General features: G+C 66.7%; 51 protein-coding genes and 1 pseudogene (1 of these 52 running past the window's edge). 20 read left to right on the top strand and 32 right to left on the bottom strand.

All coding sequences use genetic code 11. The features are described 5' to 3' along the window. A pseudogene (locus tag BLP96_RS03970) lies at positions 1-211 on the top strand (aldehyde dehydrogenase (NADP(+))); its annotated part reaches 350 nt to the left of the window's first position; the annotation flags it as partial. 90 nt (positions 212-301) lie between these two features. Here the strand turns inward: BLP96_RS03970 and uxuA are convergent. The 8 genes from uxuA to BLP96_RS03930 form a co-directional block, all read right to left on the bottom strand. Further along, a complete protein-coding gene (gene uxuA, locus BLP96_RS03965) occupies positions 302-1,477 on the bottom strand; it encodes a mannonate dehydratase (protein ID WP_089683337.1) in 1,176 nt (391 codons plus the stop codon). 15 nt (positions 1,478-1,492) lie between these two features. After that, positions 1,493-2,983, bottom strand: a complete 1,491-nt coding sequence (locus BLP96_RS03960; RefSeq protein ID WP_089683334.1) for a mannitol dehydrogenase family protein — start codon at positions 2,981-2,983, stop codon at positions 1,493-1,495. 10 nt (positions 2,984-2,993) lie between these two features. Beyond that, the gene (gene manD, locus BLP96_RS03955; protein WP_089683331.1) at positions 2,994-4,205 is read right to left on the bottom strand and encodes a D-mannonate dehydratase ManD; all 1,212 of its coding nucleotides are present in this window, start codon (positions 4,203-4,205) and stop codon (positions 2,994-2,996) included. Between the two features lie 37 nt (positions 4,206-4,242). Next, a complete protein-coding gene (gene uxaC, locus BLP96_RS03950; protein ID WP_089683328.1) occupies positions 4,243-5,664 on the bottom strand; it encodes a glucuronate isomerase in 1,422 nt (473 codons plus the stop codon). A gap of 31 nt (positions 5,665-5,695) precedes the next feature. Continuing rightward, positions 5,696-6,985 carry a TRAP transporter large permease gene (locus BLP96_RS03945; protein ID WP_089683325.1) on the bottom strand — a complete coding sequence of 430 codons (1,290 nt, stop codon included), beginning with the start codon at positions 6,983-6,985 and terminating at the stop codon, positions 5,696-5,698. Further along, positions 6,982-7,473 carry a TRAP transporter small permease gene (locus BLP96_RS03940; protein WP_089683322.1) on the bottom strand — a complete coding sequence of 164 codons (492 nt, stop codon included), beginning with the start codon at positions 7,471-7,473 and terminating at the stop codon, positions 6,982-6,984. Before BLP96_RS03940 ends, BLP96_RS03945 begins: the two co-directional genes overlap by 4 nt. 91 nt (positions 7,474-7,564) lie before the next feature. Next, positions 7,565-8,524 carry a C4-dicarboxylate TRAP transporter substrate-binding protein gene (locus BLP96_RS03935; protein WP_089683320.1) on the bottom strand — a complete coding sequence of 320 codons (960 nt, stop codon included), beginning with the start codon at positions 8,522-8,524 and terminating at the stop codon, positions 7,565-7,567. A gap of 28 nt (positions 8,525-8,552) precedes the next feature. Then, the gene (locus tag BLP96_RS03930) at positions 8,553-9,305 is read right to left on the bottom strand and encodes a GntR family transcriptional regulator (protein ID WP_089683391.1); all 753 of its coding nucleotides are present in this window, start codon (positions 9,303-9,305) and stop codon (positions 8,553-8,555) included. 244 nt (positions 9,306-9,549) lie between these two features. Here BLP96_RS03930 and BLP96_RS03925 point away from each other — a divergent pair, with 244 nt between their 5' ends. The 3 genes from BLP96_RS03925 to BLP96_RS03915 all read left to right on the top strand — a co-directional run bounded on the left by BLP96_RS03925 (position 9,550) and on the right by BLP96_RS03915 (position 12,878). Then, the gene (locus BLP96_RS03925) at positions 9,550-10,299 is read left to right on the top strand and encodes an SDR family oxidoreductase (RefSeq protein ID WP_089683315.1); all 750 of its coding nucleotides are present in this window, start codon (positions 9,550-9,552) and stop codon (positions 10,297-10,299) included. A gap of 16 nt (positions 10,300-10,315) precedes the next feature. Beyond that, positions 10,316-11,167: a fumarylacetoacetate hydrolase family protein gene (locus tag BLP96_RS03920; protein WP_089683312.1), complete on the top strand. Its 852-nt coding sequence runs from the start codon at positions 10,316-10,318 to the stop codon at positions 11,165-11,167. A 70-nt stretch (positions 11,168-11,237) separates the two neighbouring features. Continuing rightward, positions 11,238-12,878, top strand: a complete 1,641-nt coding sequence (locus tag BLP96_RS03915) for a UxaA family hydrolase (RefSeq protein WP_089683310.1) — start codon at positions 11,238-11,240, stop codon at positions 12,876-12,878. 87 nt (positions 12,879-12,965) lie between these two features. Here the strand turns inward: BLP96_RS03915 and nanR are convergent, their stop codons facing one another. The 8 genes from nanR to BLP96_RS03875 form a co-directional block, all read right to left on the bottom strand. After that, entirely contained in the window at positions 12,966-13,682 is a 717-nt protein-coding gene (gene nanR / locus BLP96_RS03910; protein ID WP_089683308.1) for a transcriptional regulator NanR, read from the bottom strand. A gap of 64 nt (positions 13,683-13,746) precedes the next feature. After that, positions 13,747-14,823: an Ldh family oxidoreductase gene (locus tag BLP96_RS03905; protein ID WP_089683305.1), complete on the bottom strand. Its 1,077-nt coding sequence runs from the start codon at positions 14,821-14,823 to the stop codon at positions 13,747-13,749. A gap of 19 nt (positions 14,824-14,842) precedes the next feature. Next, positions 14,843-16,222 (bottom strand): TRAP transporter large permease, encoded by a 1,380-nt coding sequence (locus tag BLP96_RS03900; protein WP_089683301.1) that lies wholly within the window; start codon positions 16,220-16,222, stop codon positions 14,843-14,845. Between the two features lie 22 nt (positions 16,223-16,244). Next, on the bottom strand, positions 16,245-16,778 hold the full coding sequence (locus BLP96_RS03895; RefSeq protein ID WP_089683298.1) for a TRAP transporter small permease: 534 nt from the start codon (positions 16,776-16,778) through the stop codon (positions 16,245-16,247). Positions 16,779-16,842: 64 nt separating this feature from the next. Next, positions 16,843-17,841, bottom strand: a complete 999-nt coding sequence (locus BLP96_RS03890) for a sialic acid TRAP transporter substrate-binding protein SiaP (protein ID WP_089683295.1) — start codon at positions 17,839-17,841, stop codon at positions 16,843-16,845. A gap of 185 nt (positions 17,842-18,026) precedes the next feature. Next, the gene (locus BLP96_RS03885) at positions 18,027-19,187 is read right to left on the bottom strand and encodes a four-carbon acid sugar kinase family protein (RefSeq protein ID WP_089683292.1); all 1,161 of its coding nucleotides are present in this window, start codon (positions 19,185-19,187) and stop codon (positions 18,027-18,029) included. After that, positions 19,184-20,194, bottom strand: a complete 1,011-nt coding sequence (gene pdxA, locus BLP96_RS03880) for a 4-hydroxythreonine-4-phosphate dehydrogenase PdxA (protein WP_089683288.1) — start codon at positions 20,192-20,194, stop codon at positions 19,184-19,186. The genes BLP96_RS03885 and pdxA overlap by 4 nt, the downstream gene beginning before the upstream one ends. Next, complete coding sequence (locus tag BLP96_RS03875) at positions 20,191-20,955, bottom strand: SDR family NAD(P)-dependent oxidoreductase (RefSeq protein ID WP_089683286.1); 765 nt, start codon at positions 20,953-20,955, stop codon at positions 20,191-20,193. Before BLP96_RS03875 ends, pdxA begins: the two co-directional genes overlap by 4 nt. Before the next feature lie 258 nt (positions 20,956-21,213). On the opposite strand from BLP96_RS03875, the gene BLP96_RS03870 reads away from it, so the two are divergent. The 5 genes from BLP96_RS03870 (at position 21,214) to BLP96_RS03850 (ending at position 26,639) form a co-directional block, all read left to right on the top strand. Next, positions 21,214-22,392: a fumarylacetoacetate hydrolase family protein gene (locus BLP96_RS03870; protein WP_089683284.1), complete on the top strand. Its 1,179-nt coding sequence runs from the start codon at positions 21,214-21,216 to the stop codon at positions 22,390-22,392. A 30-nt stretch (positions 22,393-22,422) separates the two neighbouring features. After that, positions 22,423-23,724, top strand: a complete 1,302-nt coding sequence (locus BLP96_RS03865) for an L-fuconate dehydratase (RefSeq protein WP_089683281.1) — start codon at positions 22,423-22,425, stop codon at positions 23,722-23,724. Between the two features lies 1 nt (position 23,725). Beyond that, positions 23,726-25,156 carry an FAD-binding oxidoreductase gene (locus tag BLP96_RS03860; protein ID WP_089683278.1) on the top strand — a complete coding sequence of 477 codons (1,431 nt, stop codon included), beginning with the start codon at positions 23,726-23,728 and terminating at the stop codon, positions 25,154-25,156. 363 nt (positions 25,157-25,519) lie between these two features. Next, positions 25,520-26,218, top strand: a complete 699-nt coding sequence (locus tag BLP96_RS03855) for an HAD family hydrolase (protein ID WP_089683276.1) — start codon at positions 25,520-25,522, stop codon at positions 26,216-26,218. Positions 26,219-26,264: 46 nt separating this feature from the next. Further along, entirely contained in the window at positions 26,265-26,639 is a 375-nt protein-coding gene (locus BLP96_RS03850; RefSeq protein WP_089683274.1) for a translation initiation factor Sui1, read from the top strand. On the opposite strand, the gene BLP96_RS03845 is transcribed toward BLP96_RS03850, so the two are convergent. After that, positions 26,620-27,513, bottom strand: coding sequence for an NAD-dependent protein deacetylase (locus tag BLP96_RS03845; protein ID WP_089683270.1), 894 nt, complete (start codon positions 27,511-27,513; stop codon positions 26,620-26,622). The genes BLP96_RS03850 and BLP96_RS03845 overlap by 20 nt on opposite strands. Positions 27,514-27,623: 110 nt before the next feature. Here BLP96_RS03845 and BLP96_RS03840 point away from each other — a divergent pair, with 110 nt between their 5' ends. Next, positions 27,624-28,499, top strand: coding sequence for a nuclease-related domain-containing protein (locus BLP96_RS03840; RefSeq protein WP_089683267.1), 876 nt, complete (start codon positions 27,624-27,626; stop codon positions 28,497-28,499). A 13-nt stretch (positions 28,500-28,512) separates the two neighbouring features. Here the strand turns inward: BLP96_RS03840 and BLP96_RS03835 are convergent, their stop codons facing one another. The 11 genes from BLP96_RS03835 to glnA all read right to left on the bottom strand — a co-directional run bounded on the left by BLP96_RS03835 (position 28,513) and on the right by glnA (position 40,863). Next, a complete protein-coding gene (locus BLP96_RS03835; RefSeq protein ID WP_089683264.1) occupies positions 28,513-29,298 on the bottom strand; it encodes a ribonuclease T2 family protein in 786 nt (261 codons plus the stop codon). A gap of 3 nt (positions 29,299-29,301) precedes the next feature. After that, a complete protein-coding gene (locus tag BLP96_RS03830; protein WP_089683261.1) occupies positions 29,302-30,636 on the bottom strand; it encodes a deoxyguanosinetriphosphate triphosphohydrolase in 1,335 nt (444 codons plus the stop codon). A 52-nt stretch (positions 30,637-30,688) separates the two neighbouring features. Next, positions 30,689-32,191 carry a tripartite tricarboxylate transporter permease gene (locus BLP96_RS03825; RefSeq protein WP_089683256.1) on the bottom strand — a complete coding sequence of 501 codons (1,503 nt, stop codon included), beginning with the start codon at positions 32,189-32,191 and terminating at the stop codon, positions 30,689-30,691. A 9-nt stretch (positions 32,192-32,200) separates the two neighbouring features. Beyond that, entirely contained in the window at positions 32,201-32,674 is a 474-nt protein-coding gene (locus tag BLP96_RS03820; protein WP_176761446.1) for a tripartite tricarboxylate transporter TctB family protein, read from the bottom strand. Then, positions 32,671-33,666 carry a Bug family tripartite tricarboxylate transporter substrate binding protein gene (locus BLP96_RS03815; RefSeq protein ID WP_089683248.1) on the bottom strand — a complete coding sequence of 332 codons (996 nt, stop codon included), beginning with the start codon at positions 33,664-33,666 and terminating at the stop codon, positions 32,671-32,673. The genes BLP96_RS03820 and BLP96_RS03815 overlap by 4 nt, the downstream gene beginning before the upstream one ends. 106 nt (positions 33,667-33,772) lie before the next feature. Continuing rightward, the gene (locus BLP96_RS03810) at positions 33,773-34,969 is read right to left on the bottom strand and encodes a CaiB/BaiF CoA transferase family protein (protein WP_089683245.1); all 1,197 of its coding nucleotides are present in this window, start codon (positions 34,967-34,969) and stop codon (positions 33,773-33,775) included. A 7-nt stretch (positions 34,970-34,976) separates the two neighbouring features. Then, complete coding sequence (locus tag BLP96_RS03805; protein ID WP_089683242.1) at positions 34,977-35,939, bottom strand: hydroxymethylglutaryl-CoA lyase; 963 nt, start codon at positions 35,937-35,939, stop codon at positions 34,977-34,979. Between the two features lie 96 nt (positions 35,940-36,035). Then, the gene (gene ntrC / locus BLP96_RS03800; RefSeq protein WP_089683241.1) at positions 36,036-37,448 is read right to left on the bottom strand and encodes a nitrogen regulation protein NR(I); all 1,413 of its coding nucleotides are present in this window, start codon (positions 37,446-37,448) and stop codon (positions 36,036-36,038) included. Then, positions 37,441-38,487, bottom strand: coding sequence for a nitrogen regulation protein NR(II) (glnL, locus tag BLP96_RS03795; protein ID WP_089683237.1), 1,047 nt, complete (start codon positions 38,485-38,487; stop codon positions 37,441-37,443). The genes ntrC and glnL overlap by 8 nt, the downstream gene beginning before the upstream one ends. A gap of 212 nt (positions 38,488-38,699) precedes the next feature. Next, entirely contained in the window at positions 38,700-39,290 is a 591-nt protein-coding gene (locus BLP96_RS03790) for a DUF4124 domain-containing protein (RefSeq protein WP_089683234.1), read from the bottom strand. Between the two features lie 166 nt (positions 39,291-39,456). Continuing rightward, on the bottom strand, positions 39,457-40,863 hold the full coding sequence (gene glnA, locus BLP96_RS03785; protein WP_089683231.1) for a glutamate--ammonia ligase: 1,407 nt from the start codon (positions 40,861-40,863) through the stop codon (positions 39,457-39,459). Positions 40,864-41,402: 539 nt separating this feature from the next. Here glnA and BLP96_RS03780 point away from each other — a divergent pair. From BLP96_RS03780 to BLP96_RS03745, 8 genes are all read left to right on the top strand, one after another. Beyond that, positions 41,403-41,939, top strand: a complete 537-nt coding sequence (locus BLP96_RS03780) for a glycosyltransferase family A protein (RefSeq protein WP_089683229.1) — start codon at positions 41,403-41,405, stop codon at positions 41,937-41,939. A 127-nt stretch (positions 41,940-42,066) separates the two neighbouring features. Beyond that, positions 42,067-43,917, top strand: a complete 1,851-nt coding sequence (typA, locus tag BLP96_RS03775) for a translational GTPase TypA (protein ID WP_089683227.1) — start codon at positions 42,067-42,069, stop codon at positions 43,915-43,917. 150 nt (positions 43,918-44,067) lie between these two features. Next, positions 44,068-44,391: a hypothetical protein gene (locus BLP96_RS03770; RefSeq protein WP_089683224.1), complete on the top strand. Its 324-nt coding sequence runs from the start codon at positions 44,068-44,070 to the stop codon at positions 44,389-44,391. Positions 44,392-44,539: 148 nt separating this feature from the next. Then, the gene (locus BLP96_RS03765; protein ID WP_089683222.1) at positions 44,540-45,985 is read left to right on the top strand and encodes a sodium-dependent transporter; all 1,446 of its coding nucleotides are present in this window, start codon (positions 44,540-44,542) and stop codon (positions 45,983-45,985) included. A 94-nt stretch (positions 45,986-46,079) separates the two neighbouring features. Continuing rightward, positions 46,080-46,850, top strand: coding sequence for an ABC transporter ATP-binding protein (locus BLP96_RS03760; RefSeq protein ID WP_089683219.1), 771 nt, complete (start codon positions 46,080-46,082; stop codon positions 46,848-46,850). Positions 46,851-46,919: 69 nt separating this feature from the next. Next, positions 46,920-47,624, top strand: a complete 705-nt coding sequence (locus BLP96_RS03755; RefSeq protein ID WP_089683216.1) for an ABC transporter ATP-binding protein — start codon at positions 46,920-46,922, stop codon at positions 47,622-47,624. Positions 47,625-47,652: 28 nt separating this feature from the next. Further along, positions 47,653-48,657, top strand: coding sequence for a branched-chain amino acid ABC transporter permease (locus tag BLP96_RS03750; RefSeq protein WP_089683214.1), 1,005 nt, complete (start codon positions 47,653-47,655; stop codon positions 48,655-48,657). Next, positions 48,657-49,967, top strand: coding sequence for a branched-chain amino acid ABC transporter permease (locus tag BLP96_RS03745; RefSeq protein WP_089683211.1), 1,311 nt, complete (start codon positions 48,657-48,659; stop codon positions 49,965-49,967). The genes BLP96_RS03750 and BLP96_RS03745 overlap by 1 nt, the downstream gene beginning before the upstream one ends. A gap of 87 nt (positions 49,968-50,054) precedes the next feature. Here the strand turns inward: BLP96_RS03745 and BLP96_RS03740 are convergent, their stop codons facing one another. Together BLP96_RS03740 and BLP96_RS03735 are read right to left on the bottom strand one after the other, a co-directional pair. Then, the gene (locus tag BLP96_RS03740) at positions 50,055-51,842 is read right to left on the bottom strand and encodes a methyl-accepting chemotaxis protein (protein ID WP_089683208.1); all 1,788 of its coding nucleotides are present in this window, start codon (positions 51,840-51,842) and stop codon (positions 50,055-50,057) included. 214 nt (positions 51,843-52,056) lie between these two features. Continuing rightward, the gene (locus tag BLP96_RS03735) at positions 52,057-53,262 is read right to left on the bottom strand and encodes an ABC transporter substrate-binding protein (protein WP_089683206.1); all 1,206 of its coding nucleotides are present in this window, start codon (positions 53,260-53,262) and stop codon (positions 52,057-52,059) included. Between the two features lie 159 nt (positions 53,263-53,421). Here BLP96_RS03735 and BLP96_RS03730 point away from each other — a divergent pair, with 159 nt between their 5' ends. Then, a complete protein-coding gene (locus BLP96_RS03730) occupies positions 53,422-54,180 on the top strand; it encodes a dienelactone hydrolase family protein (RefSeq protein ID WP_089683203.1) in 759 nt (252 codons plus the stop codon). A 3-nt stretch (positions 54,181-54,183) separates the two neighbouring features. Beyond that, positions 54,184-55,227: a C45 family autoproteolytic acyltransferase/hydrolase gene (locus BLP96_RS03725; protein WP_089683201.1), complete on the top strand. Its 1,044-nt coding sequence runs from the start codon at positions 54,184-54,186 to the stop codon at positions 55,225-55,227. Between the two features lie 3 nt (positions 55,228-55,230). Here the strand turns inward: BLP96_RS03725 and BLP96_RS03720 are convergent, their stop codons facing one another. After that, complete coding sequence (locus BLP96_RS03720) at positions 55,231-55,821, bottom strand: DUF4202 domain-containing protein (protein WP_089683198.1); 591 nt, start codon at positions 55,819-55,821, stop codon at positions 55,231-55,233. A 152-nt stretch (positions 55,822-55,973) separates the two neighbouring features. Then, positions 55,974-56,504 (bottom strand): cytochrome b, encoded by a 531-nt coding sequence (locus BLP96_RS03715; RefSeq protein ID WP_089683196.1) that lies wholly within the window; start codon positions 56,502-56,504, stop codon positions 55,974-55,976. Between the last annotated feature and the right edge of the window lie 480 nt (positions 56,505-56,984).

The following is a 56,984-nucleotide window of genomic DNA, read 5'->3' as shown; positions in this document are numbered from 1 at the left end:
CGGCGTCGAAGTGTGCCACGCCATGGTCCACGGCGGGCCCTACCCGGCCACGTCCGACTCGCGCACCACCTCGGTGGGCAGCGCGGCGATCCACCGCTTCCTGCGCCCGGTGTGCTATCAGAACCTGCCCGGCGACCTGCTGCCCGAAGCGCTCAAGGACGGCAACCCGCTGGGCGTGAGTCGGCTGGTGGATGGCAAGCGGGAAAACTGACTCTCTCACGAGAGATGGCTCACTGCGCCAAGCCATAACGCAAGGCGGCTCCTTGGAGCCGCCTTCATCGATTCGGGTATGCCAAGGGCGTCAGGACAACCGACGCACCGCCCGTTCCACGCCGCGCAGCTCGGCGAGCCCCTTGAGGCGGCCGTAGAGCGGATAGCCCGGCGCCGTGCTGCGCTGCTGGTCGTCGAGGATATGGTGGCCGTGGTCGGGCCGTAGCGGCAGGCGCGGCCCACCCTCGCGCTCGCGGCGCCGCTCCTCGTCCACCAGTGCCTGGATCACCGCCACCATATCGACATCGCCGTCGAGGTGCGCTGCCTCATGAAAGCTGCGCGGATCGGACGCCTCGCGCTTCGTCGAACGCAGGTGGGCGAAATGGATCTTCGGTCCGAAGCGCCGCGCCATGGCGGCCAGGTCGATGTCGGCACGCACCCCGTAGGAGCCGGTGCACAGGGTCAGGCCGTTGGCCGGACTGGGCACGGCATCGAGCAGCCACTGTGCGTCGCCGGGCGTGGAGACCACCCGCGGCAGCCCCAGCAACGGCCGTGGCGGGTCGTCGGGATGAATCGCCAGCCGGATGCCCTCCGCCTCGGCCACCGGCACCACCGCTGCCAGGAAGTAGCGAAGATTCTCGCGCAGCCGTGCGGCATCGATGCCATCGTAGGCGGCCAGGGCCTGGCGGAACTGAGCCAGCGTATAGTGCTCCTCCGCTCCCGGCAGGCCGGCGATCAGCGTGTCGACCAGGGCGTCGCGACCGGCCGCGTCGAGGCCGTCGAGATAGGCCCGGGCCGCGGCCTGCTCGGCCTCGCTGTATTCGGCCGTGGCGTCGGGCCGGGCAAGCAGGTAGAGGTCGAAGGCGGCGAAGGCGGTCTGGTCGAAGCGCAGCGCCAACCCGCCCTCGGGCAGACGCCAGGCCAGGTCGGTGCGCGTCCAGTCGAGCACGGGCATGAAGTTGTAGCAGACGGTGTCGATGCCGCAGGCCGCCAGATTACGCAAGGTCTGGCAGTAGGTGTCGATCAAGCCGTCGCGCTCAGGGCGGCCCTGCTTGACTGCCTCGGGCACCGGCACGCTCTCCACTACCGACCAGCGGAGCCCGGCCGCCTCGATGAGCGCCTTGCGTTCGGCGATGGCCGCTACGGACCAGGCCCGGTCGTTGGGCTCCTCGTGCAGCGCGGTGACGATGCCGGTGGCCCCGGTCTGACGGATCTCGTCCAGGCGGATGGGGTCGGCGGGACCGAACCAGCGCCAGGTATGTTCCATGGGAAAGCTCCTCTGTCAGGCTCGCACCATCGCCGCCAAGGCGGCGTCGAGTCCCTGATCGACCAGGGTACGGTAGGCGGCAGTCACTGCATCGGCGAAACCCGGAGCCGCCGCCAGCGCCGGCGGCACGATGTCGTCCATGCCCAGGAAAGCAGCGACCAGCGCCGGGACATCGCCATCGTGCCAATCATGCAGCTCGGCGAAACGCCACGCCAGGGGGTCGTCCACCGGGTAGGCCTGGCCCTGGCGATCGCGGCCGGCGGTGTAGCGAATCCAGGCCGCCGTGCCCAGGGCCACGCAGGGCGCGGCCTCCCCCAGCCGGTAGCAGTGGCGAGCGCCCTCGAACCAGCGCTGCGGCAGCTTCTGGCTGCCATCCATGGCGATCTGGTGCAGGCGATGCTTGAGACTATCGTTGGAGAAACGCACCAGCAGCGACTCGGCGTAGGCAGCGACATCGGTACCCTCGGGCATGGCCAGCGTCGGCGCCGCTTCCTCCAGCATGTAGCGGTGCAGCAGAGCCCTCAGGTCGGGGCGACTCACGGCGTCGACCACCGTCTCGATGCCCTCCGGCGCTCCCAGATAGGCAAGCAGCGAGTGGCTACCGTTGAGCAAACGCAGCTTCATGGTCTCGAAGGGCGCCACGTCGTCGACCATTTCCACGCCGACCGTCTCCCAGTCGGGGCGGCCCTGGGGGAAGTCGTCCTCCACCACCCACTGGGCGAAGGTTTCGCACACCACCGCATTGGGGTCGTCGACCCCGAGTTCGGCCAGCCGCGCGAAATCCGCCTCGGTCATGGCCGGCACGATGCGGTCGACCATGCTGCACGGAAAGGCCACCGTGCGGGCGATCCAGTCGGCGAGCGCGGCATCGCGGTGCTTCGCCAGCTGCACCACGGCGGCCCGCGTGCGCTGGCCGTTGTTGGGCATGTTGTCGCAGGAGAGCACCGTGAAGGGTGGCAAGCCGAGGGCGCGACGCCGCGCCAGCGCCTCGACCAGGATGCCCGGCGCGGTGCACGGCGCCTGAGGCGTGGCGATGTCCGCAGCGACCATCGGATCCTCGCCGAGCAGCGAGCCGGTCGCCGGGTTGAGAAAATAGCCCTTCTCGGTGACGGTGAGGGTCACCAGGCGCACGTCCGTCGAAGTCAGGCGCACGAGCAGCGCTTCACGGTCGCGCCCCCAGCTCCCCTCGGTGTCGCTGCCGGCGTTCTTGTCTCGCCCCGTGAAGTGCGTCTCCTCGATCGCCCCGATCTCGCGCAGGGTCAGGTGCTCACGGTCGCGATACTCGGCCACGTGGTAGCGATGGCCGGCCTCGCGCAGGGCGTCGACCAGTGCCACCCCACCGCGCAGGTTGGCAGCACTCACCCCCCAGGCGCCGTCACCGCTGAGCTGGCGGTAGCGCTCCAGGTAGACCGCCTGGTGAGCGCGGTGAAAAGCGCCCAACCCCAGATGGACGATGCCGATGCGGCCGCTGGCCTTGGCACTGTGAATACGGATGACTTCAGACATGAGTTGCTCCTTACCAGTGCCAGAGCGTACCGTCTTCCAGCCGGTTGACCGGCAGGCTGGCGCGTTCGTAGGGATATTGCTCGGCCAGCGCCTCGTCGATGTCGACCCCATGCCCTGGCGCCTCACCGACCAGAAAGTGGCCGTCCTCGAAACGGTAGTCGTGGGGGAAGACCGCATCGGTCTCGGCGGTATGCGGCATGTGCTCCTGGATGCCGAAATTGGGTACCCAGGCATCGAAGTGAATCGCCGCGCCCAGGCACACCGGGGAAAGGTCGGTGGGGCCGTGAAAGCCGGTGCGCACGTGGTAGAGCCCGGCCAGGTCGGCGATGCGCCGCAGGTGGGTGATGCCGCCGCCGTGGGAGAGCGGCGTGCGGATGTAGTCGATCCACTGGTTCTCGAGCAGCTCGCGGTAGTCATGGATCGAGTTGAACACCTCCCCGACCGCCAAGGGCGTGGTGGTGTGCTGACGAATCAGGCGAAAGCTCTCCTGATTCTCGGCCGGCACGCAGTCCTCGAGCCAGAACAGGTGGTAGGGTTCGACCGCCTTGCCCAGGCGTGCCGCTTCGATGGGCGTCAGGCGATGGTGCACGTCATGCAGCACGTGAAGGTCGTCGCCGAAGCGCTCGCGCACCGCGGCAAACAGCTTGGGCACGTGATTGAGATACTTCTCGGTGCTCCACACATGCTCGGCGGGCAGTTCGGAATCCGCCGGCTCGTAGCGCTCGCCCTCGCGCTTGGCCACACCGTAGATGGTCGGGATGCCCGGCACGCCGGCCTGCACGCGCACCGCCCGATAGCCCATGTCGACGTGTTTCTCGACTTCATCGAGGCAGGCGTCGATGTCGCGCCCGGTGCAATGGGCGTAGGTCATCACCCGCTCGCGACTCTTGCCGCCCAGCAGCTGGTAGAGCGGCATGCCCGCGGCCTTGGCCTTGATGTCCCACAGCGCCAGATCCACCGCCGCGATGGCACACATGGTCACCGGCCCCCGCCGCCAGTAAGCACCGCGATAGAGATAGTGCCAGATGTCCTCGATACGACTGGCATCGCGGCCGATCAGCGCCGGGATCACGTGCTCCTCGAGGTAGGCCACCACGGCCAACTCGCGACCGTTAAGGGTGGCGTCGCCGATGCCGTAGGTGCCCGATTCGGTGACGATCTTGAGCGTGACGAAGTTGCGTCCCGGCGCGGTGACGATCACATAGGCGTCGCTGATTTTCATGGATGTTCCGTCGCAGTAAAAAGGGTTAGAGCCAAGTTCATCGCTCGAAGAGGTAGCGCTGCACGTTGTCGTAGCACACCGCCCGCACCAGCTCGCCGATGCGGTCGAGATCGCCCGGCAGTTCGCCGCGCTGGATCTGTGTACCGAGCATCTGGCAGAAGATGCGACGGAAGTAGTCGTGGCGAGAGAACGACAGCAGGCTGCGCGAATCGGTGAGCATGCCGACGAAGTGACGCAGCAGGCCGAACTGCATCTGCGTGGTGAGCTGACGCTCGATGCCGTCGCGCTGGTCGTTGAACCACCAGGCGGCGCCGAACTGCATCTTCCCGGGGATGCCGTCACCTTGAAACGAACCGACCAAGCTCGCGAGCATCTCGTTGTCGCGCGGATTGAGGTTGTAAACCACGGTGCGCGGCAATGCCCGGTCGCGATCGAGCGCATCGAATATCGCTGCCAGCGGCTCGGCATAGGTGACGTCACCGATGGCGTCGAAGCCGCTATTGGGTCCGATATCGGCCAGGCCCCTCTGACTCAGGCTGCGCAACGCACCGAGATGCAGCTGCATCACCCAGCCACGGCGGGCATATTCATGTCCCAGCCACAGCAGTACCGCGGTGGTGAAGCCAGCGTTCTCATCACCGTTGAGCATCTCACCGCGGCGGCGGCGGTCGAGTAGCCGGTCGAGTTCCGACACGCTCGGCGGTTCGACGAACGCCGGCCTCTCCAGGCTATGGTCGGAGAGACGGCAGCCGTGGGCGGCAAAGTGGTCGAGGCGTTGATGCAGCGCCGCTAGCAGATCCTCGAACCGGCGGATCTCGACACCGCTGGCGGTTTCGAGTGCCGCGAGGTAATCGACGAAGCCGGGCTGCTCGACCTTGAGCACCGCATCGGCGCGAAAGGTGGGCAGCATGATGGGCGCCGCACCGCTCTCGGCATGACGGCGATGCAGTTCCAACCCATCGACCGGATCGTCGGTGGTGCATACCGTGCGCACATCGAAGCGCTGAAGAATGCCCTGGGCACTGAGCTGGGGCGTGGCCAGTCGCTCACGGGCAGTGACCCAGACATCCTCGGCCGTGGCGGGCGAAAGCAGCGTATCCTCGATACCCAGCGGATGGCGCAGCTCCAGGTGGGTCCAGTGGTAGAGCGGATTGCCGAGGCAATCCGGTACGGTTTCCGCCCATGCCTGAAAGCGCTCGCGGTCGCTCGCGTCGCCGGTGATGCGCCGCTCGTCGATGCCGGCACAGCGCATTGCCCGCCACTTGTAATGATCGCCCTTGAGCCATAGCTCGGTGAGATTGTCGAACCGCACGTCATCGGCGATCTCCACCGGGCTCAAATGCGAGTGGTAGTCGCATATCGGCATGGCGGCGGCATGCTCGTGATAGAGCCGCCGTGCCGGCTCGTTCTCGAGCAGGAAGTCCGGCCCCATGAAAGCGATCTTGTCGTTGAAGGTCATGATTCGCTCCATCGTCATCGGCTGGCAGCGCTCAACCCATTAGCAGGTTGGGCAGGAACAGCACGAGATCGGGAAAGAAGATGATGCTCAGCACCACCGCGAACACCGCCAGGGCGAACGGCATCAGCTCGCGGCTGTAGTCGAAGAAGGAACAGCGCAGAATACCGCACACGGTATACATCGAGATGCCTACCGGCGGGGTCATGCCACCGAAGGTCACCAGGGTCATCATCAGCAGGCCGAAGTGCACCGGGTCGACACCCGCGGCCTTGATCACCGGCACCAGAATCGGCGTCAGCAGCATCACCACCACGGTGGCCTCGAGCAACATGCCGAGCAACACCAGCAGTACGGCCAGTGTCAGCAGCAGCGTGGCATGGCTGGAAAATACCCCCAACGTCAGCTCTGCAATGGTCTGCGGCACCTGCTCGAAGGAAACCACGTAACCGATGACCCCCGAGAACATGATGATCAGCATGATCATGCCGATGTCGCGCACGCTGGCATGCATGGCCAAGAGAATCTCGCGCACCCCCATTTCACGGTGGATCACGCAGCCCACTAGCAGAGCATAAGCAACCGCGAAGGCACCCGCTTCCGAGGGTGTGAACAGGCCATAGCGAATGCCCACCAGCAGCCACACCGGAAACAGCAGCGCCCAGATGCTGCTGCGCATAGCCTGGAGCACTTCGCGGCCCGAAGGCAGCCCTTCGCGTACCGGCGTGTAACCGCGTCGCCGGGCGACGAAATAGGTGGTCACCATCAGCGCCACCATCAGCAGGAAACCGGGCACCACACCGGCTATGAACAGACGCCCGATCGACACTTCCCCCAGGTAGCCGTATAGGATCAGGCCAATGCTGGGTGGGATGGTGGCGGTGATCAGCCCTCCGATGGAGAGCACCGCCCCCGAGAACCCAGGGCTGTAGCCCTCCTGTGTCATGCCCTGACCCAGAACCCGCGACTGCATGGCGGCATCGGCCACCGCCGACCCCGAAACGCCCCCCATCAGCGTACTGAGCACGATGCTGGCCTGAGCCAGACCGCCGCTCATCCAGCCCGCCAGGAGCGTCGAGAGGCGAATCAGTCGCGGCGTGATCCCGCTGGCATTCATCAGATGCCCGATGAAGATGAACAGCGGCACCGCCAGCAGCGGAAACGATTGAGTCGCCGAAACGATACGCTGCGCACCGATATTGATCGGCAGGAAGGTCTCGGGCAGCAAGAAATAGGTGAAGCCGGCAATGCCGATGGCGAAGGCCACGGGCATGCCGATGGCCATGAGCAGCAAGCCCAGGCCCAGCAAGAGAGCGGCCGTCATTGCGCCTCCTTCACGATGTCGTCGTCTGGTACCAGGCTCAGCACGACGCCCTTGGTCGCGATACGACGCACCAGTGAAAGAATCATCAGCAGGGCTCCCACCGGCAGCGCCAGGGTGATGTAGCCGTAACTCAGCCCGGCCACCCCCATCGGGCGCTGCCAGTTGGAGAACGCCAGCGGGAAGCCATACCACGCCAGCATCGCCAGGAACACCAGCATCAGTGACAGGCACGAGCCGGTGATCAACCGCTGCCAAGCGAGCGGTAGGCGCACCAGCAGAGCATCGATGCGCACCTGGCCGCCATGTCGCAGAGTGATGTCCGCTCCCAGCACCGCGGTCCAGATGAACAGAAACTGAGCGAACTCGGCACCGCCGGCGAACGGCTGGCCGATCGCCCGCGCCGTCGAACTTGCCAGCATGGTCAGGGAAGTGCCGCCGAGCAGGGCAATGGCCAGCCCAGCCTCGAGTCGGTCGTACCAGTACCACATAAGAGAAACCCTCTAACCAGGATACCGCCAGCACGAATGACCGCCATCGGGCAGCCAAGGCCCCGCCGCGCGAGCGGCAGGGCCGGCTGGCTTACTCTCCGGAGGTCAGCTGATCGCGGTACTGGTCATAGCCGAGCTCCTCGTAGACCCCGTCGACCCGCTCGCGGAAAAGCTCCGTATCGACTTCCGTGAAGGTCACTCCTTCGGCCTCCATCCGCTCGCGCACCGCGTCCTGAGCGTCGGCGGTGGCCTGGCTGGCTCTGTCTCCGGCACGGCGCAGTTCCTCGTCGAGGATGGTGCGCAGATCATCCGGCAGCGACTGATACCACTCTTCGGAGGTCGCCAGTCCAGTCATCAAGTGGATGTGACCGGTCAAGGCGATGTGGCTGATCACCTCATGCAGGTTCTGCCCCTCGGCGGCGGTCAGCTGCGCCTCGGCGCCATCGACCGCTTCCAGCTGCAGCGCGGAATAGACATCCGACCATGGCAGTGGAGTCGGCGTGGCCCCCATCGACTCGATGGTGCGCAGCCATACCGGCGAGTTGATGGTGCGCACCCGCACGCCATCCAGGTCTTCCGGGGTCTCGACCAGCTTCTGCGTCAACATGTGGCGCGAACCCTGGAACCAGTTGTAGTTGAGCAGGCGCAGACCGCTGCCCTCGGCAAGGCTCTCGACCCACTTCCGGTAGAGATCGGAAGAGGTGATGCGCTCGTAGTCCTCGTGGGACTCCACCAGATAAGGAGCGCTGAGAATGCCCAGTTCCTCCTGGTATTCGGAGAGTCGCCCGGCATCGATCAGCACCGCCGCATTGGCTCCGCTTCGGATCTGTTCGACTACGTCTTCATCGGAACCGAGCTGGCTACTGGGGAAAACGCGTACCGTGAGTTCGCCATCGGAACGTTCGGCTATCCTTTCGCTCGCCTCCTCCATGGCCTGGACGATGGGATCCTGGGAACTCAACGCCGAAGAAAGACTGAGCCGATAAGCGGCATGGGCGACGTTGGCACCAACGGCCAAGACCAACGCCGTTACGAGTGCTGTTTTCTTCATTGTGATCCTCCTGACGTGCATGTTGTGGTTATTGCGTCTTTCTGCGTGGTGACGTGCCGTCTAGCGGGACAGCACCGGGAGAGCCATCGAACATGGCAGGGAAACGACGCACCAGGTCGGGCAGGGAAGCGAGGATTTCGCGCAAATGCAGGCGCATGGCCTCGTCGGCCGCCTCCGCGTCGCGCTGCTCGATGGCCGCGACGATGGCAGCGTGCTGATCGATGAGCCGGGCGAGGGGAGTGGTGTCGGGCACGCTGAGGTAGCGGACTCGATCCAGTTGCGCTCGCACCTCCTCGACCACTTTCCAGGCTGCTTGCTGCTCCACCCCCAGAGAAAGGGTGCGATGAAAGAGTTCATCGAGCCGGTAGAAGCGGTCATGGTCGCGGGGCTCGATGCAGCGTCGCTGGCGCTCCAGCAGATCGTGCAACTCGGTCAGCGTGTTCTCCGCCACGCCCTGGCTGGCCGCCTGCCGCACCACGGCCACCTCGATGGCCTCACGAACGAAGCGCGCCTCGAGCACGGCCTTCTGGGAGATCCGCACGACGTATGTGCCGCGCTGAGGACGCACCTCCACCAACCCCGCCTCCGACAGCCGGATGAAAGCCTCGCGCACCGGCTGGCGGCTCACCGAAAAGGCATCGGCCAGTTCCTTTTCCGACAATGCCTGGCCCGGGGCCAGCACCATGCGGATGATCGACTGACGCAGCACGCGATACAGCCGCTGGCGAACCGAGCCGTCGTCACGCGCTTCCTGCCACAGAGCTTGCAAGGGGGTTGTCATGGGCATCTGCCTCCATCCCGTTACCGCCAGGCCTGAACATACTAGTATGGTAGTATGGCAAAGGCCGATAGGCGCTTAGACTTTGGTTGAAACAAAAAACGAGGGCGCACGGCCACCTTTCACCGATGTTGGCAAGCCATGGGAACTGCGCCATACTCGTGCATATCGTCAGGCTAGTATCCTGTCATACCAGATGCTCCGAGAGGGCATCCGGCAACGACAACAACAATCGCCCGGAGCTGCCATGCGACTGCACGACAAGACGGCCCTGATCACCGCCGCCGGCCAGGGCATCGGCCGCGCCGCCGCCCTGCGCTTCGCCGCCGAAGGCGCGCGGGTCATCGCCACCGATATCGACGACGAGAAGCTGCAGGATCTCGGCGACGCCAAGGGCATCGAGACCCGCCGTCTGGACGTTCTCGACGCCCCGGCCGTGGAGGCCCTGGCCAGCGAGCTGCCACCGCTCGACGTGCTCTTCAACTGTGCCGGCTTCGTGGCCGGCGGCTCGCTGCTCACCGGCTCGGATGCCGACTGGGAGCTGTCGCTGGCGCTCAACGTCACGGCCATGGCGCGCCTGACCCGTGCCCTGCTGCCGGCCATGATCGAGCACGGCGGTGGCAGCATCATCAACATGGCTTCGGTGGCCTCGAGCCTGAAGGGCGTGCCCAACCGCTGCGCCTACGGCACCACCAAGGCGGCGGTGATCGGCCTGACCAAGTCGATCGCCGCCGACTTCATCGACCGCGGCATCCGCTGCAATGCCATCTGCCCCGGCACCGTGGACTCCCCTTCGCTGCGCCAGCGCATCCGCGACCAGGCCCACCAGCAGGGGCGCGCCGAGGACGAGGTGCGGGCCGAATTCCTGGCCCGCCAGCCGCTGGGACGGCTCGGCACGCCGGAAGAGATCGCCGCCCTGGCCACTTACCTGGCCGCCGATGAGTCCGCCTACACTACCGGCACCGCCCAGGTCATCGACGGCGGCTGGCTGACCTGAACCGCAAGGAGATCCCATGAAACTGTTGCGCTTCGGCCCCAAGGGGCACGAGAAACCCGGTCTGCTCGACGCCGATGGCGTGATCCGCGACCTTTCCGCCCACCTCGACGACCTGGCCGGCTCCCACCTGAACCGCGAGTCGCTGACCCGGCTGTCCGAGCTCGACCCTTCACGCCTCCCAGAGGTTCCGGCCGACACCCGTCTCGGCCCCTGCGTGGGTCGAGTCGGCAAGTTCATCTGCATCGGCCTGAACTACTCCGACCATGCCGCCGAAACCGGCGCCCAGGTGCCGCCCGAGCCGGTGGTCTTCAACAAGTGGACCAGTGCCATCTGCGGGCCGAACGACGACGTCATCATCCCCCGCGACTCCTCCAGCACCGACTGGGAAGTGGAACTCGGCGTGGTGATCGGCAAGGAGGCGCGCTATGTGAGCGAGGCCGAGGCCATGGAACACGTGGCCGGCTACTGCGTGGTCAACGACGTCTCGGAGCGGGAATTCCAGCTCCATCGCAGCGGCACCTGGGACAAGGGCAAGGGTTGCGATACCTTCGGCCCCCTGGGCCCCTGGCTGGTGACCCCGGACGAGATCGCCGATCCCCACGGCCTCGACCTCTGGCTGGAGGTGGACGGCCAGCGCTACCAGAATGGCAACACCCGCACCATGGTCTATCGGGTGCCCTTCCTGATCAGCTACCTGAGCCGCTTCATGAGTCTGCAGCCGGGCGACGTCATTTCCACCGGCACGCCCCCGGGGGTCGGCATGGGCCAGCAACCGCCGACCTATCTAAAGCCCGGCCAGCGGATGCGACTGGGCATCGAGGGGCTCGGCGAACAGCAGCAGGATGTCGTCGCCGAACCCGACCGCTGACCGGCGTTCATCATGCGACAGGCAACGCTCGAAACCGTTTCCCCTGGACACGCTCTCCCGGAGGCCGACCATGCCCCACACCATCGCCAGTGACAGCGGCCGGCTGGCCAGCCTGCGCGTGCATGCCGCCGACAACGTGCGCGTCGCTCTCGAAGATCTTCCGGCCGGCAGCGAGATCGACGCCGACGACCGCCGCCTGCGCCTGGTCGAGACGATCCGCCACAAGCACAAGTTCGCCCTTCACGACCTGGCGGCCGGCGAGGCGGTGGTCATGTACGGCGTCACCGTAGGTCGGGCCACCCGCCCCATCGCCGCGGGCGCGGCCATCACCACCGAGAATACCGAACACGACACCGCCAGCACCGCCCCTCAGGCGCGGCGCGGGCAGTGGCAGGCTCCCGACGTCGCCGCCTTCCAGGGCGCCACCTTCGACGGCTATCACCGCCCCGACGGCAGCGTCGGCACCGCCAACGTCTGGCTGGTGGTGCCGCTGGTATTCTGCGAGAACCGCAACATCGAGGTGCTGCGCCAGTGCGTAGCCGACGCCCTGGGCGAGGATCCCTACCGCGACTACAAGCGCATGGCCCGGGAACTGCTTCACGGCGCGGCCGGCACGACGCCGCCCGCGCCCCCTGCCGAGCGGCTCTTCCCCAACGTCGACGGGGTACGCTTCCTGACTCACACGCTGGGCTGCGGCGGCACCGACGACGACGCCCAGGCGCTGTGCCGGCTGCTGGCCGGCTACATCGGCCATCCCAACGTGGCCGGCGCCACCGTACTCAGCCTGGGCTGCCAGAAGGCGCAGATCGACATGCTGCGCGAGGCGGTGGCCGAACGCGACCCCCACGGACTGCGTCCGGTGCACTACCTGGAGCAGCAGGCCAGCCACAGCGAGACGGCGCTGATTCGCGAGGCGCTGACCACCGTCTTCGACGGTCTGGCCGAGGCCAACCGCGTAGAGCGTGCCCCCGCGCCGCTCTCGGCGTTGACGCTGGGCGTGGAGTGCGGCGGCTCCGACGGCTTCTCCGGGCTCTCCGCCAACCCCGTGGTGGGCGCCGTGGTCGACCGCCTCGTCGCGCTGGGCGGCAGCGGCATTCTGAGCGAATTCCCCGAGCTGTGCGGCGTGGAGCACGAGTTGGTGGCGCGCTGCCGCGACGACGCCGTGGCCCAGCGCTTCCGTAACCTGATGGAGGCCTACCAGCAGCATGCCGCCCGCGTCGGTGCGGATTTCTCCATGAACCCCTCCCCCGGCAACGTCCGCGACGGCCTGATCACCGACGCCATGAAGTCCGCCGGCGCCGCCAAGAAGGGCGGCGACAGCCCCGTGGTGGACGTTCTCGACTACACCGAACCCGCCGTGCGCAAGGGGCTGAATCTGCTCTGCACGCCGGGCAACGACGTGGAGTCGACCACGGCACTGGCCGGCTCCGGCGCCAACCTGATCCTATTCACCACCGGACTGGGCACGCCCACCGGCAACCCGGTCGCCCCGGTGCTCAAGATCGCCAGCAACAGCGAGCTGGCGGGGCGCATGCGTGACGTCATCGACTTCGACGCCGGCCCCATCATTCGCGGCGACACGAGCATCGACGAACTGGCCGAGCGGCTGCTGGCGCTGTGCATCGACACCGCCTCGGGGCGCTATCGCCCCCGCGCGGTCGAGCTGGCGCAGTACGACTTCATCCCCTGGAAGCGCGGCGTCTCTTTATAGGCTGTAAACCGTGGCTGCGCTCAACGGGGCCTGTCGACGGATCGGCACCGAGTGAACTTGCAGCGATTCGCTCGCGCAGACATTCGTTTATTCCGAGAGGCGTTTCTTGAGCTGCATGTAGGTGCCGTAGTGGCGGTCGAGGTGGCGACGCATGGCCGCCTCGGCGGCGTCGGGATCGCGGGACTCGATGGCCTCGACGATCTCGATGTGGGCCTTGAGCGCCGCCTTGTCCTCGTCCTTCTGCTGCAGCACCTGGGCGCGGCGGTCGTCGAGCCACTCGGAGAGCGCCACGTGAATGGCGTCGAAGATGGGGTTGCGGGCAATGCTTGCCAGAGTGCCATGGAAGTCGTTGTCGGAGCGCTTGAAGCGCGCCTCGTTGCCCATGGCATCGCGGTTGTCCTGCAGTGCCGTGCGCAGGCGCGCCAGATCCTCGTCGCTGGCGTGGCGTGCCGCATAACGGGCCAGGGAGATCTCGAACAGGGCCCGGGCCTCCTGAAAGTACTGCTGGCCGTCGGGCTTGGCGAGTAGCTGGCGAGTCACCCCGGAGAGCCGGGCCATCACCGCCTCGGCGGTGGGCCGGATCACCCGCGCCCGGGTGCCGCTATTGATGGCGATCAAACCGAGCTGCTGCAGATAGAACAGCGCCTCGCGCACCGCCGGCCGGCCGACGCCGAACTGCTCCATCAACTCACGCTCGGAGGGCAGTTGATCGTTCTCGCCGAGCCGTCCTTCGAGGATGTCCGCCTCGAGCTGCTCAGCGACCTGCTCGGAGAGCGTCTTGCGCTCGATCCGGTATCGGGACATGGGGTGGTTCTCCTGGTTGCCCGGAATCCGGGCGCCATCTTACTGCATTAGGGCCCCGCTCCGCTCAATCCAGGGGCTGCAAGGCCCGGACGCCTAGGCTCTCGGCCAGCTCGGCGTAGGCCACCTGATTGGCGCTATCCAGCGGGATGCCCTCGGCATCGCGGCGTGCCTGGCAGGTCCACTCGCGGTCCCCCGGAGCCATGACCCGCGCACCGTCTCGGCCAGGCTGGGCACGCAAGTCGTCCAGGTACTGCCGAAGGCACTCGGGAAAGGGATTTCCCGTAGCGAAGGCATCGGGGCGAAGCGCCAGGAAGAAATGCCCCACCCCGCGCGGGGTCGTCATGTCGGGCCCACCCATGGGCAGCAGACGAAAGCCGTGCAGCATGCCGGAAAGCGTGGAGCTGAGCACCTCCACCATGCCGCCCAGCCCGGCACCCTTGAAGCCGAAGTCGCTGCCACCCAACGGCAACAATGCCGCCACTTCCGCCGGGGTGCGCGTCACCTCGCCCTCCGCATCGGCAGCCACCTGGTCGGGCAACTCACGCCCGATGGCCCCGTACTGCTGCACCCGGTTCCAGGGAATCGAACTGGTGGCCATGTCGAGCAGATAGGGGCTTCCGCCAGCCACCGGGGCGGCGAAGGCAATGGGGTTGGTGCCATGGAACGGCCGGCTGCCACGGTGCAGCAGCACGAACGGATCGGAGTTGCACACTGCCAGGCCGATCAGACCGCGCTGAGCGGCAGCCAGCGCGTAGCAGCCCGCCGCCCCGAAGTGGGAGGAGTGACCCACTGCCACGGCGCCCACACCCACCTCGTCGGCCATGGTCGCGGCGTGGTCCATGGCGGTGTAGCCGGCCAGGTGCCCGAAGCCGTCGCCGGCATCCAGGTAGCCGGTGGCGGGCAAGCGGCGCTCGAAGCGCATCCTGGGCGCACCGCGGACGCGCCCACCCTGCAGGGCACGAACGTAGTGCGGCAACAGACGCAGGCCGTGACTGTCGGTGCCCATCCGCGAGGCGGTCACCAGTGCCCGGCTCACCGCCTCCGCGGAAGCGGCATCGGCGCCGGCACGGGCCAGCGCCGCCAGCATGAAGCGTTCCAGCTCGCGTCGCTCGACGCGGAAGTCCTGGCAGGCGTCACTCATCGCTCGGTCTTCCTCATGGTCATCGGTAGATCAGGGTCGGCAGCCACATCGAGATGGCGGGGATGAAGGTCACCAGCAGCAGGGCGATCACCAGCGGCACCAGAAACGGCAGGGTGCCGCGCATGCACTTCTCGAAGGAGATGTTCGACACCCGCGAGAGCACGTAGAGCACCATGCCCACCGGAGGCGTCAACAGCCCGATCATCAGGTTGAGGACCATGATCACCCCGAAGTGCACCGGATCGACCCCGGCGCCCACCGCCAGGGGCAGCAGCACCGGCACCAGAATGGTGATGGCGGCGATGGTCTCCATGAAGCAGCCGACGACGATCAGCACGACGTTGATGATGATCAGGGTGGCGACCGGATTGTCGGCGAAAGGCCCGAGCAGCTCGACCACGAGCTGGGTGACCTGATTGCTGGTCAGTATCCAGGCGAAGATCGAAGCGCCGGCAACGATCAGCAGGATCACCGCGGTGGTCTCGATGGTCTCCATGCTGACCTTGAGCAGGCGCCGCCAGGTCAGGCTGCGGTAGACCACGCCGCCGAGGAAGAGCGCGTAGGCCACGGCGGCGATGGCAGCCTCGGTGGGCGTGAAGGCACCGCTCATGATGCCGCCGACGATGATCACCGGGGTGAGCAGCGACAGGAAGGCGCGCTTGAAGGTATGCCCCAGCACCGACAGAGCGAAGGTAGCATCGCGAGGATAGCCGCGGCGACGCGCCAGCCAGGTGATCATCACCATCAGCACGACGCCCATCAGCAGCCCCGGTATCAGCCCGGCCACGAACAGCTGACCCACCGACACCGAAGCCATGACGCCATAGATCACCATGGGCAGGCTGGGCGGGATGATGGGGCCGATGGTGGACGACGCCGCGGTGATGCCCACCGCGAACTCCTGGTCGTAACCGGCATCGCGCATCGCCTTGATCTCGATGGTGCCCAGCCCCCCGGCGTCGGCGACGGCGGCGCCGGACATGCCGGAGAAGACGATGCTGGCACCGACGTTGACATGGCCCAGGCCGCCACGCATCCAGCCCATCAGAGCCTTGGCGAAGTCGAAGATGCGCGTGGTGATGCCGCCGTTGTTCATCAGGTTGCCGGCGAGAATGAAGAAAGGGATGGCCAGCAGCGGGAAACTGTCGACGCCGTTGATCATGCGGTGCACGACCACCACGTCGGGCACGCGCCCGGTCAACAGCACGTAGATCAGACAGGAGCCCGCCAGGGCGATCGCGATGGGCACGCCGAGCACCAGTAGGGTGAACAGCGCGGCGAACAGGAACGACAGGTACTGCTCGGTGACTGCCAGGGCGAGGCAGCCGAGAATGGCAAGGGCCGCGATGACCGGCGGCACCAGGGCACCGCGCCGTCGCAGGATCAGGCTATTGGGCATGGATAGGCTCTCCCGGTCATCGTCACTGTGATCCCATCAGCTCGCTGGTGCCGCTGCGCCAGTGGCGGATCGCCGCCTGGACGGCGCGTGCCAGCATCAGCAAAAAGCCCAGCATCACGATGTAGTAGAGGTAGCTCTTGGGAATATCCACCGACGCCATCAGCGACGTCGTGCGTCCCGCCAGCTTGAAGGTGATCCACGCCATGGCAGCGAAAAACATGACGTTGATCAGGTCCACCAGTGTCGAAGAGGTGCGCGCCATCCAGGCAGGCATGTAACGATAGAAGAACTCCACGGCAATGTGCGACCCCTTGCGCACCGCCATGGTGCCGCCCAGAAAACCGACCAGCACCAACAGGTAGCGGGCCATCTCTTCGGTCCAGGCGATGGAGTTGCCCAGCACGTAGCGGGTGAAGAACTGCAGGAAGACGTCCAGCGCCAGCAGCCAGAAGACCCCCAGTGTCAGGTAATCCTCGAAGCCATGATCGCGCGCGTCGAAGTCGTCTTCCTCGACGAAGTCGAAGGCTGTCTCTTCGTCTCGGTCAGGCTGATTCATGTCAGACTCCCGCACACCACCCCCGTCTCCGGAGGTGGTGCAGCGTCCGCAATGGAGGGAGGGTTTACTGGCCGATGGCCTGAAGGCGGTCGTAGGTCTCCTGGTCCCAGGTGGCCGCTTCGCCGTTGTGGGCGGGCAGCGTGGCCTCGCGGAAGGGCTCGACATCCACCTCGTTCACCGTGGTGCCTTGCTCCTCGAACCAGGCCACCAGGTCCTCCTCGGACTGCAGGATGTCCTCGGTGATGCGCTCGCCGGCCTCGGCGTAGACCTCGCGGAAGATCTCGCGGTCCTCTTCGGAAAGGCGGTTCCACAACGGACCGCCGGCGATGGTGATCAGCGAATCGGTGATGTGACCGGTCAGGTTGATGTAGTCCTGCACCTCATGGAAGGCCTTGGCCTTGATGGTGGGCAGCGGGTTCTCCTGGGCATCGACCACGCCCTGCTGCAACGCCAGGTAGACCTCGGCGAAGGCGATGGGGGTGGGATTGGCGCCGACCGCTTCGGGGAACATCATGTACATGGGCGCATTGGGCGTGCGGATCTTCAGCCCCTCCATGTCCTCGGGGGTGTCGATCGGCTCGTTGGAGGTGACGTGGCGGCGGCCGTAGTAGTTCATCGCCAGCGGCACGTTGCCCGTCTCGTCGCGATACCCCTGGGCGATCTCCTCGAAGAGGTCGCTGTCGGCGTAGGCCTGCCAGTGGTCGAAGTCGCGGAACATGTAGGGCGCACCGGCGATGCCGATGGGCCCGTAGAAGCGCCCGGCGAACTGGTTGCCGGTGTAGATCAGGTCGACGGTACCCAGTTGCAGGCCTTCATTGATGTCGGCCTCCTTGCCCAGCGAGGAGGCCGGATGCACGGTAATCGAGTAGCGCCCATCGGTGCGCTCCTCGATCTGCTCCGCCGCCCACAGGGCCCACTCGTGGTAGGGCTCGGAGGTCTCGTAGACGTGGGCGAAGTTCAACTCCTCGCCGTGGGCGGCACCGGCCACGCTGACGCCGCCGGCAATCAGCAGGGCGGTCATCATCCGAGACAGCGGGAACTGGCGTTGAGGCTTGTCGCTCATCTTGTACTCCTCACAACCGTTGGGTTTGTTGTATTTGTGGCAAGTCGGGTGGCACGACATGATCGGTTCGATGGCACTCGCTGACTGAGCTGAGCGTCTGGCTGTATACGTATCATACCACCAGTTTCAAACTAGCCTCTCCCATCCCGCGGCGCAACCGACACCTCGCCTTGCGACGTTCGCCTTTAGTTGAAACCGCAGTGCAGGCGCTGCAACAGATCGGGTGCCCCGAAGCCACCGGCCTTGGTCATCACCAGGCGACGCGAATCGCCGTCCAGGTACCCCAAGGCCACGCCCGGTGCCCACTCGGCCTCGACCCGGATGAAGCCGGCTCCCAGCCGATCCAGGGCCGCCATGGCGGTATCGCCGCCGGTGAGGAATAGCAGTCCCCGCCCCTCCGGTGGCCAGCTCGCCACCGCTTCGGCCACCCCCTGCCCCATGGCGCGAGCCACCGCGGCCGGACTCTGCCCATCGCCGTCGCCGCCGGGCACCAGCAGCCGAGCCGGCGCCACACTGTCCGACTGGTGAGCGGCGAGGGCATGGCATACCGGCAGCAATGGCGCCGCGGCCTGAAGCCGGGCGAGCTGCTCCAGCGCCCTCGGGCTGCGCGAGCCCACCGCATAGAGGCGGTGAGTCACCCGCCGCAGCGGCAGCTCAGCAGCGCCGAGCCGTCCGAAGCAGCGCTGCGCGATGGCAGTGGCCAGTCCCGCGGCGCCCACCATCAGCCAGGCATCCCGTTGGCTCAGGGCGGCATCGTAGAGGCGAGCCAGATCCTGGGCACTCTCGGCGTCGGCCACGCAATCGCGATCGGGCAGGCCATCGTCCCCGGGCCGGTAGCGTGACAGGGCGACTCCCGCAGCGGCGAAAGCACGGTCCAGCGGGCCGCTCAGCGGCGCCGCGCGGGCATCGCCGGCATAGGCGCTCTCGGCCAGTGGCACATCATCCACCCACACCTCGGCATCACGCACCACCCGCCCCTGGGCCGGCACCGCCGGCGCCACCAGCAGACGGCGTTCAGTCGTCTCGCGCATCGCCAGGCTTTCGACCACCACTCGGCCGCGCAGGGTCGAGTCGACCTTCTTGAACCACACGCCGGGAGCCACTCCGGCCAGCCGTTGCGTCGCCTCGGCAACGCGGGCGGCGGCCGCGTGGGCCCCCAAGTGGCGCGACTCGGTATTCACGGCGAGGATCTGCGGACAGTCGCTCCCCCAGGTCGCCAGGCACTCTTCCAGCCGCTCCAGGGCAACCACCACCCGGGCATCGGCGCCACGGGCGGCGAACGGCGCGGCGGCATCCAGGGCTCCGGTGAGGTCGTCGGCGACGATGGCCACCCGGCAGCGGCTCAAGATCCACCACCTCCCGCCAGACGCCGAGCATAGGCGATGGCCGCACCCAGGTTGGTGGCATCCGCCCTGCCCTGCCAGGCGATGTCGAAGGCGGTGCCGTGATCCACCGAGGTACGCTGGACCGGCAGGCCCAGGCTGACGTTCACCGTGGTGTCGAAGGCGATCAGCTTGACCGGGATATGCCCCTGGTCGTGGTACTGGGCCACCACCAGGTCGAACTCGCCACGGCTGGCCCGGTAGAAGACGGTGTCCGCGGAGATCGGCCCCTGGACGTCGAAACCACGGCGGCACAGTGCCCTGACCGCTGGGGCGATGATGCGCTCGTCCTCGTCACCGAAGATGCCACCTTCGCCGCAGTGGGGATTGAGCCCCGCCACGGCGATACGCGGCGCCTCGATGCCCATCGACACCAGATGGGCATGCCCCGCCGCCACCGTCTCGGCGATGCGCCGCTCGGTGACCCGCTCGATGGCTCCGCGCAGCGACACATGAGTGGAGACGTGCAGGGTCGAGAGACGCTCCGAGGCCAGCAGCATGAAGGAGGACGGCGCCCCGGTGAGCGCCGCCAGCATGCCAGTGTGGCCGTCGTAGTGGTGGCCCGCGGCGTGCAGCGCCGCCTTGTTGAGCGGCGCAGTGACGATCACCCGAGCTCGGCCGGCCTGAACCAGCTCGACGGCTCGCTTCACGCAGCGAAACGCCAGGTCACCCGCCGCGGCGCCGATACGGCCGTCGGGAACTTCGCCCTCGGCCGCCACCTCGGCCACCGCCACTCGCCCGTCACCGGGTGTCGCCATCTCCAGCGGCACGAACTCCAGCTCGGCCTCGATCATCTCGGCCGCACGACGATAGATCGCCGGATCGCCCACCGCCAGGCTGCGGCCACGCTCGGCCGGCGACATCGCCACCAGGGCCCGGCAGACGATCTCCGGGCCGATTCCGGCCGGGTCACCCATGGTAATGGCGGTTTCGTAGCCGCCCCTCTCGAACTTGGATTGCGCTTCCGTCATGGCATCAGCTGTCCGCCGTTGACCTCGATCACCTGGCCCGTGACGTAGCCGCTCAGGGCATCGCTGCCTAGAAAGACATAGGCGCCAACGCAGTCCTCTGCGCTGCCTAGCCGGCCCATGGGAATGCTGGCACGCGCCGCTTCCATCTGGGCGTCGTTGGAGTGACGTTCATGGAAATCGGTGGCGATCACACCGGGAGCCACGGCATTGACGCGGATGTCGTCCCCGGCGAGCTCCTTGGCCATGTTACGGGTCAGGGTAGTGACGAAGCCCTTGGCCGACGCATAGAGCCCGGCACCCGTTCCGCCGCCATTGCGCGCCGCGATCGAGCCCGTATGGATGATGTTCCCGCGCCCGGCATGCCGGAAGTGGGGAAGTGCCGCACGGCTGGCCATGACCACCGAACGGGCATTGAGGTCCATCACCCGGTCGTACCGGTCGTCGTCGATGTCGTCGAGGGCCACTCGTCCGAGCATGTCACCGGCATTGTTGATCAACAGGTCGAGGCCACCCAGGCCCTCGGCAGCCTCGTCGACAACCCGGGTCGCCTCGGTCGAGCGACTCACGTCGCCCTTCACCGTGATGGCCTTGCCGCCTGCCGTACGGACCTCTTCCGCTACCGCCTCGGCGCCCGCGGCACTGGCATGGTAGTGCACCGCCACATGGGCCCCCAGCGAACCCAGTTGCCTGGCCACCGCGGCCCCGATGCCTCGGCTGGCACCGGTCACCAGAACCCGCTTGCCCTTCCATTCGTCCAGCATCAACCTCTCCCGCTATGATTTCAGAAATGAGTGTGAGGCTTCCCTCATCGACACAAGGTCGGCGTAGATTACGCCCACCGCTCGGGCCGATCCGTCGCTGTCGGCAGGGCAAGAGTCTTGCCAACGACAGCCATCTGTCGACCCAACGTCATGCCTTGCGCTAGAGTGAAGTCATTGGCATACCTGTCATACAAAACGACATCAATAACAGGATAGGCGAAAGCTGGCGAGACGCCAGCACCCTGACCAGGAGGCACCATGCATTCTCTTTCCCCGAGCGGCCCCCAGCCCCGAGACTGCCTTCCCGAAGATCTGGAGCGCGCCCTGCTGGTGGGCCGGGCCTGGTGCGAATCGCCCCGGCCCGGCCCGGTACTGTTCGTGGTTCGTGACGGCCAGGCCCTCGATATCACCCACCTCGGCCCGACCATGGCCGACCTGCTGGAGCGCGACGACCCGGCTGCCGCCCTGCGCGACGCCCAGGGCCCCTCCCTCGGCCCGGTCGAGTCGCTGATCGAGAACGCTCTGGCCGAGCCCCAGCGAGCCCCACACCTGCTGGCACCCTGCGACGTTCAGGCGGTCAAGGCCTGCGGCGTCACCTTTGCGGTGAGTCTACTGGAGCGGGTGATCGAAGAGCAGGCCGGTGGCGACCCCGGCCGGGCGGCCACGCTGCGCGAGGAACTCCAGACGCTGATCGGTGGCGACCTGTCGCGCATCGCACCGGGCTCGGCCGAGGCCATGGCACTCAAGCGCGAACTCCAGGCCCGCGGCGGCTGGTCGCAGTACATGGAGGTGGGCATCGGCCCCGACGCCGAGGTGTTCACCAAGGCTCAGCCGCTCTCTTCCGTTGGCTTCGGTGCCGGTGTGGGCCTGCACCCGGCATCGCAATGGAACAACCCGGAGCCGGAGATCGTGCTGGCGGTGGACAGCCACGGCCGCGTCAAGGGCGCCACGCTCGGCAACGACGTCAACCTGCGCGACATCGAGGGCCGCAGCGCCCTGCTGCTGGGCAAGGCCAAGGACAACAACGCCTCCAGCGCCATCGGCCCGTTCATCCGCCTCTTCGACGACGCCTTCGGCATCGACGACGTGCGCCGCGCCCATGTCACGCTGCGCATCGAAGGCGAGGACGACGGCTTCCTGCTGCAAGGCGAGAGCGACATGGCCGAGATCAGCCGCGACCCGCTGGACCTGGTGCGCCAGACCCTGGGCGGCCACCACCAGTATCCCGACGGCGTCATGCTCTATCTCGGCACCATGTTCTCGCCGATCCAGGACCGCGACGGCGAAGGCCAGGGCTTCACCCACCACCTCGGCGACCGAGTGACCATCGCCACCCCGAGCCTGGGTGCGCTGGTCAACCGCGTCGGGCGCAGCAATGAACTCCCGCCCTGGACCTACGGCATCCGCACGCTGATGCGCGATCTGGCGGACCGCTGAACCACCCCCTTCCCCATTCTGGAGCCACCGATGACCACCATCACTCGCCTCGAGGTGCAGGACGTTCGCTTCCCCACCTCACGCTCCCTGGACGGCTCGGACGCCATGAACGCCGCACCGGACTACTCCGCCACCTACGTCATCCTGCACGTCGACGACGGCGGCACCGAGGGCCACGGTCTCACCTTCACCATCGGCCGCGGCAACGAGATCGTGGTCACTGCGGTGCAATCGCTGGCCCCGCTCGTCGAAGGGCGCTCGCTCGACGCCATCACCGCCAACATGGGCGCCTTCTGGCGCGAGATCACCGGCGACAGCCAGCTGCGCTGGATCGGCCCCGACAAGGGCGCCATCCACCTGGCCACCGCAGCCATCGTCAACGCCGTTTGGGACCTGTGGGCCAAGCGCGAGGGCAAGCCGGTGTGGAAGCTGCTGGTGGACATGACTCCCGAGCAGCTGGTGCGCTGCCTCGACTTCCGCTTCGTCACCGACGCCCTCACCCCGGAAGAGGCGATCGCGCTGCTTCGCAAGCGGGAGGCCGGAAAGGCCGAACGCGAAGCCGAGATGCGGCGCGACGGCTACCCCGGCTACACCACTTCGGCCGGCTGGCTCGGCTACAGCGACGACAAGGTACGCCATCTCGCCCGGGAGGCCCTGGCCGAGGGCTGGACCCACTTCAAGCAGAAGATCGGCGGCAACCTCGACGAGGACGCCCGCCGTGCCGCGCTGCTACGCGAGGAGATCGGCTGGGATAACGTGCTGATGATGGACGCCAACCAGGTGTGGGAGGTGGACGAGACGGTGACCAAGATGCGGCGGCTGGCCGAGTTCGACCCGCTGTGGATCGAGGAGCCCACCAGCCCCGACGACATCCTCGGCCACGCCGAGATTCGTCATCGCGTCGCCCCGATCGGCGTGGCCACCGGCGAGCACTGCCACAACAAGGTGATGTTCAAGCAGTTCCTCCAGGCCGACGCCATCGACTACTGCCAGCTCGACGCTGCCCGCCTCGGCGGACTCAACGAAGTGATCCTGGTGACCCTGCTGGCCGCCAAGTTCGGCGTACCGATCTGCCCCCACGGCGGCGGGGTGGGGCTGTGCGAGTACACCCAGCACATCTCGCTGTTCGACTACATCGCCGTTTCCGGCAGTCTCGAGGGGCGAGTGCTGGAGTACGTCGACCACCTGCACGAGCACTTCGTCGACCCAGTAGTGATCGAACGCGGCCACTACCGGGTGCCCGAAGCACCGGGCTACAGCATCGCCATGCATCCCGAGTCCCTGGATCGGCACCGCTATCCCGAGGGGGCCGCCTGGCAGGAGGAGGCCTGAGATGAACGTCCCGTCCCATCGCCGAGCCTTGCTCGAGGCCCTGGCCGAACGCCTGGGCGAGCGTGGCCTGCTGCGCGAGCCGGAGGCCATGGCCCGCTACGTGGCCGACTGGGCCGGCGACCGCCTGGGCGAGCCGCTGGCCGTGGCGCGCCCCGCCACCACCGCCGAGGTGGCGGAGACGGTGCGCCTGTGTCACGAGCACGGCGTGGCCATGTCGCCCCAGGGTGGCCACAGCGGCCTGGTGGCCGGCGCCCTGCCCGCCGCCGACGGCGGCGAGCTGGTGATCAGCCTGGAACGCCTGGATCGGGTGCGCGACATCGACCCGGTCAACTTCACCATGACCGTGGATGCCGGCTGCATCCTCGAGAGCGTCAAGCAGGCCGCTGCCGAACACGACTGCGACTTCCCCCTGTCGCTGGGCGCCCAGGGTAGCTGCCAGATCGGCGGCAACATCGCCACCAACGCCGGTGGGCTCAACGTGCTGCGCCACGGCATGATGCGCCAGCTGGTGCTGGGCCTCGAGGTGGTGCTGCCCGACGGGCGCGTCTGGGACGACCTCTCCGCTCTCCACAAGGACAATCGCGGCATCGACCTCAAGCAGCTGTTCCTGGGCAGCGAGGGCACCCTGGGCATCGTCACCGGCGCCGTGCTCAAGCTCGCGCCGCGGCCCACCCAGAGCCGCACCGCGCTGCTCGGCCTGCCCTCGGTGACGGCGGTGGTCGACCTCTACGGACTGGCACGACGCGACTGCAGCGACCTGCTCAACGCCTTCGAGCTGATTCCACGTCGCTGCATGGAGCTGGCCATGGAGGCCACTCCCGATCTCGGCGACCCGCTGGACGACGCTCACCCCTGGTACGTGCTGATGGAGGTGGCCGCCAGCGGTCCCCTGGATCTCGACGCCATGCTCGAACACTTGCTGGAAAGGGGCATGGAGCACGGCCTGGTGGAGGACGGCGCCCTGGCGACGAGCGAGGCCCAGGCACAGCGGCTATGGCAGTTCCGAGAGAGCATGCTGGAAGGCCAGCGGCGGCGGGGCGAACACCTGCGCACCGACATCTCGGTGCCCATCTCGGCGATTCCCGCCTTCGTCGAGCGCGCCGGCGAGGCGGTGATGGCCGCCTCGCCCGACTGCGAGATCATCGCCTATGGCCATGTGGGCGACGGCAACCTGCACTTCAACATCCTGCCGCCTCCTGACATGGCCGAGGCCGACAAGCGCGATCACCTGCATGCCCTGGAAGAGCGGCTCTTCGCGGTGCTCGACGACGTCGGCGGCAGCCTCAGTGCCGAGCACGGCATCGGGCGTACCAAGCAGGCCGCCTACCTGGCACGGCTCTCGCCGCTCGAGCGCGAGCTGGCGGAAGGGATCAAAGCGCTGTTCGACCCGGAGGGACTGATGAACTCGGGGCGCATCCTGCCGCCCCGCTAAGCGTTGTCCGAGACGTCGTCGGGCGACGGTCAGACAAGGCAATAATCGGTGAAAAGACGGACTGGGCTCGCACGCGAGCTTACGTGGTGTCCATGAGTACTTTGATCGGACTCGCGCACGAGCCGATGTTCAACGCCGTATGACCGAACGCAGGCAGTTTTCAGACGAAGCGTAGTCACGGGAGCGATCCGCCATCGCGAGTCCGCCGGGTGGAGACCGAAGACTGCCGGCCATTCGACACCACTCGTCGACGATCGCCGCCAGTCGCCGGACGGTTTTTGAGAAACACTGTTCACAAATCTACGAAGTGGACATACACTAGGGGTGACGATGTCACCCTGGTCATGCCTGCGAGGTTCGGTGATGCCACGCCCTCTCTGCCTGCTCTTCGACTGTGACGGCACCCTCGTCGACAGCGAACCGCTGCTCGCCGACGAGATGGCCGACAGCCTCACCCGCCTCGGTCTACCCTTCGCGGCCAGCGACTATGCCGGTGAATTCCGCGGCGCCCGTTTCCGCAACATCGTCGCCGTGCTCGAAAGTCGTTACGGTAGCATCGACCCGCAACGTCTCGCCGACGCCGAAACCTCGATGCGCACCAACCTCAACCGCCGCCTGGCCGATGAGCTCCAGCCCATCGACGGCGCCCTGGAGGCCCTGGCCCAGCTCGCCGACTACCCCTGCGGCCTGGTTTCCAACGGCCCCGAGAGCAAGATCCGGACATCGCTGGCCGCCGTCGGCCTGACGGGCCACTTCGCCGACAACCTGTTCAGCGGCTACAGCGCCCAATGCTGGAAGCCCGACCCCGGACTCTACCTGCATGCCGCCAGCCGGATGGGATACCCGCCCGAGGCGTGCGTGGCGATCGACGACGGCCTGGTCGGCGTGCAGGCCGCCCTCAACGCCGGCATGACGGTAATCCACCTAAACCGCTTCCCCGACGCCGAAGAAACCCCGGAAGGCGCCCTGACGATCACCTGCATGCATCAGCTGCCCACGGTGATCGGCCAGCTGGTCCGGCTCCAGGCGCTGGAGGCGCGCCAGGTGGCACAGGGACGCTGAGTCAGGCAGTATCGCTTCCCATCTTCACGGAAAGGAAACGCTCCCTATGGCTTCCCTCCAGGACCAGTTGCGCGGCCTGGTCTACTCCACCGAACACGGCGACACCTGCCCCGACTGCCGCCAGCCACTCGACGCGTGTGCCTGCGCCGAACTGGCCGAGCAGGAGCGTCTCGCCGCCCTCGACGGCATCGTGCGCCTGCGCCGCGAGACCAGCGGCCGCAAGGGCAAGGGCGTGACCACGATCAGCGGCGTGCCGCTGCTGGAGAAGGAGCTCAAGGCGCTGGCCAAGGCGCTCAAGCAGCGCTGCGGTACCGGCGGAGCGGTGAAGGCGGGCGTCATCGAGATCCAGGGCGACCAGCGCGAGACGCTCAAGGCGGAACTGGAAAGGCGCGGTTACACGGTCAAGCTGGCGGGCGGCTGATGCGGCGCGACTCGCCCGTCGACGTCACGACTAGCGCTTCGCTCAACGCTACCAGCGTCTCGCCTGCCGAGGCCTCGATCTTGAGTGCGTAGAGATCGTCGGCACGGGTACGTCCCTGGTTCACGCAGGCGATGGGCCTGCTCAAGCGCGCCGCCTCGCGGGCGAAGCGAAAGCCCGAATAGACCATCAGCGAGGACCCCACCACCAGCAGGGCGTCGGCCTCGTGCAGACAAGCCATGGCGGCCGCCACCCGCTGGCGCGGCACGCTGTCGCCGAAGAACACGACATCGGGCTTGTAGATGCCATCGCCGCAGCGCGTGCAGTCCACCACCTCGAAAGCCGAAAAATCCGCTTCCAGGTCGGCATCGCCATCCGGCCCGGAAACGGCCCGGGTATCGAGCCAGGAGGGATTGCGCCGGGCCAGTTCGGCATGCAGGTCGTGCCGCATGCGTCTTGCCCCACAGCTCATGCAGCGCACCATGTCGGCCCGTCCGTGCAGGTCGATCACCCGCCGCGAGCCGGCCCGCTGGTGCAGACCGTCGACGTTCTGAGTGATCAACCCTACCACGTGACCCAGCGCCTCGAGCCGCGCCAGGGCGCGATGCGCCGCATTGGGGCGCGCCCCTTGCAGGGTGCGAAACCCCAGCAGCGCCCGGGCCCAGTAGCGCTGGCGCGCGGCATGGCTGGCCATGAACACGCCATGCTCCATGGGCGGCGGACGTTTCCAGTCACCAGCTCCGTCACGGTAGTCGGGAATGCCGCTGGCGGTGCTCACTCCGGCTCCGGTGAGCACCGCCAGCCGCGGGTGACTCGCCACGAAAGCCGCCAGGGCCTCGCGGCCGACCTGGTCTCGGGAAATGACCGACTCCGTCATGCACCTCCTCCCATGGGCGGCGTCAGAATGCCGCTGAACTGACCATGGCCCCGATGGGGCCAGGTTGTCTAGAATGGGAGCTCACGCGCGCCCCCTGGCAAGGAACCCCGATGGCCTGGCTGGAATACCTGCTTCCGTTGATCTTTCTGTTTCCTCTGGGGGCAACCGGGGTGATCGTACTCGCCCTGCGCAACCTCCACGATGCGCAGGTGCGCTCGCCGTTCGATGCCTGCCCACTGCGCGAGCCGGGCCAGGTGCAGCGCGATCTGCTCGACCGTGCTTTTGCCAGCCTGTTCCTCAACGGCGCCCTGGGCCCCATCGTCACGCTTGCGCCACTGGTCTACGGCATGGGTCGCATGCTGTTCGCCAGCCATCAGAACTGGCTGGAGTGGACGCTCTACGGGGCGCTCAGCACCCTGCTGGTGCTGGCGTTCTGCTTTCGCCTGATTCGCGATTTCCAGCAGATTCGTCGCATCAAGCTGGGCCTGGCCAGCAAGCTGGCGGTGGGTCAGGAGCTCGAACGGCTCATCCACCCCGAGGCTCACCCCTACTACGTCTTCCACGACGTACCCACCGACACCGACGTCATCGACCACGTGGCCGTCACCCCCCACGGCGTCTTCGTGGTCGAGACCCGCGGCCGCGCTCGCCCCTTCACCCCGGACGGCCGCGAGGTCGGCGTGGTGAGCGTGGAGCGCGAGCGCCTGCGCTTTCCCGGCTGGCACGAACGCCGCCCCCTGGAGAAGACCCGCCGCGCCGCCAACTGGCTGACCCGCTGGCTGCAGCAGCGCTGTGGAGAACCGGTGCCGGTTCACGGCATCCTCGCGCTGCCCGGCTGGGAGATCCTCCAGGAGGCCGAACCCGAAGGCGTCACGGTGGTCAGCGGCGAAACCCTCGCTCGGCAAGTGGACGAGATGCGTCTGGGCGACCTCGACGACGCGCTGCATGACAAGCTGATCGCCGCCCTGATGGAGCGCGCCGCCTGACCGGCAAACCCGTTCACTCCAGCACGGCGATGGTCACCCGGGTGGCGCAGCGACCGCGCTGCTGACGCACGAGGCTTTCGGCGTCCGGAAAGTCGCCCAGCCGCTCGGCATCGATGGCGATGCGCACCTCGGTGAGCACGCGATTGGCGCGCCCGCGGCACTCCAGCCGCAGGGCGCGCCCGGTTCCCTCGCCGAAGGCCGCCTCGAAGGCCTCGATCAGATCGTTGCGCGCCACCTCCCCGCCATGATTGAGCGTCACGAAAGCGCCAAAGGCACTGTCATTGACCGCAGTCTGGAGATCGAGTGCCGCCGCGAAGTAATCGGCCGGCTCGATGGCGAAGCAGGCCGCATGCTTGGCGTACTGATAGCGGTCGAGGCAGCTCGCCCGGCCCGGCATGGCTTCGTCCAGCGCCTCGGCCAGCGGTGCGTCGAAGCCGAACGGCGGACGTGCCCGGCAAAAGCCGCCGTCGGCGCGCGGGCGCTCGAGAAAGCACCCCTCGGCCCACCAGCGCCGGCGATCGACGCCCCGCTCGGCGAAGCGCTCGGGCAACGACGGCCACAGGCCGTGCAGCACGAACCCCTGCGATGCGCCCTCGTGCGGTGTCGGTTCGCGGCACTCCCGCGGCGGACTCGAACGGGTCGCGCAGAAGCCGGCGTGCCAGGTCAGTGCCAGGGTGTAGTGGCCGAAGTCGTCGCGCTCCAGGCGTGACACCGCCGACTCGCCCCTTTCGGCTGGCTGCGCCGCAGCGAACGATGTCAGCAGCCAGGCAACCAGCAGCAGCGTCAGCCGGGCATGCATCGCTCAGTCTCCCCGCAACCGGCCGCCCATCTCCTGGGCCAGGTCCACGGCGTAGTGGTCGGTCATGCCGCCGATGAAGTCGAGCATGCGCCGGTAGCTGGCATACAGACTCCAGGAGGGGCGCGGCGTGTTCTCGCCGATCAGCGCCAGCACGCGCTGATGCTTGAAGGTGGAGTGCCCGGTGTGGTGCAACTCGTGGGCCGCACCGATGAAGGCCTCCAGCAGAATGCCCAGCGTCGTGTAGGCGCCGATCTCGAGCTTGGCCTTGCGCTCGTTCTGGAAGATGCGTTCGCGAGCCAACTGCTTGGCCGCCTTCACTCCCCAGTCCAGGTCGGGGTGGCACAGCTCCAGCAGATCGTCGCGCAGAGTACCGTTCAGCAACGCCGTTTCGTGCTCGACGAAGACCGCGCCCACGTCGTTCACCGCTCGCTCCATGGCGGCCCCGCGCAAGGCAGCGATGCGCCGCCGCTGCGACACGCCCTCGCGCTGCATGACGGCGTAGTCCGGCGGTGCATCGCCGGCGATCTGCAGCAGCACCTCGGCCACCTCGTCGAAGCGCAGAATGCCCATCTCCAGGCCATCCTCCAGGTCGAGCAGGGCGTAGCAGATGTCGTCGGCCGCCTCCACCAGCCAGGCCAGCGGATGCCGGCACCAGCGCCCTTCGCCGCGCGGTATCAAACCCAGGTGGTCGGCCACTTCGGCCAGCATCGACCGTTCGGACTGATAGCAGCCGAACTTGCCGGCACTGCCGCCGTGGGCCACGGTCCAGGGATACTTGAGCAGGGTGCCGAGCGTCGCCGCGGTGAGGCGCATGCCGCCGCGAAACTGGTTGTACTCGATCTGGGTGACGATGCGAAAGCCCTGGGCGTTGCCCTCGTAGGTGAGCAGGTCGTCGCGTTCGGCGGCAGACAGGCCCTCGAGCAGGCCGCTGCCATCCGCCTCGGCACGCTTGAACCAGTCGCGAATGGCATACTCGCCGGCATGCCCGAAGGGCGGGTTGCCGATGTCGTGACCCAGGCAGGCGGCCTGGACGATGACGCCGAGATCGGCCGGCGTGATCCATTCGGGCAGCCGTTCGCGCAACCCCTCGCCGACGATCATGCCCAGCGAGCGACCCACGCAGCCCACCTCCAGGGAGTGGGTCAGACGGGTGTGGATGTGATCGTTATCGGTGAGCGGGTGCACCTGGGTCTTGCGCCCCAGGCGCCGAAAGGAGCCGGCGAAGACGATGCGGTCGTGATCCTTGTGGAAGGGGCTGCGGCCGATCTCCTCGCGGCCGTTGCCGCTGCCGTGCAGGCGCGATGGATCGAGCAAGCGCGGCCAGGTCATCTGCGTCATGGGCATCTCTCCTTGAGATGCCCATTCTGGCAGCGGCCCCGCGGCTTGGCTATCACCCCACTGCGGGGCGACGCTTGACGAACCAGTGGAACAGCAGCCCGCCGGCGAGCAGAGCAATGGCGAAGAGGTAGATGCCCACCGAGATGCCGCTGCTCCAGATGATGCTCCACTCGCCGCCCGAGATCGACATGGCGCGGCGCAGGTTGTACTCCATCTGTCCGCCCAGCAGAAGGCCCAGCACTACCGGAACGGTGGGGATTTCGAGCTTGCGCAGCACATAGCCCAGCACGCCGAAGGCCAGCATCAGGTAGAGGTCGAAGGCGCTGTTGCTCAACGAATAGACGCCCACGAAGGCCACCATCACCACCATGGGCATCAGGAACCAGCCCGGTGCACGCAGCACCCGGGCAAACAGCCCCACCAGGGGAATGTTGAGCGCCAGCAGCAGCAGATTGCCGATGAACAGCGCGGCCACCAGCCCCCACACCAGCTCCGGCTGGTTGTCGAACAGCAGCGGTCCCGGGGTGACGTTCATCGACAGCAGCAGCGCCAGCAGGATGGCCGTGGTGCCGCTGCCGGGAATGCCCAACGACAGCATGGGAATCAGCGAGCCACCGGCGGCGGCATTGTTGCCCGCCTCGGGAGCTGCCACGCCACGCGGATCGCCATTGCCGAAGTCGCCACGGCGGCCCAGCCAGCGCCGCTCCAGGGTATAGGAGAGGAAACTGCCCAGTGCCGCGCCGGCTCCCGGCAGCACCCCGGCGACGAAGCCCAGCAGCGAGCTGCGCGCGATGGTGTTGCGGCACCGCCAGGCGGTCCGCACCCCCGGTAGTGCAGAACCCACCACCATGGTGGGCCGGTTGTCCTGGCGAGTGTTCTCCAGGAACACCAGGCACTCGGAGATGGCGAACAGCCCCACCAGAGCCACGATGAAATCGATGCCGTCATACAGCTCGTACCAGCCGAAAGTGTAGCGAGCCACGCTGCTCACCGAGTCGATGCCCACCGTGCCGAGCAGCAGACCCAGGCAGGCGGCCAGGAAGCTCTTCGCCAGGTTGCCGCCGGTCACACCGCCGATGGTGGCAAAAGCCAGCACGAACAACGCGAAATACTCGGCGGGACCGAAGCGAATGGCGAAGCCGACCAGCACCGGGGCGAACAGCGTCAGTCCGATGGTGGCCAACAAGGCGCCCACGAAGGACGCCACCCCGGTGAGCCCCAGCGCCTCGCCGCCGCGCCCCTTCAGCGCCATGGGGTAACCGTCCAGGGTGGTCATCATCGCCGGCTCGTCACCGGGAATGTTGAGGAGTATGGAGCTGATGCGCCCGCCGTACATGCAGCCGTAGTAGACGCTGACCAGCAGGATCAGCGCCGCCGTGGCCGAGAGCCCGAAGTTGAAGGTCAAGGGGATCATCAGCGCCACGCCATTGACCGGCCCCAGCCCCGGCAGCGCTCCGATCAGGGTGCCCAGGGCGCAACCGATGAGAGCCAGGAAGAGGTTCTGGGGCTCGAGAGCCACGGCGAAGCCCTGGGCGAGATAGGCGAGGATTTCCATGTCGGGCGGTTACCAGTCCAGACCGGGCATGTCGGGAAGCGGCATGCCCAGCGCGAATTCGAAAAGCAGATAGAGGCTCGAGGTCAGCAGGGCGCCGAAAGGCAGTGCCTGTCTCCAGCGCGCCCCGAACAGACGGATCAGTACGACTACCGCGAGCAGGGCGCTGGGCAGAAAGCCCAGCGGCTCGACCAGCCCGGCATATAAGGCCAGCACCGCCAGCATGCCCAGCTGTCGCAGTTGGGCGGCCCGGCGAGGCCAGCGCTGGTTGAACCCCGGGCGCAGCATCAGATAGAGCGCCAGCACGCCCAGCGGCACGCTCACCAGTCGCGGGAAGGCCCCCGGCCCCACCGACTGACCGAAACCGCTGGTGTAGTCGTGGGACAGCCACCAGGCAGCCACCGCCAACACCAGTAGCACCGCTCCGGCGATCCGGTCGCCGACCGTGCCGGGGACACGGTCGGTCAGGTCTCCTGCTTCGCTCACTCGAGAACTCCGATCTCGCGGGAAATGGCCTCCACCTCGTCGATGGATTCGCGCACGAAGTCGTCGAATTCGTCACCGCCACGCCACAGCGGCACCAGGCCGTTCTCCTGGGCGACCGTTTTCCACTCGTCGCTCTCGTACAGCGTCTGGAGATCCTCCACCATGGCGGCGTAGTCCTCGTTGGAGACCTCGCCGCCGGTATAGAAGCCGCGCCAGTTGTAGCCGGCCACGTCATAGCCCTGGGAGGCAGCGGTGGGCAGGTCATCGAAGGGCTCGGGCAGCGGCTCCTCGGAGAGCACCGCCAGCACCCGCACGTCGCCCGATTCGATGAAGCCGGCGATCTCGCCCAGGTCGGTCGAGACCACGTCCACATGTCCCCCCATCATCTGGGTCACCGCCGGACCGCCACCGTCGAACTGCACCCAGCGCAGTGCACCGAACTGGTCGGCCGGCAAGCCCGCGGCCTTGGCCACCATCAGCGCACGGATATGGTCCCAGCCCCCGGCGCCGCTGGAGCCCGCCATGGACAAGGCACTCGGATCCTCGACGATGTCGTCGAGCAACTGATTCAGGGTCTCGTACTCGCTATCGTCGTCGACCAGGATCACGCCCACGTCGGTACCCAGCATGCCCAGCCAGCGCATGGTGTCGGCACCGCCCGGATACTTGCCCTGGGCGATTTGGGTGACCCCGACGGTGCTGGTAGCCACGATGATGTCGCTGTCATCGGCATGGTTGCTGGCCACGTTGGAGAAGGCCACGGCCCCGACGCCGCCGGGTCGATTGGTTACCTGGACGGGGTCTTCGACCAGTTCCAGCTCGTGCAACAGCTTGCCGACGCTGCGGCAGGTGAAGTCCCAGCCGCCGCCGGGATCGGCGGGAGCGATGCACTCGCTGATGGGCAGCGCCTGGCTCGGTGCACTGAAGACCAGGCCGGCACTCAGCACGGCGGTGGCGGCGATGCCCGACAGGCTTGGGGTGATGGATTTCATTGGCGTATTCCTCCGCATTGTTGTTGTGAAGCGTCATGGCGGTGCACGGCAGGACCTCGGCACCAGGGTCATCGGCTGCCCGGAGGGCGACCGTTGTCAGGGTAGTTCAGATGACACCGCGCGCGGCAAGGTCGTCAAGTTCGCGTTCGGCCAGGCCGAGTTCGCCGAGCAGTTGGCGAGTGTGTTCACCCAGACGCGGCACCGGATGACAGAGCGTCGCCGGCGCCTCGCGCAGCTTGACGGGAAAGCCCGTCACCGGAATCTTGCCGGAGGCCTGCTCCAGTTCCAGCCGCATCTCATGAGCGCGGACCTGCGGGTCGGCGAAGGTCTCGCGCAGGTCGTGCACCCGGCCGCACGGCACACCGGCCCGATTGAGGTGCTCGATCCAGTCGTCCACCCGGCGCGTTTCGATGATGCCGTTGAGGATCTCGCGCAGTGCATCGCGATTGGCCATGCGCCGCGCGTTGTCGGCGAAACGCGCATCGTCGAGCAGATCCAGCCTGTCCAGGGCACCGAGAAAGCGCTCCACCATGGTGTCGTTGCTGGGGGCGATGGCGACTTCGCCGTCGCTGGCCTTGAACAGCCCGTAAGGATAGAGCATGGGGTGATCGTTGCCGGTACGCGCCGGCAGGCGGTCGGTGGCGAAGAACTCGGCGGCCAGGTAGCCCAGCATGGCGATCAGGCCATTGGTCAGCGCCGTCTCGACGATGTCGCCCTGCCCCGTTCGCTCGCGGCGCACCAGGGCCGCGCAGATGCCGAAAGCCAGGTTCTGGCTGGCAACCATGTCGCTGATCGGCGGGGCGGCGCGCATCGGCTCACCGTCGGCCGGACCGTTCACCCCCATGAAACCGCTCATGGCCTGGGCGATGAAGTCATAGGCCGGACGGTCGCGATAGGGACCGGTGGAACCGAAGCCGTTGATGCGCCCCACTACCAGTTGCGGATAGCGCTCGCGCAGCGTGTCGTCGTCGAGGCCCATCCTGGCCAGCACCCCGGGGCGGAAGTTCTCCACCAGCACGTCGGCTTCGGCCAGCAGCCGATGCAGGATCTCCCTGCCTTCGTCGCTGCGCAGATTCAGGGTCAACGAGCGCTTGTTGCGGTTGAACTGAGCGAAGTACCAGCTTTCGCCGTTGATCATGTTGCCCTGACCGCGCACCACGTCGCCCTTGCCGGGCGACTCGACCTTGATCACGTCGGCACCGTGGTCGCCGAGGATCTGCGTGCAGAAGGGGCCGGAGATCACCCGCGTCAGGTCGATGACGCGAATGCCCGCCAGGCTGCCGTAGGGCTGCGAGTCCGTCATCTGCGAGCTACCCCCTGGCCGCCAGCGTCCGGTCGGCATCGTGCGTGGCCAGCCGCGGGCCCGCCTTGGAAACCTGGGCGGGCAACTCGCGCCCCATCAAGCGCGCGGCCAGCCGGGCAGCCTCGATCATGCCCTCCAGTTCGATGCCGGTCTCGAGGCCCAGCTCGTCGAGCAGATAGATCAGATCCTCGCTGGCGATGTTGCCCGACGCCCCCGGCGCGAACGGACAGCCTCCCAGCCCGCCGATGGCGCTCTCGTAGCGATCGACGCCCAGCATCAATCCCTGCAGCACGTTGACCAGACCGAGGCCACGCGTATTGTGGAAGTGCAGGGTGGGCGAGACGGTCGGCGCCACTTGGCGCAGATGCTCGATGCGCTCGGTCACCAGCGGCGGCGTGGCCATGCCGGTGGTATCGCCCAGCGACACGTAGCGGGCACCGAGGTCGGCGAAGTGCTGGGCGATGCGTCCCACCGCTGCCACCGACACCTCGCCCTCGAAGGGGCAGCCGAAGCTGGTGGCGATGGCTCCCCGCAATGCCACGTCGCTACCCTCCAGCGAGCGGGCGATACGTTCGAAGCCGGCCAGCGAGTCGGCCACGCTGCGGTTGACGTTCTTGGCGTTGTGGCTCTCGGAGGCCGAGACGAACAGCACCACCGAGTCGACGCCAGCGGCGAGGGCCCGCTCGGCACCGCGCTCGTTGGGCACCAGCGCGGAGAGGTGCAGGCCCTCGATCCGACGCACCTCGGCGACCAGCTCGGCAGCATCGGCCAGGGCCGGCACCGCCCGCGGGCTGACGAAGGAGGTGAGCTCGAACTCGCGCACCCCTGCATCGACCAGCGAGCGCACCAGTGCCACCTTGTCGGCGGTGGGCAGCGTCACCGGCTCGTTCTGCAGGCCATCGCGCGGCCCCACCTCGGTGACGTGGACATGCCGCAGCGAGGCGGGGAGCGTGCAAACATCAGGGGGCATCGAGGCTGTCCTATTGCATGACAGGTAGCAAGCCTCGACGCTACGGCAGGGCCGCCGCCGTCAACAATGCGCCTTTCGTTGTAGACGCGCCAGCGCTCAGTCGCTGTCGGCCAGCGACGGCAGCAGCGTCTTGAGCTTGCGAGTCAGGGTGTTGCGACCCCAGCCCAGCAGCTCTGCGGCCTCGCCCTTGCGACCTCCGGTGTGCTTGAGCGCGGTCTCGATGAGGATGCGTTCGAAATCCGGGACCGCTTCTTCCAGCAGGTGGGTATGCCCTGCCGCCAGCGCGCGGTCGGCCCAGTCGCGAAAGGCCGCCCGCCAGTCGCCCACGCTGCCCTCGGCGGCGCCGGGCTGCAGCAGCTCCGGCGGCAGATCTTCCACCAGCACCTCGCGCCCCGAGGCCATCACCGTCAGCCAGCGGCAGGTATTCTCCAGCTGGCGCACGTTCCCCGGCCAGGCCAGGCGCATCAGGTGCGCCTCGGCTTCCTTGGTCAGCACCTTGGTATCGGTGGCCAGTTCCTTGGCCGCCTCGGCCAGGAAATGGCGCGCCAGCCGCGGGATGTCCTCGCGCCGCTCGGCCAGCTTGGGCAAGTGCACGCGGATGACGTTGAGCCGATGGAAGAGATCCTCGCGAAAGCGGCCATCGTCCACCAGGGTCTCCAGGTTCTGGTGGGTGGCGGCGATGATGCGCACGTCCACTTTCACGGGGGTGTGGCCACCCACGCGGTAGAACTCGCCGTCGGCCAGCACGCGCAGCAGGCGGGTCTGCGTCTCGGCCGGCATGTCGCCGATCTCGTCGAGAAACAGGGTGCCGCCATTGGCCTGCTCGAAACGCCCCTGGCGCTGCGCGGTCGCCCCGGTGAAGGCGCCCTTTTCGTGACCGAACAGCTCCGACTCGATCAGATCGCGGGGGATCGCCGCCATGTTGAGCGCGATGAACGGCTGACCGGCCCGCGGGCTGTGCTGGTGCAGGGCACGCGCCACGCGCTCCTTGCCGGTGCCCGACTCGCCATTGATCAGCACCGTGATGTGCGACTGCGAGAGCCGGCCGATGGCGCGGAAGACCTCCTGCATGGCCGGGGCCTCGCCGATGATCTCGGCGTGCAGGCCCTCCGGCGGCGTCACCGGTCGCTTGCGCTCCCGGGCGTGCGCCACGGCCCGGCGCACCAGTGCCAGCGCCTCGTCGACATCGAACGGCTTGGGCAGATATTCGAAGGCGCCGCCCTGGTAGGAGGCCACCGCACTGTCCAGGTCGGAATGGGCGGTCATCACGATCACCGGCAGCTCGGGATGCGCCTCGCGCAGGCGCGACATCAGGTCGAGCCCGTCGATGCCCGGCATGCGAATGTCGGTGACCAGGACGTCGGGCGGGTCATCGAGCAGACGTCCCAACGCCTTGTCGGCACGGTCGATGCTCTCGACCTCGATGTCGGGCTGAGCCAGGGCGCGCTCCAGCACCCAGCGAATGGCGCGATCGTCATCGACGATCACGACGCGTGCGACGTCAGTCATGGTGCCTCTCCAAGGGAATCAGCAAGCGAAATTCGGTATGCCCGGGGCGAGAATCGCATTCGATCAGCCCCTGGTGCTGGTGCAGAATGCCCTGAGCGATGGAGAGCCCCAGGCCACTGCCGTCGGCGCGCCCCGATACCATCGGGTAGAAGAGCGTTTCCTGCAGGCTCTCGGGAATCCCGGGGCCGTTGTCGATCAGCGCCACCTCGCACACCAGGCGATGACGCTCGGCCCCCAGGGTGAACTGACGCCGCGCGCGGGTGCGCATCATCAGCTGCGGCGCCTCGGTGCCGGCCTCGCGCATCGCCTCCACGGCATTGCGCGCCACGTTGAGCACGGCCTGGATCATCTGCGCCTCGTCGCCGGGAAAATCCGGCAGGCTGGGATCGTAATCGCGCTCGATGCGTACGTCGGGCGTCTCGGCAACGAGCAGGGCCCGCACCCGTTCCAGCACCTTGTGGACATTGAGCGGCGCGTGCTGATCGATGCGATTGGGTCCCAGCATGGTGTCCACCAGGTCGCGCAGGCGGTCCACCTCCTCGACGATGACGTGGGTGAACTCTCTCAGGGCCGGGTCTTCGAGATCGCGTTCGAGCAGCTGTGCCGCACCGCGAATGCCGCCGAGCGGATTCTTCACTTCGTGGGCCAGCCCGCGCGACAGTACCTTGATCGCCTCCTGGCGGTTGAGCAGCGCTTCTTCGCGGGAAATGCGCAGCAGTCGGTCACGCGGCTCCATCTCCACCAGCAGTTCCTCGGCAGACAACGGCGTGACGGTATAGTCGATGGTGAGGGTCGCCCCCCCCAGCAGTGCCAGACGCACCTCGCGCTGGGTGAAGGGGTGGCCGTCGTCGCGGGCCTTGGCCAGCACCTCCTGCATGCCGTCGTCCACAGGCAGCAACGCCGGCAAGGGCGTGCCGGTGACGCGCCCCAGGCTCACCGCCAGCAATGCCTCGGCAGCGGGGTTCATCCAGCGCACGGCAAGCCGCTCGTCCAAGAGCAGCACCGCCGTGGTGAGGTGTTCCAGCAGGCGTCGATACATGGATCCTTCCTCGCTGTGCAGCTGCACCTGCGGCGAGCAGGCGCGCCGACATGGCGCAACCGCAGGTCGTCATGGAGGGAATTGCAAGAAGCGCGCCAACTCGAAAGCACCGCCATGGCGGCACCTGGCACACGCTCGCGAACATGCAGCGCACCACCATGGTGCATCACAGAAAGGTCCGCTGACCACTTCTGGCCGATACGGTGCGTCGCTCAATCGCCCCCAGCGGGGTTGTTGGGATTCTGAGGCAGGTTGACGCTGGCACGCTGGACATACAGGGTCACCGGATCGCTGCGATGGCGCACGTCACCGCCCGCATCCAGCAGTTCGGCCTGCAGCACGTGCTCACCGCGGGGCAAATCGTTGAGCAGGAAGGCGTCGGTATGCAGGGCACTCTGGCTGATCTCGCCATCCACCAGCAGGCGCACGCGATGATCCTCGCGCAGCGGCGGCTCGATGGCGAGCTCCACCGCCACCTTGCCTGCGGCCCCGGTCGGCAGGGTTTCCTCGTTCGCCGGCGCGGCGATGCCGAAACGGTCGTAGGGCATGAACGGCGACGATTCGCTCGCCGCCTGCCGCTCTCCCTCAGGTTCGGCCGGGGCCGACGAGGCCTCATCGCGCCGTACCTCGCCTCGTGCCGGCACCACGGTGAGCGGCTTCAGCTCAACCTTCTCGCCGCCACGCTCCGGGTTGTCGGTGAACACCACGTTGCCTTGTTCGTCGGTGGTGCGGTAGACGGTGGTCGCGCCAGCCGGGGCGGCCAGGATCAGGCCCAGAACGATCGACAACAGCGTCTTGGTCATCGGTATTTCCTCGCAGTGTGGCGGGCTCGTCGCAGAGTGCCACGCCGGCGGCCAGGCATGCCAGACCCCGTATTGACGGCAACCAGACACGACAGAGGCCCCGCCGTGGCGGGGCCCCTCTGCCGGCGCCACCAGTGGGCGGCGCCGCAACGGCGAACCGGCTGGTTCAGCAGCTGTAGTACATGTCGAACTCGACCGGATGGGTGGTCATGCGTAGGCGCTCGACGTCTTCTTCCTTGAGCTCGATGTAGGCATCGATCATCTCGTCGGTGAACACGCCACCTTCGGTGAGGAAGGCACGATCGGCATCCAGCGCTTCCAGGGCCTGGTCGAGGCTCTCGGCCACGGTCGGGATGGCCTTGCCCTCTTCCGGCGGCAGGTCATAGAGGTTCTTGTCCATGGCGTCGCCGGGATGGATCTTGTTCTTGATGCCGTCGATACCGGCCATCAGCATCGCCGCGAAGCACAGGTAGGGGTTGGCGGTCGGGTCGGGGAAACGCAACTCGACGCGCTTGCCCTTGGGGCTCGCGGTGTAGGGAATGCGGATGGAAGCGGAGCGGTTGCGAGCACTGTAGGCCAGCATGACCGGCGCCTCGAAGCCCGGCACCAGACGCTTGTAAGAGTTGGTGGAAGCGTTGGCGAAGGCGTTCAGGGCACGGGCGTGCTTGATGATGCCGCCGATGTAGTAGAGGGCCATCTCGGAGAGACCCGCGTACTCGTCACCGGCGAACTGGTTCTCGCCACCCTTCCAGAACGACTGGTGCACGTGCATGCCGCTACCGTTGTCGCCGACCAGCGGCTTGGGCATGAAGGTGGCGGTCTTGCCGTAGGCGTGGGCCACGTTGTGCACCACGTACTTCATCTCCTGCAGCTCGTCGGCCTTCTTCACCAGGGTGTTGAACTTGACGCCGATCTCGTTCTGGCCGGCATTGGACACCTCGTGGTGGTGCACCTCGACGGTCTGGCCGATGGCTTCCAGAGTGTTGCACATGGCACCGCGGATATCGTGGAAGCTGTCCACCGGGGGCACCGGGAAATAGCCGCCCTTGACGCGCGGACGGTGGCCCAGGTTGCCGCCTTCGATGGACCGGTCCGTGGACCAGGCGCCCTCTTCGGAGGTGATCTTGTACATGGCGCCTTCGATGTCGGCCTTCCAGTGCACTTCGTCGAAGATGAAGAATTCCGGCTCGGGGCCGAAGAAGGCGGTATCGCCCAGGCCGCTGGATTTCAGATAGGCTTCGGCACGCTTGGCGATGGAGCGCGGGTCACGGTCGTAGCCCTGCATGGTGGCCGGCTCGATGATATCGCAGCGCAGCACCAGGGTAGCATCCTCGGTGAAGGGGTCGAGAAAGCCGGTGCCGTCTTCCGGACGCAGGATCATGTCGGACTCGTTGATGCCCTTCCAGCCGGAAATGGACGAGCCATCGAACATCTGACCGTTCTCGAAGAATTCCTCGTCCACGTCCCGCGCCGGGATGGTGACGTGCTGTTCCTTGCCTTTGGTGTCGGTGAAGCGCAGATCGACCCACTGAATGTCGTGTTCTTCGATCAGGGCGAGAGTCTTGGCAGACATGGTGTCCTCCGTTTGAGCGATGGTTCGAGCGTCGGCCGCCATGGGCGACCCGCTGCGCAGTTGCGTACCAGCATTGGTTGTAGCACGCCGCAAGCTTCCCGCCCACGGCTGCCATGCGCGATCATGGCACTGGCCATTACAATGCAGGCAGCGTGCCAATCTTGCACCGACTTGACGAAAACGACCCTATCTCACTGAATGAAAGCGACTTTTCAAAGCGCTCTAAAGGTGCCTGTCGGGCCATTCGATCATTCGAGCGCCTGTCGCGGCTTGCCGAGCGACATGTCTGCACCATTAACGGGCATGACTGGACGCCGCGGCACCAATATCGTGCAAGTCAGCCGCAGTGATGGCCACCCGCGCGCAACGACACCCGCCTGCCGCATGGCTGCGCGACGCCCTGTCCGGGCACGAGTGTCAGCCATCGCGCAATTTGCAACTTTTCATGACCAAACACTACACTTCATTACAGAGCAGGCCTGACCCGCTCCGTCTTCGTGCCCGCCCGATGATCGTCGACATGTGGAGCCTGCCCTGCCATGACCCTCAGCTTGATTCTCGATGTTCGAATGACGGGTCATCGGCTCCCTCGGCAGCTCCATGCTCTCCAGCGCCTGGCACGCAGCCGCCCCGAGCCCTTCGAGCTGCTGGTGGCCGACGACACCGGCGATGCGCGCCTGCCGCGCCTGGCAGAGCGCTATGGCGCCCGACTGCTGACCTGCGAAGGCACCCCGCTGGGCGATCGCCTCAACGCCGCCGTCGCACGCAGCCAGGGCGACATTCTGATGTTTCCCGCCCCCGATGCGCGCCTGACCCTCGACTGGCTGGCCCAGGTGACCGAACGCATCGAACGTCAGCAGGACGACGCAGCGGTGTTCACATCGCGCCCGCTGGGCCGTCTCACCCGGCTGCGGCGCCGTCTGCAAGGTCATCTGCCTGCCGAGACGCTGTGCATCGCCCGCACCTGGTTCGAGCGCATCGGCGGCTTCGACCCGGCGCTCGACCAGGAAGCGCTGCCCAACCTGCTCGAGCGCCTACGCGCCTGCCAGGCACGCATCGACCGCTCATCGGCCTGACGACCTTTTCGCTATTCCCCTTCCCCGCTTGTCTGTACAATGCGCCACCATTCCATCTCCCCTCACCGCGCCCAGGGCACGCCTCACCGGTGTACAAGCGGTGCGAACCGATCGACGAGCGACACCTATGAGCACCCAAGCCAGCGGCTCTCGCATCGAGAGCCTACGCAACATCGCCATCATCGCCCACGTGGACCACGGCAAGACCACCCTGGTCGACAAGCTGCTGAGCCAATCCGGCACCCTCGACCGCAAGGCCGAGGGGCAGGAGCGCATCATGGACTCCAACGACCAGGAGAAGGAGCGCGGCATCACCATCCTGGCCAAGAACACGGCGATCCGCTGGCAGGCTCCCGGCGGCGAGGACTACCACATCAACATCGTCGACACCCCCGGGCACGCCGACTTCGGCGGCGAGGTGGAACGCGTGATGTCGATGGTCGACTCGGTGCTGCTGCTGGTGGACGCCGTGGACGGCCCCATGCCGCAGACCCGCTTCGTAACCCAGAAGGCCTTCGACCAGGGCCTGAAGCCCATCGTGGTGGTCAACAAGATCGACCGCCCCGGCGCGCGCCCCGACTGGGTCATCGACCAGATCTTCGACCTGTTCGACAACCTCGGCGCCAGCGACGAACAGCTCGACTTCCCGATCATCTACTGTTCGGCGCTCAACGGCATCGCCGGCCCCGACCCCGAAGAACTGGCCGACGACATGACGCCGATGTTCCAGGCCATCGTCGACATCGTCGAACCGCCCAAGGTCGAGATCGACGGCCCCTTGCAGATGCAGATCTCGGCACTGGACTACTCCAGCTACGTGGGCGTCATCGGCCTGGGCCGCATCACCCGCGGCGCCGTGAGGCCCAACCAGCAGGTAGTGGTCGTCAGCAAGGAGGGCCAGGAGCGCCGCGGCAAGGTCGGCCAGGTGATGACCCACCTGGGCCTGGAACGCGTGCAGACCGACCAGGCCACCGCCGGCGACATCATCTGCATCACCGGCATCGACTCGTTGGCCATTTCCGACACCCTGTGCGACCCGAACGTCGTGGAGGCCCTGCCGCCGCTGTCGGTGGACGAACCCACCGTCTCCATGACCTTCCAGGTCAACGATTCGCCCTTCGCCGGACGCGACGGCAAGTACATCACCAGCCGCAACATCAAGGATCGCCTCGACCAGGAACTGATCCACAACGTGGCACTGCGCGTCGAGCAGGGCGATTCGCCGGAGAAGTTCAAGGTCTCCGGCCGCGGCGAGCTGCACCTGTCGGTGCTGATCGAGACCATGCGCCGCGAAGGCTTCGAGCTGGCCGTGGGCCGTCCCGAGGTGATCATCAAGGAGATCGACGGGGTCAAGCAGGAACCCTACGAAGAGGTGATCATCGACTGCGAGGAGCAGCACCAGGGCGCCATCATGGAGGAGCTCGGCTACCGCAAGGGCGAGCTGACCAACATGAACCCCGACGGCAAGGGCCGGGTGCGGCTGGACTTCATCATTCCGGCGCGCGGGCTGATCGGCTTCCGCGGTCAGTTCCTCACCCTCACCTCGGGCACCGGCATCCTCACCAGCCGCTTCGACCACTACGGTTCGCTCAAGCCCGATGCCGCCATCGAGCGCCGCAACGGCGTGCTGGTCTCGATGGTCGACGGCAAGGCACTGGCCTATGCGCTGTATGCGCTACAGGAGCGCGGCAAGCTGATCATCGACCATGGCACCGAGGTCTACGAAGGCATGCTGGTGGGCATCCACAACCGCGCCAACGACCTGGTGGTCAACCCCACCAAGGGCAAGAAGCTCGACAACATGCGCGCCTCGGGCAACGACGAGAACATCGTGCTGACCCCGCCGGTGAAGTTCACCCTGGAACAGGCCATCGAGTTCCTCGACGACGACGAGCTGGTGGAGGTGACCCCCAACCACATCCGTCTGCGCAAGAAGCACCTCAAGGAACACGAGCGCAAGCGCGCCGGCAAGAAGTGAACCGGTCTCGTCCCGCCCAGCGCCCGCCATCCGGCGGGCGCTGTGGTAATGACCCGGGCATCGGTTTCGAATGCTTCGCAACGCTGGGCTTGGGAACCCAGCAGGGGATACTCTTGAGCCGAACCATCCATCGGTAACGAGGAGACCGCCATGCATCGCCATGTCGAATGGGACGACCCCGGCGCCGACAGCGTACTGAGCCATTTCGAACACGACCCCACCGGCTACTCCGAACCCGGGCCGGGCGACATCCTTTCGGCGCGCTACCGTGGCCGGGTGGTGCGCATTCGCGTCGATGCCTACGTCGACGGCACGAGCATCGGCGAGGTAGCGGCGATCATCGCCCCAGCCAGCGGCGAGCGCCAAGAAAGCGTGGACAAGCTGCACCGGGGCGACACCGTACGCCTGCCGGACGACAAGCGCGCCTTCGAGCCCGGCCCGGCGAACGATAGCGCGGACGACGAAGACCCATGATCGCTGCCCGGCGTCACCTGGCCTAGCCCAACGCACCCTTAACGCTTGACCGCTGGCAAAGACAGGCGTTTCTGGCACAGTTAAGCTCGTTTACCCAAACGCAATGTTCCACCGGCCCACAAGGCCGCCACCGAGCGCTGGACCCTCAATGAGCACGCACAACGTCTGGACACACAAGGGCACCTTCCTGCTGGCCGCCGTCGGCTCCGCAGTGGGCCTGGGCAACCTGTGGCGCTTTCCCTATCTGGCCGGCGAGAACGGCGGCGGCGCCTTCATCCTGATCTATGGCCTGACCATCTTCGCCGTGGGCATTCCCATCCTGATCGCCGAGACCATGCTGGGGCGCGCCAGTCGACAGAGCCCCATCATGGGCATGCGCCACCTGACCAAGACGCACGATACCTCGCGCGCCTGGGAAACCATCGGCTGGCTGGGGGCCGTTTCGGCCTTCCTGATCCTGAGCTTCTATTCGGTGATCGCCGGCTGGGCGATCCACTACACCTGGCAGATGCTCACCGGCTCGCTGGCCGGCGCCGACGCCGAGACCATCGGCGCCGGCTTCGACGCCCTGCTCGCGTCACCGGGGCTGCTCACGCTCTATCACACCCTGTTCATCATCGCCTCGGGGCTGATCGTCGGCCTGGGCATCCACAGGGGCATCGAAAACAGCCTGCGCATCATGATGCCGGCGCTGTTCGCGATCCTGCTGGTGGTGTTGGCCTATGGCATCGCCAACGGCGACTTCGCCGCCGCGGCCAGCTTCCTGTTCACCTTCAACATCGCCGATCTGAGCCTCGAGGGCTGGCTGGAGGCCATGGGCCAGTCGTTCTTCACCCTGAGCCTCGGCATGGGGGCGATCATGGCCTACGGCGCTTACATGTCCGGCGAGGCCTCGCTGACCCGCACCGCCTTCGCCATCGCCGTGGTCGACACCGCGGTGGCCATGATCGCCGGCCTGGCCATCTTCTCGCTGGTGTTCGGCGCCGGGCTGGATGCCGGCCAGGGCCCGGGGCTGATGTTCGTCACCCTGCCGCTGGCGTTCGCCGAAATGCCGTTCGGTGCCCTGATCGGGGGCGTCTTCTTCATCCTGGTACTGGGGGCGGCCATCAGCTCGTCGATCTCGCTGATCGAGCCGGTCGCGGCCTACCTGGTCGAGCGCTTCGACCTCACCCGCCCCCAGGCGGTCACCCTCATGGTGGTGGCCAGCTGGACGCTGGGGCTGCTCACCGTGGTCAGCTTCAACCTGTGGGCCGAGGGGACCATTTTCCACGCCCTGTTCGGACGCAGCGCCTTCGGCTTCATCGAACTGCTCACCAACATCTTCATGCCGCTGGGCGGCCTGATGATCGCCCTGTTCGCGGGCTGGGCGTTGACCCATTCCGAGGTGATGAAGGAAATGCGTACCAGCGAAGGCTGGTTCGCCACCTGGCGTTTTCTGGTGCGTTTCGTGGCCCCGGCGGCGGTGGCTTTCGTCTTCCTGCGCAGCATCCCGCAGATAGAGGGCTACCTGATTCCCACCATCGGGGCGCTGGTGATCGTCGGCGCCTTCGCCGCGGGCCGCACCTTCCTGGCCGACGCCAGCCGGGAGCAATGAACGCCGTATCGGCATGACGAAGAATCGAGACGCCGCGCAACCAGCGACGGCGCCAAACAACGACAACAGCGACTGGACAGGGGGCATACCCCAGATGGCAGCCATCATCGACGTCAGACACGTCAACAAGGCCTTCGGCGGCCTCGAAGTCATCAACGACTGCTCGATCCAGGTCGAGCAAGGTTCGATCACCGGGCTGATCGGCCCCAACGGCGCCGGCAAGTCGACGCTGTTCAACATCATCGCCGGCACCCTGCCGCTGGACAGCGGACAGGTGCTGCTCGACGGCGAGGACATCACCAACCGGCCGGCCAACGAACTCTTCCACAAGGGGCTGTTGCGCACGTTCCAGATCGCCCATGAGTTCTCCCACTTGACGGCGCTGGAAAACCTGATGATGGTGCCGCCCGACCAGGCCGGAGAGAACTTGTTCAACGCCTGGCTGAAGCCGGGCATGGTTCGACTTCAGGAAGCCGAGGTACGCCGCCGCGCCCTGGAAGTGATCGACTTCATCGGCCTGCACCACGTGCGCAACGAACTGGCCGGCAACCTCTCCGGCGGCCAGAAGAAGCTGCTCGAGCTCGGCCGTACCATGATGACCGACGCCCGCGTGGTCTTGCTCGACGAGATCGCCGCCGGGGTCAACCGCACTCTGCTGGGCGATCTGGTGAGCAACATCGAGCGCCTGAACCGCGAGATGGGCTACACCTTTCTGGTCATCGAGCACGACATGGACATGATCGCACGGCTCTGCGACCCGGTGATCGTGCTCGCCCAGGGCAGCGTGATGGTGCAAGGCACCATCGAGGAGATACAGAACGATCCGCAGGTGATCGAGGCTTACTTCGGCTCCAACGTCGCTTGAAGAGAGCCGGTGCCGACCTGCGGGCCGGACCGACAACGACACAACGATCCTTACGCTGGGACAACCACAATGCCACTACTCGACGCACGCGACGTGCACGGCGGCTATGGCGGCATGAACATCCTCAACGGGGTGAACATGGCCATCGAAGCCGACGAGATCGGGGTGATCGTCGGCCCCAATGGCGCCGGCAAATCCACCATGCTCAAGGCCATCTTCGGGCTGCTCACCGTCAACCAGGGCGAGATCCTGCTGCGCGGCGAGCCGATTCACAACCTACCGCCCAACAAGCTGGTACAGAAGGGCATGGGCTTCATTCCCCAGGAGAAGAACGTTTTCCCCAGCCTCACGGTGAAGGAGAACCTGGAGATGGGCGCCTTTCTCAAGCCGCACAACACGCGGCGCATGCTCGAGACCGTCTACGGGTTCTTCCCGCCGCTCTACGACAAGCGCCACCAGCCGGCGGGCGAGCTCTCCGGGGGCCAGCGCCAGATGGTGGCCATGGGCCGCGCGCTGATGGCCGAACCGGACCTGCTGCTGCTCGACGAGCCCACCGCCGGCCTCTCGCCGCTCTACATGAACGAAATCTTCGAACGCGTGAAGGAGATCAACGCCGCCGGCGTGGGCATCCTGATGGTGGAACAGAACGCCAAGCAGGCACTGGCCATCGCCGACAAGGGCTTCGTGCTGGCCGCCGGCCAGAACCGCTTCACCGATACCGGCGCGGCCCTGCTGGCCGACCCGGAAGTCGCCAAGAGTTTTCTGGGCGGCTGAGCCTGGCGCCTCAACGGGAGTGAACGTCGTGAACGAACTCGTCTTCTTCATCAACAACGTAGTGATCGCCGGCAGCGTCAGCGGCTCGATCTATGCCATCGGCGCGGTGGGCGTCACGCTGGTGTTCAGCATCATGCGCTTCGCCCACTTCGCCCACGCCGACATGATGACCTTCGGCGCCTTCATGGTCCTGCTGCTCACCCTGCTGTTTCCCGGCGCCGGCGACGCCGTGGGCCTGCCCACCGCCGTGGTCATGCTGCCGCTGGCCATGCTGTTCACCGCACTGCTCGCCGTGGGCATCGACCGCGCCTTCTACAAGCCGCTGCGCGCCCACGGCGTCAAGCCGATCGTCATGGTGATCGGCTCGCTGGGCGTGACCCTGATGCTGCAGGGGCTGATCCGCCTGTTCGCCGGCACCGGCGGGCAGAGCCTCTACGTGGACGACCGCAAGGAGATACTCCGCCTGGCGCTGCCCTTCGAGGGCGCGCGAGCGCCCATCGTGATCACCGAGCCGCAGATCATCCTGTTCGTGCTGACCATCGCCGCCGTGGTGAGCCTGCACCTCTTCCTCACCCGCTCGCGACTGGGCAAGGCGATGCGCGCCATGTCCGACAACCCCGACCTGGCCCAGGCCTCCGGCATCAACATCAACCTGATCGTGGCGGTCACCTGGATCATCGCCGGAGGGCTCGCGACCATCGCCGGCACCCTGCTGTCGCTGGACGTGACCTTCAAGCCGGATCTGAGTTTCTTCATCCTGCTGCCGATCTTCGCCGCCGCCATCGTGGGCGGCGTGGGCCATCCCTTCGGTGCCATCGCCGGCGGCTTCGTGGTCGGCTTTGCCGAGACCCTCGCCGTCTTCAACTGGTCGGTGCTGCTGCGTCCCTTCCGCGACAGCCTGCCCGAATGGCTCGCCCAGGCCGGCAACCTGGCCTTCGTCGGCACCGAGTACAAGATCGTGGTGCCCTTCTTCATCCTGGTAGCCATCCTGGTGTGGCGGCCCACCGGCATCTTCAAGGGGAAGGTGATCTGATGAGCACGCAAAACGAACCACGCTCCGACCTCGTTGCCGCTCCCTCGCGCCTGCCCAAGCGCGAACTGGCGCTGTTCGCCGCCCTGCTGGTGGTCGTGCTCGGCGTCTACGCCGTGATGGGGGGAGCCTACAGTACGCGCATGCTGGTGGAGGCGGCCTGCTACGCCATCCTGGCGCTGGGGCTGACCATCCAGTGGGGCTATGCCGGCCAGTTCAACGCCGGGGTGATGGGTTTCGTCGCCCTGGGCGGCTTCTCGGCGATGCTGTTCAGCGTCCCCGTCAACGAAGCCTTCTGGGCCAGCGAACTGCCCGGTGAGCTCGGCCTGGCATTGCTCTACCTGGTCGCCGCCGTGCTGGTGGTCGTCGGCGCGACACGCCTCGACCGTCTCGGCCTACCCAAGCGATGGCGCACGTTGATCGCGGTGGTCGTGGCCGTACTGCTCTATCTGGTGGTCATGAGCGAGCTGCGTTCGGTCACCGAAGAGATCCATAGCCGGGTCGACTTCGTCGGCGGCCTGGGGCTGCCGGCCTGGACGGGCTGGATCGTCGGCGGCGCATTGGCGGGCGGCATGGGCTACTTCATCGGCAAGATCTGCCTGGGGCTGCGCAGCGACTACCTGGCCATCGCCACCCTGGGCATCGCCGAGATCATCAAGGCCTTCCTCAAGAACTCCGAGTGGCTGACCCGCGGCACCGCGACCGTCTCGCCGCTGCCCTGGCCCACGCCGGGCCCGGCAGAGCTGGGCTTCACCCTGGCCCGGGCACTCTACCTGTCGCTCACCGCGGTCATCATCGCCGCCATCTTCTTCCTGCTGCACCGCGCCTACCACGCTCCCTGGGGACGCATGATCCGCGCCATCCGCGACAACGAGATATCGTCCGCCGCCATGGGCAAGGACATCAACCGCCGACGACTGGAGATCTTCGTGCTGGGCTGCATCCTGATGGGCATCGGCGGCGGCGTGCTCGGCTCGTTCAACAGCCTGTTCGATCCGCAGGGCTACCTGCCCCTCAACCACACCTTCCTGGTGCTGGTAATGGTCATTCTCGGCGGCCCCGGCAACAACCTGGGCACGATCTTCGGTGCCGTGGCGGTGTACATCATCTGGATCATGTCCGAGCCCCTGGCACTGTTCCTGATGCACTTCGCGGCGGACATCGGCCAGGCCTGGTTCGGCTGGGATTCGCCGGGCAACCTCGACAGCCGTGCCTTGCAAGCGCGGGTCTTCGTCATCGGGCTGCTGATCACCCTGGTGCTGCGCTTCGCGCCCAAGGGGCTGCTGCCCGAGAAGGTCAAGTACCACGACTGAACGCAACCGGCCCGGGGCAGTTCCCGGGCCGGTCGTTCGAGCGGCATGGTCGCGGTCCGTTGGCGTAATGCCAGCGGACCGCCGATCTCAGAAAGTCTCCCACTCGGGTTCGCTTTCGGCCTCCTCGGGCGATGCGTGGCGCGGCTTCGGTTCCGGCTTGGGGTCGCGCTGTGTCTGTGCCGGAGAAGGCAGGCCGAGCGCGGGTCCTGGCTGGCGCGGCGGGGCATTCGGCCCTTCCGATGCATCACCCAGCACGAAGCCGCTGATCAGCTCGTTGAGCTGCTCGGCCTGGCGGCGCATCTGCGCCGCGGTGTTCGAACTCTGCTCGACCATGGAGGCATTCTGCTGGGTCATGGTGTCGAGCTGGCTGACCGCCGTGTTGACCTCGCCGATACCCACGCTCTGTTCCCGCGAGCCGGCGCTGATCTCGGAGATCACCGCCGTGACCTGGTTCACGCTGTCGAAGATCCCGCGCATGGTTTCGCCAGCGCGCTGCACGATACGCGTACCGTCCTGTGCCTGTGACACCGACGAATCGATCAACTGCTTGATGTCGCGGGCGGCATCCGCCGAGCGCTGAGCGAGCTTGCGCACTTCCTGGGCCACCACCGCGAAGCCGCGACCGTGCTCGCCGGCACGTGCCGCCTCCACCGAGGCATTGAGCGCCAGTATGTTGGTCTGGAAGGCGATGGAGTCGATCATCGACACGATGTCGCCGATCTTGGCCGAAGACTGGTTGATGTCATCCATGGTTCGTTCCACCTCCTGCATCGCCGACTGACCCTGCTCGGCCACTTCGGCGGTGGAGGCGACCAGTCGATCGGCCTGCTGCGCCTGGGTGGAGGTATTCTCCACGGTGGAGGTGATCTCCTCCATGGCCGATGAGGTTTCCTGCAGGTTGGCCGCGGCCTGGTCGGTTCGGGTGGCCAGCTCCTCGCTGCCCTGGGCGATGTCGTTGGCCGCGTAGTACACCGAGGTCGCACTGCGGCGAACGTCGCCGAGCATCGCCTGCATGCGCGCCAGGAAGGCGTTGAACTGCTCGCCCAGCTCGCCGATCTCGTCGCGGCTACGCACCGTCAGGCGCCGGGTCAGATCGCCCTTGCCGGCTGCCACCTCGCTGGCGATCTCCTTGATGGTCGAGGCCGTGTAACGCACCTGATTGACGGTGCGCCGTGCCAGCCACATGGCCAGGGCGGCAATGATCAGGTTGGCCACGGTGCCCACGGCCCAGAGCCGAAAGAGAGAGGCCACGAGTTGATCCACGGCCGCCTCTTCGATCTCGACCATCGCCGTTTCGATGTCGGTGACGTAGACGCCGGCGCCGATCACCCAGTCCCACGCCTCGACGCGATCCGCGTAGGAGTGCTTGGGCTCGGGCTCGCCGGTGCCGGGATGCGGCCACTCGTACTGGTAGTAGCCGCCGCCCTGGGCGGCGAGCTCCGCCATGTCGCGAATCATCCGCTTGCCATTGGCATCGGTGGCATCGAGCATGTTGGTGCCCACGCTATCGGGGGCGGCCGGCTGAACCAGCATCTCGCCGTCCGCCCGGTAGGCAAAGACGTAGTTGTCGTTCTCGAAACGCAGGCTCTCGAGCAGCTCGATGGCGCGCTGCTGGGCCTCTTCGGTATCGGGGACGGTGGCGGCGATCCGCTCGACCATGGAGACGGCGAGTTCGACGTTGCTGCGCACGCCGCGCTGGCGCGACTCGAGGAGCAGGTCGCGCTGTTGTTCGATCTGCGCCTCGTTCGCCTGGACGCGTTCGTACCCCTCGACCAGCAGCAGGCAGGAAGAGGAAACGATCAACGGCATGAGAACGAGCAGCAGGATCTTGACCTGCAAGTTGGCTGTGATGAAGTGAAGACGGCGTGAAATCATGGGTGTCGTTCCTTGTTCGAATTGGAGGCTCGGGTCTGCGCCCGATGACCAGTCACACCGTCAGGGGAAGCCGTTGTATCGTTATTCGTTAGGCGACTTGTAACCTACAGCACCGTACAGCAGATTCAAGCGACTCATCGCCGGGTCATGACATCAGACAAGAAAAAGCCCCGGTGGCATCCCACCGGGGCTGGCTCGGCATGGCACCGGGCAGTTACAGGTCCAGCTGCCTCTTGCGCACGAATTCGCCGTCTTCCACGGCCATCTCGACCACCACGCCGGGCACGTCGCCGTTGTCGTCGAACTCGTGACGACCCGAAGCCCCTTCGTAGTTGATCTCCTTGCCATCGGCGATCAGTTGCACGGCCTTCTCCCACTCACCGGGCAGGATGACCTCGCCGGGCTCGCTGGCCACGCTGCGCAGCGCCTGGGAGAGCCCTTCGCGCTCGGCATTGCCGTTCTGTTCGATGGCCAGTGCCAGCAGGAAGGCCGCGTCGTAGGCCTGGGCGGCGAACACCGCCCCGGGGTCGATCTCGGCGGCTCGTGCCTGCTCTTCGAACAGCGGCGTGCCAGGCAGGTCGGGGCTGCCGGGCCGCGTGGCGATCATGCCCTCGAGCACGTCGTCACCCACGGCGCCCACCAGGCTGTCGCCGACCATGCCGTCGGCCCCCACGTACTGGGTGAACATGCCGCTCTCGTAGGCCTGGCGCAGCACCGTTTGCCCGGACGTGTCGGCATAGGCCAGCACCACCAGGGTCTCGGCGCCGGTGGCCGAGAGGGAACCCAGCTCGGAACGGTAGTCGGCGCGATTGTCCTCGTGGGCCAGGTTCTCGGCGACGGTGCCCCCTTCGGCTTCGTAGGTGGCGACGAAGGAATCCGCCAGGCCGCGGCCATAGTCGTTGTTGACGTAGGTCACCGCCACCGTGTCGATGCCCTTTTCGATCAGCAGTTTGGCCAGCATCTCGCCCTGGAAGGCATCGGACGGCACGGTACGGAAGACGAGATCGTTGTCCTCGAGATCGGTCACCGCCGGTGCCGTGGAGGCCGGCGACACCATCACCACGCCGCCGGGAATCGCCGCGTTGTTCGCCGCTGCGATGGTCGCCCCGGTGCACAGGGCGCCCACGATGGCCGTCACCTCCTCGGAGTTGACCATGCGATCCGCCGCATTGGAGGCGGCCGAGGCATCGCCGCAGGTAGTGTCGCCACTGGGCATCACCAGTTCCTGGCCGCCCAGAATGCCTCCTTGCTCGTTGACCTGGGAAACGGCCAGCTTGGCCCCGTCGAAGATGGGCGGCGTGAGACTCTCGATGCCACCGGTGAAACCGCCCAGGAAACCCACCTTCACTTCTGCCTGCACGGCGCCGGCAAACGCCACGCTGGACGCTGCCACCGCCATCGCCAATACGCTCTTTTTCATGTTGTTCCGCTCACTGTTGGCTCATGGGTAAGGGTTGCCCCCTTAATCTGGAAGGCCAGGCGTCAAAATACAAGCCGGCCGCGCCAACGCTTGTCTCGGCCCTATCCCCTTCTGCCTATACTGGGGGTTCGGACCCAGCCACATCACGAGGAGGCCAACATGCGCCCGCTGACAACCTCACTCACTCTGCTCTGCGCTCTCGGTCTGGCCACCGGCGCTCATGCCTTCGAACCGGCCGGCGAGGACGTCAGCTACGACATCGGCGACGACACCTTCGAGGGCTACTTCGCTTCGGGCGGCGACATGGCCCGGGGCACGGTGCTGATCGTTCACGACTGGAACGGCCTGGACGACTACGAACGCCAGCGCGCCGACATGCTCGCCGCACTCGGCTATGACGCCTTCGCCGTGGATCTCTTCGGCCAGGGCAACCGGCCCAAGACCACCGAAGCGCGCCAGGAGGCCACCAATGCACTCTATAGCGACCGCGAGCGCATGCGCGAGCTGACGCTGGGCGGGCTCGCCGAGGCCCGCGACCGGGGCGCCGCGACCTCCACCCTGGTGATGGGCTACTGCTTCGGCGGCACCGTGGCCCTGGAGATTGCCCGCTCCGGCCAGGCGGACGACGTAGTCGGCTACACCAGCTTTCACGGCGGCCTGGGCACGCCCGAGGATCAGTCGTGGCCGGAAGACACGCCGCCCCTACTGATCGCCCACGGCGGCGCCGACACCGCCGTGCCGATGGCCGACGTGGCCACTCTCGTGGAAGAACTGGAAGACGCCGAGCTGACCTACACCGTCGAAATCTACTCCGGTGCCCCGCACGCCTTCAGCGTGTTCGACACCGAGCGCTACCAGGAACGCGCCGACAAGGCTTCCTGGGCCGCCTTCACCGACTTCCTGGAGGAGATTCTCTAATCCATGCAACTCACCGAACTCAGCGGTAGCCGCCATGCGGTTGGCCTGGCCCACGGCCGGGCCCACGCGTCACGCATCCAGCGCAGCGTGGCGGTCTACGACCGCCTGTTCCACGACTTCGTGGGGCTGCGCTGGCAGGCCGCTCGCCGCGAAGCCGAACGCTTCGCGGCGATGATCGAGCGCGGCTTTCCCGCCATCCTCGATGAAATGCACGGCATTGCCGACGGCGCCGGGCTCGACTGGCAGGACATTCTGACGCTGAACTGCCGCAGCGAAATCTCGCTGACCCAGGCCAGCGGCGGCTGCTCGGCCTTCGCCCTGCAACGCCATGGAGACCAATGGCTGGCCCAGAACTGGGACTGGCGCGCCGACCAGCTCGACAACGTGGTGGCACTGAAGATCGACCTCGCCGACGCGCCCTCGCTGGTGAGCGTCGGCGAGGCCGGCATGGTGGCCAAGATCGGGCTCAACGCCGCCGGCATCGGCGTCTGCCTCAACGCCATTCGCTCGCAAACCTGCGGCACGGGCCTGCCGATCCACGTCGCCCTGCGCAAGATGCTGGAAAGTCCCGACTTCGACAGCGCCCTGCGCGTGGCCACCCACGACCGCGTCTGCTCCCCCGCGCATTTCCTCTTGGCCAGTCGCGATGGACGAGCCGGCGGGCTCGAGGTGCATCCCGGCGAACCCGGGCGTCTCCCGCCCCGCGGCGGCATCGTCACCCACACCAATCACTTCGTCGAGCCCACCGTGACCTGCCAGGTGGAGGACTTCCCCCGGCCCGACTCGCGCCCGCGCCTGGCCAGGCTGGACGCCCTGTTGCAGGCGCTTCCCGACACGACCGAGATCGGCGAAGATGCTCTCTTCGGCGTGCTCAGCGATCACCACGGGGAGCCACAGTCGATCTGCCGCCACGAGAATCTCGACCAGCCCCCCGACGAGCGCATGGAAACGCTCTTCAGCGTGGTCATGAACCTCAATGAAAGGCGCCTCACCCTGCACCACGGCAAGCCCTGCGAGACGACCGAGGGACTCTGCGCCGTGCCATGACGTTCATCCGGCCAGCGCCTCTTCCACCAGCGCACGCGCCTCGTCGCTCATGGGCAGGCCCAGGGCCAGCTCATGAGCGCGCGGCGACATCTTCTTCCAGGTCTTCTGCACGATGCGGATCAGGTGGTCGTGATCTACCTGCTTCGAGAAATCGGCGAAGTAGTTCTCCAGAAACACCAGGCAGGCGCAGTCCTCCACCGCCTGGGTGCCGGGGTCGCGCCCGAGCCCCTGCTTGCGGATCATGCGCGCCGTCCGCTCGGCTTGCGCTTCGTCGTAGCCGGCCTCGACCATCAGCCGTGCCGTGGTCTCGGCCGCCCGCTGGCCCTGGTCGCGGCGCCAGGTGAGATAGCCCACCCGCCCCTCCGGGTAATCGCTGCGCGGCACCTGCCAACGCTGCAAGTGCTGGCCGCGCACCGCCAAGCGTATCAGCTCATCGGGCGAGGCGTGCAACCGCTCCAGCCAATCGCTCATGCGACCGGCATGCCACAGCTCCTGGGGTTGGGGCTCACCGGCCACGGTGACCTGGCGCGGGTCTTCGGCGTGCAGCGCATCCAGCGCCGCCATCGCTTTCTCGAACGGGGTCGTTTCGGTCATGGGACGCTCCTGCCGGGGTGATGGCCCACAGCATAACAAGGCCACGACGCCCCGGCTCGTCCAGCGCCGCAGCGGCGACACCAAGGCAACAGGCAACAGATGTCGCCTTGCGCAACCGGCACGACAACCGGCCGACTCGCCGAACGGACCGGCTAGTCAATCCCGCGCCCGGTGATGCGTGACATGACTTCTGGGTTGCCGACGTGGCGATGCCACAGCGCCATGGCCACATGGCCGACCACCAGCACCAGCAACACCCAGCCGAACAGGCCATGGAAGTTGCTGCCGATGGCGGTCATCCACTCGATCTCCCCCTCGAACCCGCTCATCAGCGGAATGCCGAACGGCTCGAAGGCACGTCCCGAACCGTACTGGCGAATCAACGCCACGGCGGGAACGGCGATCATCAGCAGATACAGCGCCAGATGCCCCAAGCTAGCCCAGGCATTGACCGCCGGCGGCCGATGACCGCGATCGAGAACGCCCCAAACGACCCGCACGATGGCAAGCAGCATCAGCAGCAAGCCCAACGGCTTGTGGCTCGCCCACAGAAATGCCTCCACGGCCGTGTCTTCCAGCCAGGCATGCGCCCCAGCCGAAGCGAACTGCCACGCGAACAGTACCGCCATGGCCCAATGCAGATAGCGCGTCAAGCGTCCGTAGTGCGTCGCTTCTGTGCTCATGTGAACCTCCTTCTCTGGTTGTGGCCCGCAAGCAGACTAGCGGCGAAACGCGCACCCAATGTGGAAGCAGGAAGGCACAATGCTACGAGTTGATTTATATCAATTTTTGTATGGCATGAGATTGAGGGGAAGATTCAAGAGCGGCGGGGCGGGGCAGCCTGAGGCTTATGGCTGTGAGGACTTGGCAGACGATATAGGACTAGGTAGGCAGCCTACTTTTCCCGTCAAGTCACCTTGTTCACCCAGGAAAAGCCTCCTTTCGTGCGACTCCAAGCCAAAACACCATTCGGCAGCAAGATCCAAGAGGGGATCGAACATGCTTCCACCTGTTGGCCGCCTCAGGCTGTTTGGGGCTCTGGAACACAGCGTTGCCCGCCAGCCGATTGTCGTTACTATCCGTGCGGCCCGCGACCATCGGATCGGCCCCGGTGAATTGACCCCCTTCCGGGTTTCTATCCGCGCGGCCGTGCAGGCCGCGAC

It is taken from the genome of Billgrantia gudaonensis (assembly GCF_900100195.1).
In the GTDB taxonomy this organism is placed as follows: Bacteria; Pseudomonadota; Gammaproteobacteria; order Pseudomonadales; family Halomonadaceae; genus Halomonas; species Halomonas gudaonensis.
Note: the sequence above shows the minus strand (reverse complement) of the source record. Positions and strands in the feature narration are given on the sequence as shown.

Excerpts from the sequence above, each read along its gene's own strand:
- uxuA (WP_089683337.1), bottom strand. The coding sequence starts at position 1,477 with ATGGAACATACCTGGCGCTGGTTCGGTCCCGCCGACCCCATCCGCCTG.
- BLP96_RS03960 (WP_089683334.1), bottom strand. The coding sequence starts at position 2,983 with ATGTCTGAAGTCATCCGTATTCACAGTGCCAAGGCCAGCGGCCGCATC.
- manD (WP_089683331.1), bottom strand. The coding sequence starts at position 4,205 with ATGAAAATCAGCGACGCCTATGTGATCGTCACCGCGCCGGGACGCAAC.
- uxaC (WP_089683328.1), bottom strand. The coding sequence starts at position 5,664 with ATGACCTTCAACGACAAGATCGCTTTCATGGGGCCGGACTTCCTGCTC.
- BLP96_RS03945 (WP_089683325.1), bottom strand. The coding sequence starts at position 6,985 with ATGACGGCCGCTCTCTTGCTGGGCCTGGGCTTGCTGCTCATGGCCATC.
- BLP96_RS03940 (WP_089683322.1), bottom strand. The coding sequence starts at position 7,473 with ATGTGGTACTGGTACGACCGACTCGAGGCTGGGCTGGCCATTGCCCTG.
- BLP96_RS03935 (WP_089683320.1), bottom strand. The coding sequence starts at position 8,524 with ATGAAGAAAACAGCACTCGTAACGGCGTTGGTCTTGGCCGTTGGTGCC.
- BLP96_RS03930 (WP_089683391.1), bottom strand. The coding sequence starts at position 9,305 with ATGACAACCCCCTTGCAAGCTCTGTGGCAGGAAGCGCGTGACGACGGC.
- BLP96_RS03925 (WP_089683315.1), top strand. The coding sequence starts at position 9,550 with ATGCGACTGCACGACAAGACGGCCCTGATCACCGCCGCCGGCCAGGGC.
- BLP96_RS03920 (WP_089683312.1), top strand. The coding sequence starts at position 10,316 with ATGAAACTGTTGCGCTTCGGCCCCAAGGGGCACGAGAAACCCGGTCTG.
- BLP96_RS03915 (WP_089683310.1), top strand. The coding sequence starts at position 11,238 with ATGCCCCACACCATCGCCAGTGACAGCGGCCGGCTGGCCAGCCTGCGC.
- nanR (WP_089683308.1), bottom strand. The coding sequence starts at position 13,682 with ATGTCCCGATACCGGATCGAGCGCAAGACGCTCTCCGAGCAGGTCGCT.
- BLP96_RS03905 (WP_089683305.1), bottom strand. The coding sequence starts at position 14,823 with ATGAGTGACGCCTGCCAGGACTTCCGCGTCGAGCGACGCGAGCTGGAA.
- BLP96_RS03900 (WP_089683301.1), bottom strand. The coding sequence starts at position 16,222 with ATGCCCAATAGCCTGATCCTGCGACGGCGCGGTGCCCTGGTGCCGCCG.
- BLP96_RS03895 (WP_089683298.1), bottom strand. The coding sequence starts at position 16,778 with ATGAATCAGCCTGACCGAGACGAAGAGACAGCCTTCGACTTCGTCGAG.
- BLP96_RS03890 (WP_089683295.1), bottom strand. The coding sequence starts at position 17,841 with ATGAGCGACAAGCCTCAACGCCAGTTCCCGCTGTCTCGGATGATGACC.
- pdxA (WP_089683288.1), bottom strand. The coding sequence starts at position 20,194 with ATGACGGAAGCGCAATCCAAGTTCGAGAGGGGCGGCTACGAAACCGCC.
- BLP96_RS03875 (WP_089683286.1), bottom strand. The coding sequence starts at position 20,955 with ATGCTGGACGAATGGAAGGGCAAGCGGGTTCTGGTGACCGGTGCCAGC.
- BLP96_RS03870 (WP_089683284.1), top strand. The coding sequence starts at position 21,214 with ATGCATTCTCTTTCCCCGAGCGGCCCCCAGCCCCGAGACTGCCTTCCC.
- BLP96_RS03865 (WP_089683281.1), top strand. The coding sequence starts at position 22,423 with ATGACCACCATCACTCGCCTCGAGGTGCAGGACGTTCGCTTCCCCACC.
- BLP96_RS03860 (WP_089683278.1), top strand. The coding sequence starts at position 23,726 with ATGAACGTCCCGTCCCATCGCCGAGCCTTGCTCGAGGCCCTGGCCGAA.
- BLP96_RS03855 (WP_089683276.1), top strand. The coding sequence starts at position 25,520 with ATGCCACGCCCTCTCTGCCTGCTCTTCGACTGTGACGGCACCCTCGTC.
- BLP96_RS03850 (WP_089683274.1), top strand. The coding sequence starts at position 26,265 with ATGGCTTCCCTCCAGGACCAGTTGCGCGGCCTGGTCTACTCCACCGAA.
- BLP96_RS03845 (WP_089683270.1), bottom strand. The coding sequence starts at position 27,513 with ATGACGGAGTCGGTCATTTCCCGAGACCAGGTCGGCCGCGAGGCCCTG.
- BLP96_RS03840 (WP_089683267.1), top strand. The coding sequence starts at position 27,624 with ATGGCCTGGCTGGAATACCTGCTTCCGTTGATCTTTCTGTTTCCTCTG.
- BLP96_RS03835 (WP_089683264.1), bottom strand. The coding sequence starts at position 29,298 with ATGCATGCCCGGCTGACGCTGCTGCTGGTTGCCTGGCTGCTGACATCG.
- BLP96_RS03830 (WP_089683261.1), bottom strand. The coding sequence starts at position 30,636 with ATGACGCAGATGACCTGGCCGCGCTTGCTCGATCCATCGCGCCTGCAC.
- BLP96_RS03825 (WP_089683256.1), bottom strand. The coding sequence starts at position 32,191 with ATGGAAATCCTCGCCTATCTCGCCCAGGGCTTCGCCGTGGCTCTCGAG.
- BLP96_RS03815 (WP_089683248.1), bottom strand. The coding sequence starts at position 33,666 with ATGAAATCCATCACCCCAAGCCTGTCGGGCATCGCCGCCACCGCCGTG.
- BLP96_RS03810 (WP_089683245.1), bottom strand. The coding sequence starts at position 34,969 with ATGACGGACTCGCAGCCCTACGGCAGCCTGGCGGGCATTCGCGTCATC.
- BLP96_RS03805 (WP_089683242.1), bottom strand. The coding sequence starts at position 35,939 with ATGCCCCCTGATGTTTGCACGCTCCCCGCCTCGCTGCGGCATGTCCAC.
- ntrC (WP_089683241.1), bottom strand. The coding sequence starts at position 37,448 with ATGACTGACGTCGCACGCGTCGTGATCGTCGATGACGATCGCGCCATT.
- glnL (WP_089683237.1), bottom strand. The coding sequence starts at position 38,487 with ATGTATCGACGCCTGCTGGAACACCTCACCACGGCGGTGCTGCTCTTG.
- BLP96_RS03790 (WP_089683234.1), bottom strand. The coding sequence starts at position 39,290 with ATGACCAAGACGCTGTTGTCGATCGTTCTGGGCCTGATCCTGGCCGCC.
- glnA (WP_089683231.1), bottom strand. The coding sequence starts at position 40,863 with ATGTCTGCCAAGACTCTCGCCCTGATCGAAGAACACGACATTCAGTGG.
- BLP96_RS03780 (WP_089683229.1), top strand. The coding sequence starts at position 41,403 with ATGACCCTCAGCTTGATTCTCGATGTTCGAATGACGGGTCATCGGCTC.
- typA (WP_089683227.1), top strand. The coding sequence starts at position 42,067 with ATGAGCACCCAAGCCAGCGGCTCTCGCATCGAGAGCCTACGCAACATC.
- BLP96_RS03770 (WP_089683224.1), top strand. The coding sequence starts at position 44,068 with ATGCATCGCCATGTCGAATGGGACGACCCCGGCGCCGACAGCGTACTG.
- BLP96_RS03765 (WP_089683222.1), top strand. The coding sequence starts at position 44,540 with ATGAGCACGCACAACGTCTGGACACACAAGGGCACCTTCCTGCTGGCC.
- BLP96_RS03760 (WP_089683219.1), top strand. The coding sequence starts at position 46,080 with ATGGCAGCCATCATCGACGTCAGACACGTCAACAAGGCCTTCGGCGGC.
- BLP96_RS03755 (WP_089683216.1), top strand. The coding sequence starts at position 46,920 with ATGCCACTACTCGACGCACGCGACGTGCACGGCGGCTATGGCGGCATG.
- BLP96_RS03745 (WP_089683211.1), top strand. The coding sequence starts at position 48,657 with ATGAGCACGCAAAACGAACCACGCTCCGACCTCGTTGCCGCTCCCTCG.
- BLP96_RS03740 (WP_089683208.1), bottom strand. The coding sequence starts at position 51,842 with ATGATTTCACGCCGTCTTCACTTCATCACAGCCAACTTGCAGGTCAAG.
- BLP96_RS03735 (WP_089683206.1), bottom strand. The coding sequence starts at position 53,262 with ATGAAAAAGAGCGTATTGGCGATGGCGGTGGCAGCGTCCAGCGTGGCG.
- BLP96_RS03730 (WP_089683203.1), top strand. The coding sequence starts at position 53,422 with ATGCGCCCGCTGACAACCTCACTCACTCTGCTCTGCGCTCTCGGTCTG.
- BLP96_RS03725 (WP_089683201.1), top strand. The coding sequence starts at position 54,184 with ATGCAACTCACCGAACTCAGCGGTAGCCGCCATGCGGTTGGCCTGGCC.
- BLP96_RS03720 (WP_089683198.1), bottom strand. The coding sequence starts at position 55,821 with ATGACCGAAACGACCCCGTTCGAGAAAGCGATGGCGGCGCTGGATGCG.
- BLP96_RS03715 (WP_089683196.1), bottom strand. The coding sequence starts at position 56,504 with ATGAGCACAGAAGCGACGCACTACGGACGCTTGACGCGCTATCTGCAT.